Source organism: Kocuria himachalensis (genome assembly GCF_054784195.1).
Genome location: NZ_BAAGPL010000019.1, coordinates 365,699 through 420,178, shown reverse-complemented (window position 1 = coordinate 420,178; position 54,480 = coordinate 365,699). Strand labels below are relative to the sequence as shown.

55 protein-coding genes, 1 tRNA gene, 1 other RNA gene and 2 riboswitches (1 of these 59 running past the window's edge) are annotated in these 54,480 nt (G+C 73.7%); of the genes, 24 read left to right on the top strand and 33 right to left on the bottom strand.

The window, feature by feature from the left end:
* Together ACYVM4_RS14350 and ACYVM4_RS14345 are read right to left on the bottom strand one after the other, a co-directional pair.
* Positions 1-792 carry the 5' portion of an aliphatic sulfonate ABC transporter substrate-binding protein gene (locus ACYVM4_RS14350; protein WP_460668963.1) on the bottom strand. 252 nt of this gene lie to the left of the window's left edge, so the window shows 792 of its 1,044 coding nt (coding positions 1-792); it begins with the start codon at positions 790-792; its stop codon lies beyond the left edge, outside the window.
* An 89-nt stretch (positions 793-881) separates the two neighbouring features.
* On the bottom strand, positions 882-1,715 hold the full coding sequence (locus tag ACYVM4_RS14345) for an ABC transporter ATP-binding protein (protein ID WP_460668962.1): 834 nt from the start codon (positions 1,713-1,715) through the stop codon (positions 882-884).
* Between the two features lie 5 nt (positions 1,716-1,720).
* A riboswitch (SAM riboswitch) is annotated at positions 1,721-1,825 on the bottom strand.
* 107 nt (positions 1,826-1,932) lie between these two features.
* Here ACYVM4_RS14345 and ACYVM4_RS14340 point away from each other — a divergent pair.
* From ACYVM4_RS14340 to ACYVM4_RS14330, 3 genes are all read left to right on the top strand, one after another.
* Complete coding sequence (locus ACYVM4_RS14340) at positions 1,933-2,613, top strand: maleylpyruvate isomerase N-terminal domain-containing protein (protein WP_460668961.1); 681 nt, start codon at positions 1,933-1,935, stop codon at positions 2,611-2,613.
* Positions 2,614-2,698: 85 nt separating this feature from the next.
* Positions 2,699-3,163 (top strand): CoA-binding protein, encoded by a 465-nt coding sequence (locus ACYVM4_RS14335; RefSeq protein WP_460668960.1) that lies wholly within the window; start codon positions 2,699-2,701, stop codon positions 3,161-3,163.
* 108 nt (positions 3,164-3,271) lie between these two features.
* Positions 3,272-3,386: riboswitch (SAM riboswitch) on the top strand.
* A 77-nt stretch (positions 3,387-3,463) separates the two neighbouring features.
* Complete coding sequence (locus tag ACYVM4_RS14330; RefSeq protein WP_368820999.1) at positions 3,464-4,882, top strand: LLM class flavin-dependent oxidoreductase; 1,419 nt, start codon at positions 3,464-3,466, stop codon at positions 4,880-4,882.
* Positions 4,883-5,003: 121 nt separating this feature from the next.
* On the opposite strand, the gene ACYVM4_RS14325 is transcribed toward ACYVM4_RS14330, so the two are convergent.
* Positions 5,004-6,134, bottom strand: coding sequence for a baeRF2 domain-containing protein (locus ACYVM4_RS14325; RefSeq protein WP_368821000.1), 1,131 nt, complete (start codon positions 6,132-6,134; stop codon positions 5,004-5,006).
* 160 nt (positions 6,135-6,294) lie between these two features.
* Here ACYVM4_RS14325 and ACYVM4_RS14320 point away from each other — a divergent pair, with 160 nt between their 5' ends.
* Complete coding sequence (locus ACYVM4_RS14320) at positions 6,295-6,510, top strand: hypothetical protein (protein ID WP_368821001.1); 216 nt, start codon at positions 6,295-6,297, stop codon at positions 6,508-6,510.
* A 51-nt stretch (positions 6,511-6,561) separates the two neighbouring features.
* Here ACYVM4_RS14320 and ACYVM4_RS14315 read toward each other — a convergent pair whose 3' ends face one another.
* Entirely contained in the window at positions 6,562-7,308 is a 747-nt protein-coding gene (locus ACYVM4_RS14315) for an SDR family NAD(P)-dependent oxidoreductase (protein WP_368821002.1), read from the bottom strand.
* Between the two features lie 226 nt (positions 7,309-7,534).
* Between ACYVM4_RS14315 and ACYVM4_RS14310 the strand changes: the two genes are divergently transcribed.
* The 4 genes from ACYVM4_RS14310 to ACYVM4_RS14295 all read left to right on the top strand — a co-directional run bounded on the left by ACYVM4_RS14310 (position 7,535) and on the right by ACYVM4_RS14295 (position 10,671).
* A complete protein-coding gene (locus tag ACYVM4_RS14310; RefSeq protein ID WP_460668959.1) occupies positions 7,535-8,353 on the top strand; it encodes a DUF4397 domain-containing protein in 819 nt (272 codons plus the stop codon).
* Between the two features lie 125 nt (positions 8,354-8,478).
* Positions 8,479-9,141, top strand: coding sequence for a class F sortase (locus ACYVM4_RS14305; protein WP_368821004.1), 663 nt, complete (start codon positions 8,479-8,481; stop codon positions 9,139-9,141).
* A gap of 125 nt (positions 9,142-9,266) precedes the next feature.
* Entirely contained in the window at positions 9,267-9,830 is a 564-nt protein-coding gene (locus tag ACYVM4_RS14300) for an RNA polymerase sigma factor (RefSeq protein ID WP_368821005.1), read from the top strand.
* Positions 9,814-10,671 carry an anti-sigma factor gene (locus tag ACYVM4_RS14295; protein WP_460668958.1) on the top strand — a complete coding sequence of 286 codons (858 nt, stop codon included), beginning with the start codon at positions 9,814-9,816 and terminating at the stop codon, positions 10,669-10,671. Before ACYVM4_RS14300 ends, ACYVM4_RS14295 begins: the two co-directional genes overlap by 17 nt.
* A 16-nt stretch (positions 10,672-10,687) precedes the next feature.
* On the opposite strand, the gene cls is transcribed toward ACYVM4_RS14295, so the two are convergent.
* The 5 genes from cls to purS all read right to left on the bottom strand — a co-directional run bounded on the left by cls (position 10,688) and on the right by purS (position 16,191).
* A complete protein-coding gene (gene cls, locus ACYVM4_RS14290) occupies positions 10,688-12,181 on the bottom strand; it encodes a cardiolipin synthase (RefSeq protein ID WP_368821007.1) in 1,494 nt (497 codons plus the stop codon).
* Positions 12,182-12,212: 31 nt separating this feature from the next.
* Positions 12,213-12,731: a GNAT family N-acetyltransferase gene (locus tag ACYVM4_RS14285; protein WP_368821008.1), complete on the bottom strand. Its 519-nt coding sequence runs from the start codon at positions 12,729-12,731 to the stop codon at positions 12,213-12,215.
* A gap of 84 nt (positions 12,732-12,815) precedes the next feature.
* Complete coding sequence (gene purL, locus ACYVM4_RS14280; RefSeq protein WP_460668957.1) at positions 12,816-15,113, bottom strand: phosphoribosylformylglycinamidine synthase subunit PurL; 2,298 nt, start codon at positions 15,111-15,113, stop codon at positions 12,816-12,818.
* Positions 15,114-15,130: 17 nt separating this feature from the next.
* Positions 15,131-15,925 carry a phosphoribosylformylglycinamidine synthase subunit PurQ gene (purQ, locus tag ACYVM4_RS14275; protein WP_460668956.1) on the bottom strand — a complete coding sequence of 265 codons (795 nt, stop codon included), beginning with the start codon at positions 15,923-15,925 and terminating at the stop codon, positions 15,131-15,133.
* A gap of 2 nt (positions 15,926-15,927) precedes the next feature.
* The gene (gene purS / locus ACYVM4_RS14270) at positions 15,928-16,191 is read right to left on the bottom strand and encodes a phosphoribosylformylglycinamidine synthase subunit PurS (RefSeq protein ID WP_344124149.1); all 264 of its coding nucleotides are present in this window, start codon (positions 16,189-16,191) and stop codon (positions 15,928-15,930) included.
* Positions 16,192-16,364: 173 nt separating this feature from the next.
* Between purS and ACYVM4_RS14265 the strand changes: the two genes are divergently transcribed.
* Both ACYVM4_RS14265 and ACYVM4_RS14260 read left to right on the top strand, forming a co-directional pair.
* On the top strand, positions 16,365-16,856 hold the full coding sequence (locus tag ACYVM4_RS14265) for a hypothetical protein (RefSeq protein WP_368821011.1): 492 nt from the start codon (positions 16,365-16,367) through the stop codon (positions 16,854-16,856).
* Between the two features lie 167 nt (positions 16,857-17,023).
* Positions 17,024-17,638 (top strand): helix-turn-helix domain-containing protein, encoded by a 615-nt coding sequence (locus ACYVM4_RS14260; protein WP_438612811.1) that lies wholly within the window; start codon positions 17,024-17,026, stop codon positions 17,636-17,638.
* Positions 17,639-17,645: 7 nt separating this feature from the next.
* Here ACYVM4_RS14260 and ACYVM4_RS14255 read toward each other — a convergent pair whose 3' ends face one another.
* The 6 genes from ACYVM4_RS14255 to ffs all read right to left on the bottom strand — a co-directional run bounded on the left by ACYVM4_RS14255 (position 17,646) and on the right by ffs (position 24,344).
* On the bottom strand, positions 17,646-18,020 hold the full coding sequence (locus ACYVM4_RS14255) for a Rieske 2Fe-2S domain-containing protein (protein ID WP_460668955.1): 375 nt from the start codon (positions 18,018-18,020) through the stop codon (positions 17,646-17,648).
* Positions 18,017-18,952: a 3-methyladenine DNA glycosylase gene (locus tag ACYVM4_RS14250; protein WP_460668954.1), complete on the bottom strand. Its 936-nt coding sequence runs from the start codon at positions 18,950-18,952 to the stop codon at positions 18,017-18,019. The genes ACYVM4_RS14255 and ACYVM4_RS14250 overlap by 4 nt, the downstream gene beginning before the upstream one ends.
* A gap of 46 nt (positions 18,953-18,998) precedes the next feature.
* Complete coding sequence (locus ACYVM4_RS14245) at positions 18,999-20,285, bottom strand: aspartate kinase (protein WP_460668953.1); 1,287 nt, start codon at positions 20,283-20,285, stop codon at positions 18,999-19,001.
* Positions 20,286-20,386: 101 nt separating this feature from the next.
* Positions 20,387-20,983 (bottom strand): recombination mediator RecR, encoded by a 597-nt coding sequence (gene recR / locus ACYVM4_RS14240; RefSeq protein WP_460668952.1) that lies wholly within the window; start codon positions 20,981-20,983, stop codon positions 20,387-20,389.
* Between the two features lie 90 nt (positions 20,984-21,073).
* The gene (locus ACYVM4_RS14235) at positions 21,074-24,172 is read right to left on the bottom strand and encodes a DNA polymerase III subunit gamma and tau (RefSeq protein ID WP_460668951.1); all 3,099 of its coding nucleotides are present in this window, start codon (positions 24,170-24,172) and stop codon (positions 21,074-21,076) included.
* 75 nt (positions 24,173-24,247) lie between these two features.
* Positions 24,248-24,344, bottom strand: an RNA gene (ffs, locus tag ACYVM4_RS14230) — signal recognition particle sRNA small type.
* 133 nt (positions 24,345-24,477) lie between these two features.
* Between ffs and ACYVM4_RS14225 the strand changes: the two genes are divergently transcribed.
* Positions 24,478-24,562 (top strand) — tRNA-Ser (locus tag ACYVM4_RS14225).
* A 118-nt stretch (positions 24,563-24,680) separates the two neighbouring features.
* Here the strand turns inward: ACYVM4_RS14225 and ACYVM4_RS14220 are convergent.
* Positions 24,681-25,379, bottom strand: a complete 699-nt coding sequence (locus ACYVM4_RS14220) for a hypothetical protein (RefSeq protein ID WP_460668950.1) — start codon at positions 25,377-25,379, stop codon at positions 24,681-24,683.
* Positions 25,380-25,561: 182 nt separating this feature from the next.
* Between ACYVM4_RS14220 and ACYVM4_RS14215 the strand changes: the two genes are divergently transcribed.
* Positions 25,562-26,935, top strand: a complete 1,374-nt coding sequence (locus ACYVM4_RS14215; protein ID WP_460668949.1) for a hypothetical protein — start codon at positions 25,562-25,564, stop codon at positions 26,933-26,935.
* 64 nt (positions 26,936-26,999) lie between these two features.
* On the top strand, positions 27,000-27,350 hold the full coding sequence (locus ACYVM4_RS14210) for a type II toxin-antitoxin system VapB family antitoxin (RefSeq protein WP_368821019.1): 351 nt from the start codon (positions 27,000-27,002) through the stop codon (positions 27,348-27,350).
* Here ACYVM4_RS14210 and ACYVM4_RS14205 read toward each other — a convergent pair.
* Both ACYVM4_RS14205 and ACYVM4_RS14200 read right to left on the bottom strand, forming a co-directional pair.
* The gene (locus tag ACYVM4_RS14205; RefSeq protein WP_368821020.1) at positions 27,334-28,002 is read right to left on the bottom strand and encodes a TetR/AcrR family transcriptional regulator; all 669 of its coding nucleotides are present in this window, start codon (positions 28,000-28,002) and stop codon (positions 27,334-27,336) included. The two genes, ACYVM4_RS14210 and ACYVM4_RS14205, sit on opposite strands and share 17 nt — an antisense overlap.
* A 203-nt stretch (positions 28,003-28,205) precedes the next feature.
* The gene (locus tag ACYVM4_RS14200; RefSeq protein ID WP_460668948.1) at positions 28,206-29,063 is read right to left on the bottom strand and encodes a hydroxymethylpyrimidine/phosphomethylpyrimidine kinase; all 858 of its coding nucleotides are present in this window, start codon (positions 29,061-29,063) and stop codon (positions 28,206-28,208) included.
* A gap of 228 nt (positions 29,064-29,291) precedes the next feature.
* Between ACYVM4_RS14200 and ACYVM4_RS14195 the strand changes: the two genes are divergently transcribed.
* Entirely contained in the window at positions 29,292-30,005 is a 714-nt protein-coding gene (locus ACYVM4_RS14195) for a queuosine precursor transporter (protein ID WP_368821022.1), read from the top strand.
* A 161-nt stretch (positions 30,006-30,166) separates the two neighbouring features.
* On the opposite strand, the gene ACYVM4_RS14190 is transcribed toward ACYVM4_RS14195, so the two are convergent.
* Positions 30,167-30,970: an MBL fold metallo-hydrolase gene (locus tag ACYVM4_RS14190; RefSeq protein WP_368821023.1), complete on the bottom strand. Its 804-nt coding sequence runs from the start codon at positions 30,968-30,970 to the stop codon at positions 30,167-30,169.
* Between the two features lie 77 nt (positions 30,971-31,047).
* Positions 31,048-31,521, bottom strand: coding sequence for an SRPBCC family protein (locus ACYVM4_RS14185; RefSeq protein ID WP_460668947.1), 474 nt, complete (start codon positions 31,519-31,521; stop codon positions 31,048-31,050).
* Positions 31,522-31,581: 60 nt separating this feature from the next.
* On the opposite strand from ACYVM4_RS14185, the gene ACYVM4_RS14180 reads away from it, so the two are divergent.
* Positions 31,582-32,304, top strand: a complete 723-nt coding sequence (locus tag ACYVM4_RS14180) for a TVP38/TMEM64 family protein (protein ID WP_460668946.1) — start codon at positions 31,582-31,584, stop codon at positions 32,302-32,304.
* Positions 32,305-32,418: 114 nt separating this feature from the next.
* Here the strand turns inward: ACYVM4_RS14180 and ACYVM4_RS14175 are convergent, their stop codons facing one another.
* Together ACYVM4_RS14175 and ACYVM4_RS14170 are read right to left on the bottom strand one after the other, a co-directional pair.
* Positions 32,419-33,993: an alanine/glycine:cation symporter family protein gene (locus ACYVM4_RS14175; protein ID WP_368821026.1), complete on the bottom strand. Its 1,575-nt coding sequence runs from the start codon at positions 33,991-33,993 to the stop codon at positions 32,419-32,421.
* A 185-nt stretch (positions 33,994-34,178) separates the two neighbouring features.
* The gene (locus ACYVM4_RS14170; protein WP_460668945.1) at positions 34,179-34,370 is read right to left on the bottom strand and encodes a hypothetical protein; all 192 of its coding nucleotides are present in this window, start codon (positions 34,368-34,370) and stop codon (positions 34,179-34,181) included.
* A gap of 159 nt (positions 34,371-34,529) precedes the next feature.
* Here ACYVM4_RS14170 and ACYVM4_RS14165 point away from each other — a divergent pair, with 159 nt between their 5' ends.
* From ACYVM4_RS14165 to ACYVM4_RS14155, 3 genes are all read left to right on the top strand, one after another.
* Positions 34,530-34,955, top strand: a complete 426-nt coding sequence (locus ACYVM4_RS14165; RefSeq protein ID WP_368821028.1) for an Lrp/AsnC family transcriptional regulator — start codon at positions 34,530-34,532, stop codon at positions 34,953-34,955.
* 67 nt (positions 34,956-35,022) lie between these two features.
* Positions 35,023-35,514 (top strand): universal stress protein, encoded by a 492-nt coding sequence (locus ACYVM4_RS14160; protein ID WP_460668944.1) that lies wholly within the window; start codon positions 35,023-35,025, stop codon positions 35,512-35,514.
* A gap of 139 nt (positions 35,515-35,653) precedes the next feature.
* Entirely contained in the window at positions 35,654-36,121 is a 468-nt protein-coding gene (locus tag ACYVM4_RS14155; protein WP_368821030.1) for a universal stress protein, read from the top strand.
* On the opposite strand, the gene tgt is transcribed toward ACYVM4_RS14155, so the two are convergent.
* The 5 genes from tgt to ACYVM4_RS14130 form a co-directional block, all read right to left on the bottom strand.
* The gene (gene tgt / locus ACYVM4_RS14150) at positions 36,103-37,404 is read right to left on the bottom strand and encodes a tRNA guanosine(34) transglycosylase Tgt (RefSeq protein WP_460668943.1); all 1,302 of its coding nucleotides are present in this window, start codon (positions 37,402-37,404) and stop codon (positions 36,103-36,105) included. The two genes, ACYVM4_RS14155 and tgt, sit on opposite strands and share 19 nt — an antisense overlap.
* Before the next feature lie 127 nt (positions 37,405-37,531).
* Positions 37,532-38,074 carry an NUDIX hydrolase family protein gene (locus tag ACYVM4_RS14145; RefSeq protein WP_017833900.1) on the bottom strand — a complete coding sequence of 181 codons (543 nt, stop codon included), beginning with the start codon at positions 38,072-38,074 and terminating at the stop codon, positions 37,532-37,534.
* Positions 38,075-38,171: 97 nt separating this feature from the next.
* Positions 38,172-39,443 carry a glycoside hydrolase family 76 protein gene (locus ACYVM4_RS14140; protein ID WP_460668942.1) on the bottom strand — a complete coding sequence of 424 codons (1,272 nt, stop codon included), beginning with the start codon at positions 39,441-39,443 and terminating at the stop codon, positions 38,172-38,174.
* A gap of 42 nt (positions 39,444-39,485) precedes the next feature.
* A complete protein-coding gene (locus ACYVM4_RS14135) occupies positions 39,486-40,739 on the bottom strand; it encodes a DUF418 domain-containing protein (protein ID WP_460668941.1) in 1,254 nt (417 codons plus the stop codon).
* Entirely contained in the window at positions 40,736-41,677 is a 942-nt protein-coding gene (locus ACYVM4_RS14130) for a pseudouridine synthase (RefSeq protein ID WP_460668940.1), read from the bottom strand. The genes ACYVM4_RS14135 and ACYVM4_RS14130 overlap by 4 nt, the downstream gene beginning before the upstream one ends.
* A 122-nt stretch (positions 41,678-41,799) precedes the next feature.
* Between ACYVM4_RS14130 and idi the strand changes: the two genes are divergently transcribed.
* Positions 41,800-42,351: an isopentenyl-diphosphate Delta-isomerase gene (gene idi, locus ACYVM4_RS14125; protein ID WP_368821035.1), complete on the top strand. Its 552-nt coding sequence runs from the start codon at positions 41,800-41,802 to the stop codon at positions 42,349-42,351.
* Between the two features lie 13 nt (positions 42,352-42,364).
* Here the strand turns inward: idi and ACYVM4_RS14120 are convergent, their stop codons facing one another.
* Together ACYVM4_RS14120 and ACYVM4_RS14115 are read right to left on the bottom strand one after the other, a co-directional pair.
* Complete coding sequence (locus ACYVM4_RS14120; RefSeq protein ID WP_460668939.1) at positions 42,365-43,294, bottom strand: ornithine cyclodeaminase family protein; 930 nt, start codon at positions 43,292-43,294, stop codon at positions 42,365-42,367.
* A 77-nt stretch (positions 43,295-43,371) separates the two neighbouring features.
* Positions 43,372-44,280 carry a LysR substrate-binding domain-containing protein gene (locus tag ACYVM4_RS14115; RefSeq protein ID WP_460668938.1) on the bottom strand — a complete coding sequence of 303 codons (909 nt, stop codon included), beginning with the start codon at positions 44,278-44,280 and terminating at the stop codon, positions 43,372-43,374.
* Between the two features lie 129 nt (positions 44,281-44,409).
* Between ACYVM4_RS14115 and ACYVM4_RS14110 the strand changes: the two genes are divergently transcribed.
* Complete coding sequence (locus ACYVM4_RS14110; protein WP_460668937.1) at positions 44,410-47,916, top strand: bifunctional proline dehydrogenase/L-glutamate gamma-semialdehyde dehydrogenase; 3,507 nt, start codon at positions 44,410-44,412, stop codon at positions 47,914-47,916.
* A 48-nt stretch (positions 47,917-47,964) separates the two neighbouring features.
* On the opposite strand, the gene ACYVM4_RS14105 is transcribed toward ACYVM4_RS14110, so the two are convergent.
* The 3 genes from ACYVM4_RS14105 to ACYVM4_RS14095 all read right to left on the bottom strand — a co-directional run bounded on the left by ACYVM4_RS14105 (position 47,965) and on the right by ACYVM4_RS14095 (position 50,356).
* Positions 47,965-48,660: a class F sortase gene (locus ACYVM4_RS14105; protein ID WP_368821039.1), complete on the bottom strand. Its 696-nt coding sequence runs from the start codon at positions 48,658-48,660 to the stop codon at positions 47,965-47,967.
* Between the two features lie 14 nt (positions 48,661-48,674).
* Positions 48,675-49,442 carry a hypothetical protein gene (locus tag ACYVM4_RS14100; protein ID WP_460668936.1) on the bottom strand — a complete coding sequence of 256 codons (768 nt, stop codon included), beginning with the start codon at positions 49,440-49,442 and terminating at the stop codon, positions 48,675-48,677.
* 422 nt (positions 49,443-49,864) lie between these two features.
* Positions 49,865-50,356, bottom strand: coding sequence for a nucleoside deaminase (locus ACYVM4_RS14095; protein ID WP_460668935.1), 492 nt, complete (start codon positions 50,354-50,356; stop codon positions 49,865-49,867).
* 318 nt (positions 50,357-50,674) lie between these two features.
* Between ACYVM4_RS14095 and ACYVM4_RS14090 the strand changes: the two genes are divergently transcribed.
* From ACYVM4_RS14090 to ACYVM4_RS14080, 3 genes are all read left to right on the top strand, one after another.
* On the top strand, positions 50,675-51,154 hold the full coding sequence (locus ACYVM4_RS14090) for an MFS transporter (RefSeq protein WP_460668934.1): 480 nt from the start codon (positions 50,675-50,677) through the stop codon (positions 51,152-51,154).
* Between the two features lie 231 nt (positions 51,155-51,385).
* Entirely contained in the window at positions 51,386-51,751 is a 366-nt protein-coding gene (locus ACYVM4_RS14085; protein WP_460668933.1) for a hypothetical protein, read from the top strand.
* A 102-nt stretch (positions 51,752-51,853) separates the two neighbouring features.
* Complete coding sequence (locus ACYVM4_RS14080; protein ID WP_460668932.1) at positions 51,854-52,957, top strand: pyridoxal-phosphate-dependent aminotransferase family protein; 1,104 nt, start codon at positions 51,854-51,856, stop codon at positions 52,955-52,957.
* 202 nt (positions 52,958-53,159) lie between these two features.
* Here ACYVM4_RS14080 and ACYVM4_RS14075 read toward each other — a convergent pair whose 3' ends face one another.
* Complete coding sequence (locus ACYVM4_RS14075; protein WP_460668931.1) at positions 53,160-53,411, bottom strand: DUF6458 family protein; 252 nt, start codon at positions 53,409-53,411, stop codon at positions 53,160-53,162.
* Between the two features lie 486 nt (positions 53,412-53,897).
* Between ACYVM4_RS14075 and ACYVM4_RS14070 the strand changes: the two genes are divergently transcribed.
* On the top strand, positions 53,898-54,422 hold the full coding sequence (locus ACYVM4_RS14070) for a hypothetical protein (protein ID WP_368821046.1): 525 nt from the start codon (positions 53,898-53,900) through the stop codon (positions 54,420-54,422).
* The last annotated feature ends 58 nt before the right edge of the window (positions 54,423-54,480 follow it).

Below are 54,480 nucleotides of genomic sequence, written 5' to 3'. Positions count from 1 at the left end.
CAGCTGCGCGGTCTCCTCGGGGTTCTCCTGCGCCCACTCCCGGGCGTAGGCGTAGACGTCCACCACGGTCTGCGCGGCCTCAGGCTGCTCCTCGAGGAAGCTCTCGTGGGCGTTGAGGAAGCCGTAGGTGTTGAAGTCGACGTTGCGGTAGAACAGCTCCGCGCCGTTCTCCTCCGCGGCGGCCATGATCGGGTCGAGCCCGGACCAGGCGTCCACCTGGCCGTTCTCCAGCGCTGCGCGGCCGTCCGCGTGCTGCAGATTCTGGATCGTGACGTCCCCGGCGTCCACCCCTGCCTCGTCGAGGGCCTGGAGCAGGAAGAAGTACGGGTCGGTGCCCTTCGTCGCGGCCACGGTGCGGCCCTCCAGGTCCGCGACCTCCTGCACCTCGCTGCCGGCGGTGGTGACCAGTGCGGACCACTCCGGCTGCGAGTAGAGGTCGATCACCTGGATCGGGGTGCCGTTGCTGCGGGCCAGCAGCGCCGCGGAGCCGGCGGTGGAGCCGATGTCCACCGCCTCCGCCCGCAGCGCCTCGTTGGCCTTGTTCGACCCGGCGGACTGCACCCACTCCACCTCGATGCCCTCCTCGGCGAACGCGGTCTCGAGCCAGCCCTTCTCCTTGATCACCACGGAGAGCGGGTTGTAGGTGGCCCAGTCCACGCGGACGGTGCCGTCCGCGGCGGCCTCGGCGGGCGCCTCGCCGGAGCCCTCACCGGCCATGCACCCGGTCAGGCCGAGGGCCAGGACGGCGGCGAGGGCGGGGATCGTGCGGACGGAGCGCTGGGGCAGAGGCATGGCGGAGCCTTTCGGGGTGGGTGGACGGTGCCGGGCGGCGCGGGCCGGCGCAGCGAGGAATCCGGGGAGGAGAGCGGGAGCGGGCCGCGTCAGCGGGTCGCGGGGTGGTGCGTGTCGACGCCGAGGTGGCCGAGGAGCTGCACGCGCAGCTCGGCGAGGACCTCGGAGGCGCGGTCGCGGGGTCGCTCGCCGGGGACGGCGAGGACCGTGCTGATCGAGGCGGGAGCGGTGGGCCCGGTCCGGCCCAGGACCACGATCCGGTCCGCGAGCTGCAGCGCCTCGTCGACGTCATGGGTGACGAGCAGGACGGTGGTGGGCCGGGCCGCGTGGATCGTGAGCAGGAGGTCCTGCATCTTCAGGCGGGTGAGGGCGTCGAGCGCGCCGAAGGGCTCGTCCAGCAGCAGGACCCCGGGAGTGCGGGCGAGGGCCCGGGCCAGCGACGCGCGCTGGGCCATGCCGCCGGAGATCGCGCGGGGACGGTGACCCGCGTGCGCGGTGAGTCCGACCACGCGCAGCAGGTCGTCGACCACGGCGTCCCCCTCGTCCCGGGGGAGCCCGCGGGGCAGGCCCAGGCGGACGTTCTCGCGCACGGAGCGCCACGGCAGCAGACGGGGCTCCTGGAAGGCGACCGCGCAGCGCGGGTCGATCCCGGACACGGGGGTGCCGTCGATGAGCACCCGGCCCGCCGAGGCGGTGTCGAGCCCCGCCGCCGCCCGCAGGAGCGTGGACTTGCCGCACCCCGACGGCCCCAGGATCGCCAGCACCTCGCCGGGCCGGGCCGTGACGTCGATGTCCTGCAGGACGTGGTGCGTCTCGCGACCGGACGGGAAGGCTTTGCCGACGTGCTCGAACGCCACGGAGAACGCGCGCTTCGAGGTGCCCGGCGCGGCGGACGGCGCAGGGCTCAGCAGAGAAGTGCTCATGATCAACTCCATCGGTCCTGGCATTAGCACCTCGCACGGAGGATCAGACGGATCCGTGCCGGTTGCTGCGACGTCGACGAGCCAGGTCTCTCAGCCGCTCCGGATGGTTACGTCACCAATTGAACGTCCTCGGCGTGTTCCCTGGCAAATCCGTCGCACCCGTGGTCGTCGCGACACAGCACTGGCACGGGGGCCCTCCGTGCCCCACCATGGACCCATGACGAGCCGCAGAACCCCGGCCCGGGCGGACCTGGTGCGCGACGCCTGCACGGCGTTCGGCGCGGTCCTCGACGGGCTCGGCGACGACGACTCCTGGGCCGCCACGGGGTGCACGGGGTGGGCGGTCCGGGACCTCACTCACCACTGCACGATGGACGCGCAGCGGGGGCTGGTCGCCCTGCGCACCCCCACGACCGCCCGCCCGGACCGGGACGCCGCGACCTGGTGGGCGGACCGGGGCGGCCACCCCGCCGGGGCCGCCGAGGGCCGGCGTCACGCCCGCGTGGCCGCGTCCATGGTCCTGGACTGGGAGCCGGTGCGCGCGCTCCACCGGGAGACGGTCCGGGCGCTCGTGCACGCGGCGGGGCACTGCGGCGGCGGCGGCGCGGTCCGCACCCAGGGGCACGTGCTGCGCGTCGAGGACCTGCTGAGCACGCTCGCGGTGGAGGCCACGGTGCACCACCTGGACCTCATCCAGCACCTGGACGGCTCCCCGGGCCCCGCCGTGGACGGGCTCGCCGAGGTCCGCCGGGTCCTCACCGACCTGTGGGAGCGGGAACCGCTCGAGCACTGGAGCGACGAGCACTTCGCCCGCGTGGGCACCGGCCGGGCGGAGCTGACCGCCCAGGAGCGCGTGGAGCTGGGCGCGCACGCGGACCTCCTGCCGCTCTTCTCCTGACCCACCTCCCACCCGCGTCCGGCCGCCGGCACGTGCCACCTCGCGGGAGGGGACAGTGGAGGGGCTCCCGTGCCAGGCTGGTGCCATGAGCCGCAACGACCCCGCCGTCATCGACCGCCTCATGACCCGGCCCGGCCGGTGGGCGGTGGTGGGACTGACCGGCAACACGGCCCGTCCCGCGCACTCGGTCGCCCGGCAGATCCGGGACGACCTCGGCATGACGATCATCCCGGTGAACCCGAAGGGCGAGCCGGTGCACGGCGAGCCCGGCCACCGCACGCTCGCCGAGGTCCCGGGACCGATCGACGTGGTGGACTGCTTCGTCAACTCCCGCCGCGTCGGCGCGGTCGTGGACCAGGCCATCGCCGCGGGCGCCGCGGCGGTGTGGCTGCAGCTGGGCGTCGTCGACGAGGCCGCGGCCGCCCGGGCGGAGCGGGCCGGCCTCGACGTCGTCATGGACACCTGCCCCCTGATCGAGCTCCGCTCCCTGCTCCAGCGCGGCTGGACCCTGGACCCGAACCGGACCCCGCGGCTCGCCCCGCCCGCCTGAGCTGCTCGCCCCGTCCACCCGCTCGAACCGCACCGTCCCGGTCCAGCGGGGGCTGCGCAAGGGGTTGCGCCGGGTCCGGGACCACCCGCTAAGCTGGCCTGCGACGACGATGACGAGTCCCGACGCGAAGCTCTGGCTGGTCGGGCGGCAACCCTCTCCCGTAGCGGGGTGCCCCAGATGAACATCGGGCCGCGGTGCACGTGCTCCGCGGCAAGTACGGCGCCCACCAGTGCGTCGGACCCGCGGGCAGGTCTCCACGACGCACGGGCGCGGGTCGGCATCGACCCGGGAGGAACACCCATGAGCAAGCGCATCGCCCTGAACGCCTTCGACATGACCTGTGTGGGCCACCAGGCCCCCGGCCTGTGGAAGCACCCCCGCTCCCGGGCGGACGAGTACAACACCATCGAGTACTGGACGGACGTCGCCCAGATCCTGGAGAAGGGCTTCTTCGACGCGCTGTTCCTCGCGGACGTCGTCGGGTACTACGACGTCTACCAGAACTCCGCGGCCCCGGTGATCCGGGACGCCACCCAGATCCCGGTCAACGACCCCTTCATGCAGATCTCCGCGATGGCGGCCGTGACGAAGCACCTCGGCTTCGGCGTGACCAGCGCGATCACCTACGAGCAGCCGTACCCGCTCGCCCGGAAGTTCGCGACCCTCGACCACCTGACGAAGGGCCGGATGGGCTTCAACGTGGTGACGTCCTACCTGAAGTCGGCCGCCGAGAACCACGGGCTGACGGAGCAGATCTCCCACGACGAGCGCTACGAGATCGCCGAGGAGTTCATGGAGGTCTGCTACAAGCTCTGGGAGGGCTCCTGGGAGGACGGCGCGGTCAAGCGCGACCGGGCCCACGGGGTCTTCGCCGACCCGGCGCTCGTCCACCCCATCCAGCACCACGGCAAGTACTTCGACGTGCCGGGCATCGGGCTGACCGAGCCGTCCCCGCAGCGCACGCCGCTGATCTTCCAGGCCGGGGCCTCGTCCCGCGGGCGCGCGTTCGCCGGCCGCCACGCGGAGGCGGTGTTCGTGGGCGGCATCCGCCCGGACCTGACCCGCGTGGTCACCGACAAGCTGCGCGACGAGGCGCAGGCGCAGGGCCGGGACCGGGACGACCTCAAGATCTTCGCGATGCTGCACGTGATCGTCGACGAGACCGACGCGAAGGCCGAGCAGAAGCGCCGCGACTACGAGCGGTACGCGGACACCGACGGCGCGCTGGGCCTCGTGGGCGGGTGGTCCGGCGTGGACCTGGGCCGGTACGACGAGAACGACGTCCTGGAGTACATCAAGACCGACTCGATCCAGTCCTTCCTGACCCCCTTCACCACGGCCGACCCCCACAAGAAGTGGACGGTCAAGGAGGTCGCGAAGCACATCTCGATGGGCGGCATGGGCGTGCCGATCGTCGGCTCCCCGCAGACCGTGGCGGACGAGCTCGAGCGGTGGATCGACGACGGCGGGCTGGACGGCATCAACCTCGCCTACCACGTGTCCCCGGGCTCGTTCGAGGACTTCGTGGAGTGGGTCGTGCCGGAGCTGCAGAAGCGCGGCCGCTACCGGACCGGGTACGAGGGCACCACGCTCCGGGAGAACCTCTACGGCGCGGGCCGGACCAAGGTGCTCGACACCCACCCCGCCGCCGCGTACCGGGGTGCCTACGCGGGCCGGCCGTCCGCCGCGGACACCCCCGCCCGCGACCTGGTCCTCTGACGCCCGCCCGGTGACCCCGGGCGCCGTCGGCGCCCGGGGTCACCGAGGTGCCCGCGCCGGGGCCACCGGGCGCGACGCGCACGAGGGGCCCCCGCACCGGGGGCCCCTCGTGCGCTCCGGGTCAGGACGCCGGTGCGGCGCTCCATCGCAGCAGGGCCGCCACGTCCGTACCGTGGGGCAGCGCCCCCGGCGGCACGAAGACGGGGCGGCCGTCGGTCAGCACCGCGGCGCGCACCAGGGCCGCGTCGGCGGAGACCCGGCCGAGCACGCCGGCGCCCACGGCCTCCGACTCCTGGACGGCGATCCACGGCTCGGCGTCCAGGGCGATGAGCTCCTGCTCCGTGTCCAGGTGGGTGTCGTCGATCAGCAGCGTCTCCGCCTGGGCCTGCTGCAGGGCCGAGACGACGGGTTCCATCCCCGAGACGGCGGTGGGGTCGGGTCGCCCCTGCTGCTCGGCGAGCCGCTCGAGCAGACCCTGCTGACGGTGGGCCACGACCTCCGCCACGCGCTCCTCGACCTGGTGGTCGAGGTCGGCGGACTTGCTGCCCTCCGCGCGGGTGTTGGCGTCGACGACGCTCAGCATCGCCCGCGTCGCCTTGGACAGCTGCTCCTCGACCAGGCCCCGGGCCCGCAGGTCCCCGGCCAGGACCACGAGCTGCGCCCCGCTCTCGGCGACGACCTTGTCGATCTGCTCGGCCACCTGCTCGGTGTTGCGCCGCCACACGTCCTCGGTGTGCCGCTGCCAGCGTCCCTGCGACCAGCCGCCCCCGGGGAACTTCTTCAGGTGCTCGGTCTCGCCCTCGATCTGCTGCTCGTCCCCGGCCCGGACGCGGCTGGCGTGCTGCAGGCGGATCTCGCCGCCGTCCCGGCCCACCTCGGCGACCACGTAGGGGAAGTCGTCCGGGCGGTGCCGGAACAGGGGAGTGAGGTCGGGGACGTCCTCCACCTGGATGACGCCGCGCCCGGCCCGGGGGCCGGGGAGGACCTCGTCGATCTCCACGGTGCCGTCGCGCACCAGCAGGTACCGGCACACCGGGTCCGGCACGCCCTCGGCCGGACGCACGGCGGCCTCCACCGCGGCGAGGTCGGCCTTGCTCGCGCCCTGGTGCTCCAGCTCTCGGCAGATGTTCTCCGGAAGGACGTCGATGGCGTGCAACGAGTCGACGGTGCCGGTGCTGATGTCCGTGTAGACGGTGCACCAGGGGCCCTTGCTCTTGAACAGTTCGGCGTAGCGGTGGAATCGGCTCGTCATGATCGACAACTCCTGCTGTTGAGCGGTGCTTCCTGTGGTGCAGACCACGTTATCCGACCACCAGGGGGCTGGGAACAGACGACCTGACGAGTAGGGTCGGAGGCACGCGACCGGTCCCACGGCCGGTGGTCCCGCAGGTCCCACGACGCAGGAGGCAGCCATGAGCGACGTACCCGAGTACGACGAGGCCGACCGGCTCGAGCAGTCGATCGACGCCGATCGGCCGGAGCTGGACGAGCAGGACGACGAGGCTCCGGTGCACGCGCCCGACCGCTCGGAGGCGTCCTCCCTCGAGGCGAACCCCGACGACCTCGTGGAGCAGGACCAGGAGGTCGTCCTCGACGAGCCGCAGGAGACTTCCACGCTCGAGGAGTGAGCTGCGCACCGCGCGGGGGCACGGGCCCCCCGCGGTGCGTCACACGGCGGATTACACGGCGGACCAGCCGCCGTCCGAGGGCATGATCACGCCGTTGACGTTGGAGGCGTCGTCGCTCGCGAGGAAGACGATGACGGCGGCGACCTGCTCGGCCGTGGCCGTGTAGGGGACGTTCTGCATGAATCCCGCCATCCGGCCGGGAAAGAGGTCCGAGCCCATGGGCGCCTCGACGCCCGTGGCCGTGGCGCCGGGGGCGACCGCGTTGGTGCGGATGCCGTCCGCCGCGTGCATGAGAGCGGTGCTCTTCGTCAGCCCGGCCACCGCGTGCTTGGAGGCGGTGTAGGCCGCCCCCGCGGCGGAGCCGCGCAGGGAGGCCTCGGACGCCACGTTGACGATCGCCCCCCGTCCGGACGCCCGCAGCAGCGGGATCGCCGCGCGGGTCAGCCGCATGACCGAGCCGACGTTGACGGCGAAGACCCGGTCCCATGTCGCGTCGTCGACCTCGGCGACGGACTCGAAGCGGTCCATGACCCCGGCGTTGTTGACCAGCACGTCGAGCCGGCCCTCGGTCGCCGCCAGCACCCGGCCCACCGCGTCCTCGTCCGTGACGTCCGCGAGCACGGGGAACAGCGGCAGGCGCGGCGCGCCCGCCACCAGGTCCTCCAGCCGGCGGGCCGACAGGTCGACCACCACCACGGTGGCCCCTTCTCCGGCCAGCCGAAGCGCGGTGGCGCGCCCGATGCCGGAGCCCGCCCCGGTGACGACGGCGGTCCTGCCGGTGAAGCGGTGGGTGTCCACGGTTCCTCCTGGGGATGCGACAGGTGCTGGATCGGATGCCCGGGCGGGTGCTCCCGCGGACCGCACGGGCCGCGGCCCCGCCCTCTTCATTGTGGTGCGGAACGGGTCCGGAAAAACTTCCCGGAAAAAATGTGACCTGCTGCATCCGCGGAGGGGTCCGCGGCAGTAGTACGGGTGCAAGGTCGATTCCGCTTCCGCCAGGGAGCCCGTTCAAGGAGCAGTTACCATGCGCAAGACCCTTTCCGCCGCAGCAGTCCTCGGCCTCGGTGCCGGTGCCCTCAGCATGAGCCCGGCGTTCGCCGCCGAGCACGCCGGGCTGTCCGTGCTCCACGGCGTTCCCGACACCGTCGTGGACGTCTACGTCAACGGGGAGCTCACCCTCGACGACTTCGCGCCGGGCACCCTGGCCGGCCCGCTGGAGCTGCCCGCCGGCAGCTACGACCTGGCCATCACGGCCCCCGACGCAGCCGACGCCTCGGAGCCGATCATCGGGCCCGTCACCGCGGACCTGCAGACCGGGATGAGCTACACGGCCGCGGCCCACCTCGACGCCGCGGGCAGCCCCACGGCCGCCCTGTTCACCAACGACATGTCCGAGATCGAGGCCGGGAAGTCGCACCTGACCGTCCGGCACGTGGCCGCGGCCCCGGCCGTGGACGTCCTCGCGGGCGACCAGCCCATCATCACCGGGCTGGAGAACCCGAACGAGGAGACCCTCCCGGTCGACGCGGGCACGGTCTCGGCGTCCGTTGCCGCAGCGGGCACCACCGAGCCGGTCATCGGCCCGGCCGATCTCGAGCTGGCGGAGGGCACCCACAACATCGTGTACGCGTGGGGCTCCCTCGAGGCCGGGAACCTGGCCCTCGCCGTCCAGACCCTGGAGGGCATGGAGCAGGCGCCCGAGGCCGTGCCGGGCGGCCAGTCCGGGCTCGCGGCCCAGGAGCAGCGCACGATGCTGACCGCCGGCCTCGCGGCCGCCGGTGCGCTCGGGCTGATCGGCGCGGCGTACGGCGCCCGCCGGGTGCTCGTGGGGAACCGCCGGTAGTGAGCAGTCCTGTCAGGCACGGTCCGGGTGCGCGGCGGGCTGCGGCCCACCGTGCGCCCGGACCGACAGTTCCCGGCACCCGTCGTCGTCGCCTGGCGGCGGCGGGTGCCGGGGCGGTCGCCTCGGTGTCCCTGCTCGCGGCAGCGGCCGTCACCGCTCTCCCGGAGAGCGGGGGCTCGCCGCCCGCGAACTCCCTGGCGGCGGGACCGTACCAGGGCGAGGACGCGGTGCCGGCACTCGCCGGCCTCGACCGTCCGGTCTCCGCGGGAGGTCCGGCGCAGTCCGCCGCGGCACCCGCGGAGATCCCGGTCGCTCCCGCCACCCAGGCGCCCGCCGAGAAGATCCCCGCCCCGGTGCGGGTGGTCGTGGACGGCTCCCCGATCGACATGCCGGTGGTCCCGGTGGGGGTCGAGGACAACGGAGCCATGACCATCCCGGACAACCACGTGGAGCTGGGCTGGTACCGGTACGGTCCGTCCCCCGGGGCGGGCGAGGGCGCCGCGGTCGTCGCCGGCCACGTCGACACCCTCACCGAGGTCACGCCGATGGCGCGGCTGAAGGACGTGCCGGTCGGGGCGGAGGTCCGGGTGGAGCGGGCGGACGGCAGCGTCCAGCGCTACCGCACCGAGTCCGTCCAGCACGTGCACAAGAAGTCCCTCGCGGAGGCGGACCTGTTCCGCCGGACCGGCGAGCCGGTGCTCCACCTCGTGACGTGCGGCGGGGAGTGGCTCGAGGAGATCGGCGACTACGAGGACAACGTGGTGCTGAGGGCTGTCCCGGTGCCCTGAGCGGCAGAGGGGACGAGGAGCGCATGACCGCATGGCCGGTGTCCACTAGGCTGGGCACGACTCGCACGCCCGGGCACCGCCCGGCCGGCCACCACGACCTCTGGCCCACGAGGAGCCCTTCCACGATGCCGACGCCGCCCCCGGAATGGGGACCCGAGCTCGACACCGCGTTCGCCGCGGGGGACGAGCAGGCGCTGAGTGCCGCGTACCGGCACTGCGCCGGGGTCATCCGGGGTCTCGCCGTCCGGGCCCTGCGCGACGACGCGGCGGCGGACGACGTGGTGCAGGAGGTCTTCATCCGGGCGTGGAAGTACCGGTCCGGCTACCGGCCCGAACACTCCTCGGCCCCCGCCTGGCTGATCGGCATCGCCCGCAACTGCATCGCCGACGCCGCGAGGAGAGCCGGCCGCGAGGCGGAGCGGCGCCAGGCGGACGCCGTGCGCACCGACCGGGAGCCGCGGCACGAGGAGTCGGACCTGCTGGTGGACCGGCTCGTGGTGCGGGCGGAGGTCGAGCGGCTCGGACCGCCCCGGTCGACGATCATGGCGCTGGCCTTCTACGAGGAGCTCACGCACCAGCAGATCGCACAGCACCTGGACCTGCCCCTCGGCACGGTCAAGAGCCACCTGAGGCGCGGCCTCACGAACCTACGGACACGATTGGGAGACGCTCATGGCACACCTGAGTGAGGAGACGCTGACGCTCCTGGCTCTGGGTGAGGCCGGAGACCCCCGGAGCCGGGAGCACGTCGCCGCCTGCCCGGACTGCGCGGCCGAGCTCGCGTCCCTGCAGCGCGTGGTGCGCGCCGGCCGTGCCGAGGCGCCCGCCGTGACGGCTCCCGGCCCCGGCGTCTGGGCGGCGATCCACGCCGAGCTGGGACTCTCCGACGAGGTCGCCGCGGACCCGCTCGCCGGCTCCGGCGACGGCGCTCGCGGCCACGTTCCGGACGACTCCACCGAGGATCCCACCGAGGACACGGCCGAGGACGCGGCCGGCCGTGCCACGGGTCCCGCGGACAGCGCTGCGGCCGACGACGGCGCAGGGCGCGGCGGGGCGACCGTCGTCGACCTCGACGCCCGCCGGCGGAAGCCCCGGCGCGGGGTGCCGTATCCGCTGGCCGCCGCCGCGGCCGCCGCGGCGCTGATCGTGGGCGGCGTCTCGGTCTGGGGCGCGCAGCGGCTGGGCCTGGAGCCGGAGCCCACGGTGCTGGCCACCGCCGAGCTGGAGCCCCTGGCCGGCTACACCGCCCGCGGCTCGGCCGAGGTGGACGAGCGCCCGGACGGGTCCCGACAGCTGGTGGTGCGGACCGATCCCGCCGACGTGGACGGGTTCAAGGAGGTCTGGCTGCTCGCCCCCGACGCGCAGCGGATGGTGAGCATCGGAGTGATGGCCGGGGACGAGGGCGTGTTCGTGCTGCCCGAGAACCTGGACGTCGGGGAGTTCCCGGTCGTGGACGTCTCGGACGAGCCGATCGACGGCGACCCGACGCACTCGGGGGACTCGATCGTGCGCGGCGTCCTGGAGGTCTGAGGGCGGGCCGACCGGCTCAGAGCAGGGCCGAGGTCAGCCGTGCCACGTTGTCGGCGTACTTGTGCCACAGCGGCCGCCGGTTCCACGCGTCGAAGTCGAGCAGGGTGCTGGCCTCGTGGAACTCGGCGACCACCGCGTCCATCCGCCGCCGGAAGTCCCGGTCCGCGATGAGCACCGAGACCTCGAGGTCCAGGGCGAACGAGCGCTCGTCCATGTTGGAGGAGCCGATCACGGAGACGTAGTCGTCCACGAGCACGAACTTGGCGTGCAGCACGGTGGGGGCGCGGTACCGGTAGATCTTCACGCCGGCCTCGACGAGCTCCTGGTAGTAGGAGTTCTGGGCGTGGTAGGCCAGGAAGTGGTCCGAGGTCTCGCCCACGAACAGCTGCACGTCCACCCCGGACTGCGCCTCGGTGGTCAGGGCGTGCATCAACGACTCGTCCGGGACGAAGTACGGGCTGGCGATGACGATCTGCTCATTGGCGTTGTAGATCAGGTGGTTGAACAGGCGCAGGTTGTTCTCCGTCTCGAACCCGGGGCCCGAGGGCACGACCTGGGCGAAGACCGGTCCCTGGGTGTCCGGGAGGTCGCGGGCGGCCTCGTCGAGCAGGAGGTCGCCCGTCTCGGAGTACCAGTCGCTGGTGAACAGGGCGTTGAGCTCGGCGACCACGGGCCCGGTGCACTCGAGCATCAGGTCCTTCCACTCGAGTCCCTTCCGGCGGTTCCGGCGCTTGTTGTAGGAGCGGTGGATGATGTTCTGCGAACCGGTCCAGGCGAGGGTCCCGTCGACCACGAGGATCTTGCGGTGGTTGCGCAGGTCGGGCCGCTGCCACTCGCCCTTCCACGGGCGGACGGGCAGCATCCGCTGCCACGGCAGCCCGGCCTCGTCGAAGCGCTTGATCATCCCCCGGTACCCCGGGTAGCCCACGGAGCCGAGGTGGTCGATGAGCACGCGCACCCGCACCCCCCGCCGGTGGGCGCGCACCAGGGACTCCAGCAGGGGGCGCGAGGCGTCGTCGATGGCCACGATGTAGAACTCGAAGTGCACGTAGTCCTGCGCCCGGTCCACCGCGTCCGCCATGATCCGCATGGCCTCGTGGTTGTCGGTGAGGATCTCGAAGGAGTTGCCGCCGACCATGGGCAGGGCGCCGAGCTTGTAGTTCAGGGCCGCGGTGGAGCTGACCCACTCGGGCAGCTGCTCGTCCGTGTTGCCCATGATGTGAAAGTCCGGGGTGTTCTCGCGGATGACGTCGTTCATCTTCGCCTGCATGGCCATCCGCTTCTTCGGGAGCTTGGCGGAGCCGATGGCCAGGAACAGCAGGATCCCCAGGTACGGCAGCAGGAAGATCGCGAGCAGCCAGGCCAGGGCCACGGAGGGCCGCCGGTTGTGGGGGATCCAGCCCAGGGCCACGAAGTTGATGAGGAGACCGAGCACCAGCACCACGAGCGTCGCGGCCTCCGGGAGGAGGTGTGCGGGGATTCCGCTGAAGGGGAACAGGGCCGGGATCACCTCGCCAGTCTAGGTTCCGCGGCCGCGCGCTCTACGCGGGGCGCGGCAGCACGTAGTCGGTCTCGGGGCCGGGGGTCTCGCGGCGGACGAAGCCGGCGGCGACGAGCACCTGCTCGGCCGGGGCGTTGCCCCCGGGCACGCTGGCACGCACCCCCGTGACCGTGGGGTCTGCGAACGCGACGCCGAGCAGCGCGGTCATGCCCTCCTGCGCGTAGCCCAGGTTCCGGCGGTCCGCGGCGAGGGACCCCACGATCTCGAGCTCGTCGTCGATCGGGGGGCCCACGAAGCCGGCCGTCCCGACGATCTCCCCGGTCGACTTCTCCACGATGGCCATCCGCGCGTACACGGACTCCGTGAAGAAGTAGCCCCCGGCCATGAGGGACTCACGGGCGAAGTCCATGTCCTCGGCGGTCGGGAAGCCGTGGGCGAAGTGGGCCGCGTGCTCGCCGGCCGCCACGGCGTCGAGCTCCTCGGCGGTGAAGGGACGGAGCAGGAGTCGTTCCGTCTCCAGGACGGGTGCGGGGCGCTGGGCCTCGAGGTCCTCGGTCATGCTGGTGCTGCTTTCTGCGGGCGCGGGTGCCGACGGTGGGTGGAGGGGCCGGGGGCGGGGCGGCGGGGCCCCGCCCCCGGCGGATCAGCCGAAGTACTTCGGCAGCGTGCCCTCGTGCACCGTGCGGAGCTCGTCCAGGCCGATGCCGAACTCGCTCTGCACGTCCAGCGCGCGGTTCTCGGTGTCCACCACGCCGATCCGCGTGTGCGGATAGGCGCGCATGGTGCACATGTCCTTGAACCGTACTTCCTCGCTGCGCGGCACGGCCACCACGGCCCTGCCCTGGGTCTCGGAGAAGAGCATGGTGAACAGGTCCACGCCGTCCCGCTCGCACACCTCGCCCAGCCCGATGCGGGCACCGGTGTCGAAGCGCAGCGCCATCTCGGCGAGGGTCGCCGCGAGCCCGCCCTCAGCGACGTCGTGCGCGGCGTCGATCATGCCGTCGCGGGACATGTTGATCAGCAGGTCGCCGAGCAGCTTCTCCTGGGCGAGGTCCACGGCCGGGGGGAGCCCGCCGAGGTGCCCTCGCAGGTTCGCCCACTCGGAGCCGTCCAGCTCGTCCCGGGTGGTCCCGAGTAGGTAGATCGCCTGGCCGTCCTCGCGCCAGCCCGACGGCGTGCGCCGCCGGACGTCGTCGAGCACGCCCAGCATCGCCACCACGGGCGTCGGGTGGATGGCCACGCCGCCGGTCTGGTTGTAGAGGGACACGTTGCCGCCCGTCACGGGCACCCCCAGCTGCTGGCAGCCGTCGGCGAGCCCGCGCACGGCCTCGGCGAACTGCCACATGGTCTCCGGGTCCTCGGGGGAGCCGAAGTTCAGGCAGTCGGAGACGGCGGCGGGGCGGGCTCCGGAGGTCGCGACGTTGCGGTAGGCCTCTGCCAGGGCCAGCTGCGCCCCGGCGTACGGGTCCAGGTAGGCGTAGCGGCCGTTGCAGTCGGTGGACAGCGCCACGCCGAGGCCGGTCTCCTCGTCCACGCGGACCACCCCGGCGTCGTCGGGCATGGCCATGGCGGTGTTGCCCTGCACGTAGCGGTCGTACTGGTCGGTGACCCAGTCCTTGGCGCACAGGTTCGGGGAGGCCATGAGCTCGAGGACGGCGGTCTTCAGCTCCGCGCCGGAGGGCCGCCCGGCATCGGCCGGGGAGCCGGTGAAGCGGTCCGCCTGGAGCCGGTCCTGGTCCGCGGGACGGGTGTAGGGCCGGTCGTAGACGGGACCCTCGTGGGCGACCGTGCGGGGGTCGACGTCGACGATGACCTCGTCGTCCCACTCGATCACGAGCCGGCCGGTGCCGGTGACCTCGCCGATCCAGGAGTGCTCGACGTCCCACTTGTCCATCACGGCCTCGAAGGCGGCGACCTTCTCGGGGGTCACGACCGCCATCATGCGCTCCTGGGACTCCGACATGAGGATCTCGCCCGGGGTCAGGGTCGGGTCGCGCAGGAGCACCTGGGTCAGGTCCACGTGCATGCCGCCCTCGCCGTTGGAGGCCAGCTCCGAGGTGGCGCACGAGATGCCCGCGGCCCCCAGGTCCTGGATGCCCTCCACGAGGGAGCCCTTGAACAGCTCGAGGCAGCACTCGATGAGCACCTTCTCGGCGAACGGGTCGCCCACCTGCACGGCCGGCCGCTTGGACGGCTTGGCGTCGTCGAAGGACTCCGAGGCGAGCACGGAGGCACCCCCGATGCCGTCGCCGCCGGTGCGGGCGCCGAACAGCACCACCTTGTTGCCCACGCCGGAGGCGTTGGCCAGGCGGATGTCCTCGTGGCGCATCACGCCCACGGCCAGCGCGTTCACGAGCGGGTTGCCCTGGTAGCAGGAGTCGAAGACGACCTCCCCGCCCACGTTCGGCAGGCCCAGCGAGTTGCCGTAGCCGCCGACGCCCGCCACCACGCCGTGGACCACGCGCGCGGTGTCCGGGTGGTCGATCGCCCCGAAGCGCAGCGGGTCCATGACGGCCACGGGCCGGGCGCCCATCGAGATGATGTCGCGCACGATCCCGCCGACGCCCGTGGCGGCGCCCTGGTAGGGCTCCACGTAGGACGGGTGGTTGTGGGACTCGATCTTGAAGGTCACGGCCCAGCCGTCCCCGAGGTCGGTGACGCCGGCGTTCTCGCCGATGCCGACCAGCAGGTCCTTCTTCATCTCCTCGGTGACCTTCTCGCCGAACTGGCGCAGGTGGACCTTGGAGGACTTGTAGGAGCAGTGCTCGGACCACATGACCGAGTACATCGCGAGCTCCGCGGCGGTGGGCCGGCGGCCGAGGATCTTCTTGATCTCCTCGAACTCGTTGTCCTTGAGGCCCAGCTCGGCCCAGGGCAGCTCGGTGTCGGGGGTGGCCGTCGCGTGCTCGACGGTGTCCAGGTTGAAGTGCTTGTCGCTCATGGAGTGCTCGGTGTCCCTTACTTGACCAGTGCCTTGAGGGCGGAGACGAACAGGCCCAGCCCGTCCGTGCCGTCGCGCATGCCGACCTCGCCGGAGGCCGAGGAGTCCGCGCCGAAGCCCGGTTCGACCGCGTGCTCCGGGTGCGGCATGAGGCCCACCACGTTGCCGCCGGCGTTGCAGATCCCCGCGATGTCCCGGCGGGATCCGTTGGGATTGCCGCCGACGTAGCGGAACACCACGCGGCCCTCGGCCTCGAGGGCGTCGAGGGTCCTCTCGTCGGCCACGTACTGGCCGTCCTGGTTCTTGAGCGGGACCACGATCTCCTGGCCCTGCTCGAACTCGGCGGTCCACACGGTCGTGCTGTTCTCCACGCGCAGGCGCTGGTCCCGGCACAGGAACTTCAGCCGCTCGTTCTTGATCATCGAGCCCGGCAGCAGGTGCGACTCGGTGAGCATCTGGAAGCCGTTGCAGATGCCGAGGACCGGCAGCGGGGCGGACCCGGAGGTGCCCGCGGCGTTCGCGCCCTCGATGATCCGGTCCATGATCGGGGCGAACCGGGCGATGGCCCCGGCGCGCAGGTAGTCGCCGTAGGAGAAGCCGCCGGGCAGGATCACGGCGTCGACGTCCTGCAGGTTTTCGTCTGCGTACCAGAGGGGGACCGGGGTGCCGCCGGCGAGCACGACGGCCCGCGCGGCGTCGCGGTCGTCGAGGGTGCCGGGGAAGGTCACGACGCCGACGCGCGCGCCGGTGAGCTCGGCGTCCGGCGCGGGGCCGGAGAGGTCCGCGATCAGAGGGGTCTCGAGACCGGGCATGCTCAGTTCTCCTCGGCCTCGTCGAGGACGGCCACGCGCACGACGTCCTCGATGACGGGGTTGGAGAGCAGCTTCTCGGCGGCCTCGCGGGCCTGGGCCAGCGCGTCCTCGGTGGCCTCGCCGTCGACGGTCAGCTCGAAGCGCTTGCCCTGCCGGACACCGGCGAAGCCGTCCAGGCCGATGCGGGGCAGTTCGTTGGCGATCGCCTTGCCCTGCGGGTCAAGGATCTCGGGCTTGGGCATGACGTCGACAACAATGCGGGCCATCGGGGAACTCCTGAGGGTCGAGCAGCGGGCCGGGATCCGGCGAACGTCAGCCATTCTATCGGCTCGGGCCCACCGGTCGCGCCGGACCCGGACCGCCGGCCGGGTGTGGAAGGGGTCACCCACCTGGCGTCCTCCAGGAGTTCTCTAAGGCGCGTCCGGTAGACCCTGGTGCCATGAGCACCTCACCGGGGTCCGCGGCGGCCGGTGCCGACGACGCGCAGTTGGTCCCGATCTACCGCCGGGTCCTGACGCTGGTGGGGATCGGCACCGTCCTCGGTGCGCTGACCGAGCTGGCGATGCTGCGGCACTGGCAAGGACCCGCCCAGCTGGTGCCGTGGGCGGTGCTGGCCGTGCTGCTGCTCGGGGCCGTGGCGTGGCTGGTGCGGCGCACCACCGGGACGGCCCGCACCGTGCGGGTCGCCGCGGTCGTCTCCGTGCTCGGCAGCGCCTACGGCGTCTACGAGCACGTCCTGGCGAACCTGAGGGCCGGTCCGCTGGACCCGCGGTACGCCGAGGCCTGGGACGCGATGTCGGGCGCGGCCCGGCTGTGGGCGGCGACCAGCGGGGCCGTCGGGCCGTCCCCCGTGCTCGTGCCAGGCACGATGGGCCTGGCGGGGGTGCTGCTGTGGCTCGCCGTTCTCCGCTGGCGGCGCGGGACGGACTGAGCGCGGTCCGCCGTCCGCCGCCGCCCCGAACCCACCGCTGTTCCCCGAACGCACCGCTCCTTCCCGAGAGCAGAGCATTCATCCTGCCGTGTCGTGGCGACGCGGTGAGCTCGACGGTGGGGTGGCGCGCCGTGAGGGGGCTCGGGCGGTGCTGGAACAATGGGCCCATGACCCAGCACCCAGCGACGACCACCCCCGGACTCAGCGGCCGGGAGGCCGAGCGACTGGCGGACGCCCTCGAGGCCCGGGACGTCACGATCTTCGTGGACGGCACCTCACTGCGCCTGCCGGAGGGGGCGCGCGACGCCGTCGTCGACCTCCTGTCCCGAATGACCCGCGGGGAGACCGTCACGGTGACGTCGGCCGCGGTGACGTCCGCCGCGGAGCCCCCGGCGGTCTCCGGGGAGCTGCTGACCACCTCGCAGGCGGCCGCGCTCGCCGGGATCTCCCACACCTATCTGCGCAACCTCACCACCGAGGGCGTGCTCCCCGTGCAGTACCGGGGCAGCCACCGCCGGATCCGGCGCTCCGACGTCCAGGCCTGGCTCGCGCGCCACGGCGAGGACGGGGCCGGCTCCGCCTCCCCGGAGGACCTGCTGACCACGTCCCAGGCGGCCGCGCTCGCCGGGATCTCGGCCACCTATCTGCGCAACCTCACCACCGAGGGCGTGCTCCCCGTGCAGTACCGGGGCAGCCACCGCCGGATCCGGCGCTCCGACGTCCAGGCGTGGCTCGCGGAGCGGCGGCGGTCCGACGACGACGGAGCCCCCTCGGCGGACTGATCCCGGCTCAGCCGAAGCGGGCCACGACCCAGCCGTCCACCACGTCGACCGCCGCCGCCAAGAGGTCCTTGGCGGGGTCCGGCGGCGCCTCCCGGCCGGCGGCGAGGGCCAGGCGGGAGCCCACGAACCGCCCGTCGGGGGCGAAGACCCAGAAGTGGTTGGGGCACTCGAACGTCTCGGCGCGCCCGGCGGCCTCCCGGCACACGGTGGCCTGCTGATGGGTGCAGATGTTGCGCAGCACGTGCAGGGCGCCCCCGGCGTCGCGGGTGACGAGCACCCGCCCCGTGCTGGAGGGCGCCGTCACGAAGTCGAGCGGGTCCGGCACCGCGGAGACCGCCACGATCCGCTCCCAGCCGCCGGCGGACTCCCCGGAGGCGCTCACGCGGCGGCCCCGTCGGTGGCGCGGGCCGGGTCGAGGACGTCGAGCGCCGCGCCGAGCCGGCGGCGCAGCGGCTCCGCGCGGCGGGCGAACTCCCGCTGCCGGCGCACGTACTCGGCCTTGCCCTCCGGCGTCTCGATCCGCACGGGCTCGTAGCCCCAGCCGGCGAGGTCGTAGGGCGCGGCCTGCATGTCCGTCTCCCGCACGTCCCACGCCAGCTCGAAGCAGTCCATCAGCAGCTCGGAGGGGATCCCCGGGACGAGCTTGTACGCCCACTTGTAGAGGTCCATGGTGGCGTGCAGGCAGCCCGGCTGCTCCATCCGGCGCTGGGACTCCCGGGTGGGCTGCAGCTCGTTGAGCGGCACGGCCTGCGGCTGGAAGAACCGGAACGCGTCGAAGTGGGTGCACCGGATCCTGGCGGCCTCCACCACGGCGTCCGTGCCCGCCGCCCCGAGCCGCAGCTCGAGCTGCTCGTGGCGGAGATCGTTGTCCTCCGCGCGGTAGGCCATCGCCCACTCGTGGAGGCCGAAGCAGCCGAAGAAGCCCGGATTGCCCGCGTGCGCGCCCAGCACCGCCCGGGCGAAGTCGATCGCGGGCGCCCGCCGGTCCCGGAGGGCGTCGTCGTCGACGGTCACGGCCCCGTCCCGGTCGGTGAGGCCGAGGACCGCGAGCTCGGCGCCGGTGAGCGGGCGGTAGAACTTCTCCCGGACCCGCTCGGCGGCGTCCAGCAGCACGGTGCCCGCCCCGGGGTGCCAGCGCTTCAGCTGCGCCGGCTTGAGCGTGTAGTAGGTGAACAGGAAGTCCTCGACCGGGTGCTTCTGCCCGCGGTGGCGGCGGGCCACGAACGGGTCCGCGTAGCGCGCCGCGCGCCGCTCGTGGGCGTGCGCCCGCGGCGCCCACTCCTCGCGGGACAGGACGACGACGGGCCGGGTCACGGAACCCGCCCCGTCGTCGACGCACCGGTGGAGCGCGGCACGGTGGTCAGCGGCCGGTCCCCGCGTACACCGTGGCCTCGTCGTCGGAGTCGAGGTCGAAGGCGCTGTGCACCACGCGCACGGCTTCGTCGAGGCGGTCGGCTTCCGTGATGACGGAGATCCGCACCTCCGAGGTCGAGATCATGTCGATGTTGATGTTCGCGGACGCGAGCGCTTCGAAGAACGTGAAGGTCACCCCCGGGTTGGACTTCATGCCGGCGCCCACGAGCGAGAGCTTGCCGATCTCGTCGTCGTACTCCAGGCCCGCGTAGCCGATCTTCTCCTCGGCGGCGCGCAGCAGGCTCATGGCCAGGTCCCCCTGGGACTCGTTCAGGGTGAAGGAGAGGTCGGTCCGGCGCTCGGTACCGGTGGAAACGTTCTGGACGATCATGTCCACGTTGACCTTCGCCTCGGCCAGCAGCCGGAAGATCCGGGCGGCGATGCCGGGTTCGTCCGGCACCCCGACGACGGTGACCTTTGCCTGCGAGCGGTCGTGGGCGATGCCGGAGATGAGCGGCTGTTCCAACGGGATCTCCTTCGGGGAGGTGACGGCGTCTTCGGGGCCCGGGACGACCCAGGTGCCCTCGTTCTGACTGAAGGACGAACGGACGTGCAGCTTCACGCCGAAGCGGCGGGCGTACTCGACGCAGCGCAGGTGCAGGATCTTCGCGCCGTTCGCGGCGAGCTCAAGCATCTCCTCGCTGCTGACCACGTCCAGCTTGCGCGCCTTGGGCACGATGCGGGGATCGGCGGTGAACACGCCGTCGACGTCGGAGTAGATTTCGCAGACGTCGGCGTCCAGGGCAGCGGCCAGCGCCACGGCCGTGGTGTCCGAGCCGCCGCGGCCCAGCGTGGTGATGTCCTTGGTCTGGCGGTGCACCCCCTGGAACCCGGCGATGATCGCGATGTTGCCCTGGTTCAGGGACTCGCGCACGCGCAGCGGATTGACCTCCACGAGCAGGGCGGCGCCGTGCTCGCCGTCCGTGACCATCCCCGCCTGCGACCCGGTGAAGGACTGGGCGGGAGCGCCCGTCCCAGACACCGCCATGGCCAGCAGCGCCATGGAGATGCGCTCACCGGCGGTGAGCAGCATGTCGAGCTCGCGGGCCGGGGGCTTGCGGGTGACCTCGTGCGCCAGGTCCAGGAGTTCGTCCGTGGTGTCGCCCATCGCAGAGACGACGACGACGACGTCGTGGCCTCGGTTGCGCGTCTCGACGATCCGCCGTGCAACGCGGCGGACGCCGTCGGCGTCCGCGACGGAGGACCCACCGAACTTCTGCACGATCAGGCTCATCGGTTCAACTCCTGTGGTCGAGGTGGCCGGGCTCCGGCAGCCGGCCCGGTCCGTGCCCCTGCTCCCCGCGGCAGGGCACCAGGACATCGTAGCGCGGCCGGTCAGGCGACGACCGTCCGGCCCTCGAACGCCCGGCCGAGGGTCACCTCGTCGGCGTACTCGAGGTCACCGCCCACGGGCAGCCCGGACGCCAGGCGGGTCACGCGGATCCCGAGGGTCTTGAGCATGCGCGAGAGGTAGGTGGCGGTGGCCTCGCCCTCCAGGTTGGGGTCGGTGGCGAGCACGACCTCCTGCACGGTGTCGCCGGAGAGCCGGGTCATGAGCTCCCGGATGCGCAGCTGGTCGGGACCGATGCCCTGGATCGGGCTGATGGCCCCGCCGAGGACGTGGTACCGGCCGCGGAAGCTGCGGGTGCGCTCGATGGCCATGACGTCCTTCGACTCCTCGACCACGCAGATGACGCTGTCGTCCCGGCGGGCGTCGCGGCAGATGGCGCACTCGTCCAGCTCGGACACGTTGCCGCAGATCCGGCAGAACTTCACCTTGTCCTTGATAGCCGTCATGGCGTCGGCCAGGCGCCGGACGTCCTCCTTGTCGGAGTCGAGGAGGTGGAACGCGATCCGCTGCGCGGACTTCGGCCCGACGCCGGGCAACCGGCCCAGCTCGTCGATCAGATCCTGAACAGCGCCTTCGTACACGTTTCCCTCGATTTCCGGGCCGGTGCGCGGCCCTCCTGCTCGTCCTCGGCCACGGCGTCACCGGGGTGCCGGTGCGTGGGGCGCCCCGGCTCACTCCCCGGTGTGGAGGTCCCGCTCCTCGATCAGCATGCCCCCGAGGATCCGCTCGATCGCGGCGCGGCCGTAGAGCGTGGAGTCCTCGAGCGCCTCGTCGTCCGAGCTGGGCACGAAGGAGTCGTCCCATTCTACGCCGCTGTCCTGCGGGGCCGCGGCGGAGGCGGGAGCCTTCCGTCCCGCGGCGATGGCCGCGGCGTGGCGCTCCCGGAAGCTCAGCCGTGCGTTCCGGTCGCCGGCGGCCGGGGCCGCCGCCGGGGGATCCTGCGGCGCGGCGCCCGGGGCCGCGGCCGGAGACGGCGTGGGTGCCGGGGCCGTGGCGCCCGTCGCGGCGCGGGGCCCCTCCGAGCGGTCGGCCGGGCGGGCGGTGCGCGTCGTGGCGGTGCCGGTCGGCTCGCTCCCGGGTCCGCGTCCGGCCGCGGGGACCTGCTGTGCGGAGGCCGCGGGCCGCCACTGCTCCGGAGGCGCCGCGTCCGGATCGTCGGGTCCGTCGGGGTAGGGAGGCTCGTCCGGGTACGGCGGCTCCTCGGGCGGCGGGACGTCGTCGTCCGCCGGGGGGACGTCCCGGTCCCGTGCTCCCGGTGCCTCGCCGGGGAACGCGCGGGTCGGGTGCCCGGCCGTCCCGTGACCGGGGCGGGACCCGCGCTGCGGTTCGGCCTGCGGTTCGGCCGGCCGCGCCGGCTGGTGGGCGGGCTGCGCGCCGTCGGGATGCTCCGCAGCATGCTCCGTCGTCCGCGCCGGTCCCGGCGGCCGGGTCCCGGGCTGCGCCGGAGCACGGGGTGCGGGCTCGGCCTCAGCAGGGGCCTCGGGGTAGGTGCCGCCCTGGGGGATGGTGGCCACGGACCAGCTGTGCACGGGCTCCTGGGCCCAGGCCGGATCGGCCCACTCGGGAGGTGTGTCCGTGGCGGGTCTGCCGTGCGCGTCCCACGGGTCCTGTCCGCCGCGGTCCCCGTCCTGGGGTGCCGCCTCAGCGGCCGGCTCCGGCGCGGATGCCGGTGCGGACTCCGGTGCAGGTGCGGACGCCGGTGCGGGCGCGTCGCCCGGGAGCGTGCCCGCGGCCCGGGGCGGGGTCGGCGGCGTTCCCCGGCCGCGCGGACCGCCCGGTCGGTCCTGGCCTCCCTGGCTCCGGTCCTCGGGGCCGCGGCGCTCGGAGCGGTCCCCCTCGGTCCCGGGCCCCGGTTCGTTCCGGCGCCCGGGTGGGCGCGTCGACGGCTCCGGGCCGCGCGGCGTTCCTCCGCCGCCACCGCCCCGGCTGTGCCCGCCGCCGCCCGGCGGGACGGCCTCCGCGCGGCAGTCGATGCCGAGGATCTGCTGCACCGCCTGCCGGAGGTCGTCCTCGAAGCGAGGGAAGTTCATGAGGTCGCCCTCGGCGTCGAACATGATGCGCAGCACCTTGCCGTCGAAGGACTGCGGGGTGCCCCGCTGGACCGTGAACCACGCGACCCGGCGGATGTCCGCGAGGGCGTTGACGATCTCCGGCCAGGAGGCGCGCAGCAGGTCGATCTCGTTGCCGCCCGGCTCGGCCGCCCGGGGCGTGTCCTGCCGGGGCGCCCGCTCCGCCGCGGCGGGCTGCCGCGGCTCGGCAGGCCGATCCTGTTCGGCAGGCCGATCCTGTTCGGCGGAGGGCTCCTGTTCTCGGGACCGCTCCTGTCCGCCGACCTCGCGGGTGGTCGGGTGCCCGGGGGCTGCCGCGGCCTGCCCCGTGCCCTGCGGAGCCCGCTCCCGCGGCTCCGTCTCCCGCGGGGCCGCCGGCTGCGCGTCCGTGCCGGGCGCGGGCGGACCCGGTCGCCGCGGCGCGGGGGCGGCGTCGGGCTGGGCGAGGGTCCGACCCTCGGGCGGAGCAACCGGAGCAACCGGAGCGGCCGCGGAGGCCTCGGGGGACGGCGCGGGGGCGGCAGGCTCGTCCGGAGCGGTGGCCGGGGCGGCGCCCCGGCCGATGCGCAGGCGCCGTTCCAGCCGGTCGACGCGGGCCGTGACGCCGCGCGTGGTGTCCTCCGAGGACGGGAGGAGGATGCGCGCGCACAGCAGCTCGAGGTGCAACTGGGGCGAGGTGGCCCCCGTCATCTCGGTGAGGGCGGTGTTCGTGATGTCGGCGGCGCGGGAGAGCTCCGCCGCCCCGAGCTGGGACGCCTGGTTGCGCAGCCGTGCGATCTGGTCCTGGGGCATGCCGTGCAGGATGTTGCCCGCGGACTCCGGGACCGCGTTGACGATGATGAGGTCCCGGAAACGCTCGAGAAGGTCCTCCACGAAGCGGCGCGGGTCCTGGCCCGTCTGCACCACCCGGTCCACCGCGCGGAACACCGTGGCTCCGTCCCCGGAGGCGAAGGCGTCGACCACGTCGTCGAGCAGGGCGCCGTGCGTGTAGCCCAGCAGGGCCACGGCGAGGTCGTAGCCGATGCCCTGCTCGTCGGAGCCGGCCATGAGCTGGTCGAGCACGGAGAGGGTGTCGCGCACGGATCCGGCGCCTGCGCGGACCACGAGGGAGAGCACCCCCGGGGCCACCTGCACGTGCTCCTCGGCGCAGAGCTGCTCGAGGTAGTGCATGAGCGGCTCGGTGGGCACCAGCCGGAAGGGGTAGTGGTGGGTGCGGGACCGGATGGTCGTGAGCACCTTGCTCGGCTCGGTGGTCGCGAAGATGAACTTGATGTGCTCCGGCGGCTCCTCGACGATCTTGAGCAGGGCGTTGAAGCCCTCGCGCGTGACCATGTGCGCCTCGTCGATGATGAAGATCTTGTACCGGTCCCGGACGGGCGCGAACGTGGCGCGCTCGCGCAGGTCACGGGCGTGGTCCACGCCGCCGTGGCTGGCCGCGTCCATCTCGATCACGTCGAGGGAGCCGGCGCCGTCCCGGGCCAGGTCGCGGCAGCTGTCGCAGCGCCCGCACGGGGTGGCGGTGGGGCCCTCCGCGCAGTTGAGGCAGCGGGCCAGGATGCGGGCCGAGGTGGTCTTGCCGCAGCCGCGCGGGCCGGAGAAGAGGTAGGCGTGGCTGACCCTGTCCTTGCGCAGCGCCGTCATCAGCGGCTCGGTCACGTGCTCCTGACCGATGACGTCCTCGAAGGTCTCCGGGCGGTAGCGGCGGTACAGGGCGGTAGTCACAGACGACACCTTAGCGACGGAATCCGACGGGCGGGCCGGGCGGATCGGCGCTGGGGACGCGGGCCGCCGCGGGGACGAGAAGACCCCTCGCGCACCCGCCAGAGCCCATTTACCCTTGCTACCTTCCGGTCCTGGGGGAGTTCAACAGGATGACGCCACGCGAGGGGCTGTCGATGAGTCTAGCGGATGCGGCGGGGCGGGTCTAAACCGGCGGACGGAGCCGTGGATTCGGCATTGCCCGGCGGTTCGGTTATGCTGGACCCCGCATGTTCCGGCGCCGTCAGGCCGCCGCGACGTGCGTGCCTGGAGGATTCGCCTAGCGGCCTATGGCGCACGCCTGGAACGCGTGTTGGGTTCACGCCCTCGGGGGTTCAAATCCCCCATCCTCCGCACTGAGAGCCCCGCACCGGGAAGCACGTCCCGGTGCGGGGCTCTTTCTCATGTCGCCGCCGACTCGTGCCGCCGTCGACTCGTGCTCCTGTCGTCGAGGGGCCCCGGCGGGCGCTCCTCAGCGCGCGCGGTGCGCCCGGGACCGGCGGGCGACGGCGGCGGCCGCCGCGGCGCCCAGCGCCGAGAGCCCCACGACCCACCCTGTGATGGAGGAGTCCCCGGCCGTGGCCTGCGCGGGAACCCGGGTCACGGTTCCCAGCGAGATGCGCGTGAGCGTCCCGGGAGTCACCTGCTGCCGCCCGGTCAGGGCCTGTGCCCCGAGCACGGACTCGTGCCGGACCAGCGCTCCGGAGCCGGGGAGGTGGGCCGTGGCGGTGCGCGGCCCGACGAAGGAGGCGCGCTCCAGGGCGGAGAGCTCCGCCGGGTCCAGCGGTGTGCTGGGGGCCGCCTCCGCAGGGCCGTCTCCGGTCCGGCCATCCGCTGCCTCGCCGTCTCCTGCCCGGAGCTCCTCGGTGCGGACTCCTCCCGGCTCCGGCGCCACGGGCCGGTCGGCGGCGGGGGAGGGCCGTGCGTCCGGCGATGTGCTGCCGGCGTCCGGGGCCGGGTCTCCGCCGGGCACGGGGGCGGGGGTCTCGGTGGGGCCGGTCTCCGGCAGGGGATCGGCCGGCCCGTCGACGGCCGGAGGTGCGGGCGAGGGATCTCCGGCGGGGGAGTCCGCGGCCGGCGCCGGAGGCGGTCCGGTCTCGGTCGCATGGGCCGCTCCCGGTGCGGGGGCGAGGAGGAGCAGGGCGGCCAGCGCCAGGGGGCGAAGGGGCATGGGGGTGGTCTCTCCGGGGGGAAGCGGGCGGAACAGGAGCACATCGTAACTTTACGTCGTTCCGCCACCTGCGTTCACTAATGCAATACATTGCTGGTGTGGTGGGACGGGCTGTTCCGCCGCACGCGCAGCTGCCCCCCGGTTGCGCTCCCCCCTGTCCTCTCTCCCCCCAAGAGGTCCTCATGAAGCTGCCTTCATTCCCCCTGCCCTCGACGGCCCTGCCCGCCGCTCTCCTGGCCGGCGCGATGCTCGCCGGGACGATGGCCGGCGCGGCCACCCCGGCCCATGCCTCGACGACCAACACGACCCACTCCGCCGCCGGCATCTCCTCCCAGTACCACCTCTACGACGCCGGTGTGGACCGCTCGAAAGCCGTCGGCGTGGTCTTCTACTTCGACGGCGACGGACAGTACTACGCCCAGCGCCCGACCGCGTCGATGCTCAGGACCATGGCCGCCCGGGCCGCGGCCAGGAACATGATCCTCGTGGTGCCGGTCGCCCCGGCCAACCGGTCCTGGACCTCCAACAGTGAAGTGGTCGGGGACTGGTTCCGCGCCCTGGCGGCCAAGGTCGTCGCCGAGCAGCGTGTCGACGCGACCCGCATCCACCTGGCCGGGTACTCCGGCGGCGCCGAGTTCATCTCCACCGAGGTGCTCTCCGACCGCGCCGGCTGGATCCGCGGCGGCGGCTCGACCCTCATCGGCGGCGGCGGCGTCTACAACGGCAGGCTCGAGAGCACCCCCGACGCCGCGCTCAGGGCCACGGACCCGACCTGGTACGTCGGCTCGCTCGACAGCTACGGTGCCACGCAGCCGTCCACCTGGTCCGCGCTGGAGGCGGCCGGCAAGGGCGCGGCCGCCTACCGGAACGCCGGTTTCGCGAAGGCGGACCGCGTGGTGATGCCCGGGCTGCACCACACCAACTACGACCTGGCTGACCTGGTCGGGGACGACGTCGACCGCCTCCACTCGGGCGCCGGCGCGGCTCCGAAGCCCGAGACCGCCGCCCCGACCGGCAACGACGTCGTCAACGGCTACCGGGTCACCGGCGCGATCGGGCGCACGTGGGCGGCGCTGGGCGGCACGGCGTGGGCCACCCCGGTCAGCGCGGAGTACGCCTCCGGGCACGGCTCCGTCTACCAGCGCTTCACCGGCGCCGACGGTCGCGACAAGGCCCTCTACTGGTCCAGGACCACCGGTACCCGGGTGGTCGACTACGGCGGGTCCATCGGCAGGAAGTTCGCGGCCGGCGGCTACGCGGGCAGCTACGGCCCGCCGCTGACGGACGAGCAGCGCACCGCCGACGGCGGCGCCTACCAGCTCTTCGACGCGTCCGGGAAGCGGACCAAGATCCTGTGGTCCGCGAGCACCGGCTCGAACGCGGTCAAGGAGTACGGGGCCATCGGCCGGAAGTGGGCGGCGCTGGGCCACGAGCGGGGCCTGGGCTACCCGACCACCGACGAGTACAGCACTCCGAGCGGCGTGGCCCAGAACTACACCGGTGGCCGGATCGAGTGGAACGCCACCACCCGGGCCGTCACCGTGACCCGGAGCTGATCTCCGGCACGTGCCGGCGGGCCCCGCAGGTGCTCCCTGCGGGGCCCGCCCCTAGGATGAACGCATGATCTTCAAGGCCGTGGGCGACTCCCGCCCGTACCCGGACCACGGCCTCGTCACACCGACCGACTGGTCCGGCATCGCGCCACGCCAGGTCCGGCTGGACGAGCTGATCACCACGAAGACCACCCTGGACCTGGCGACCCTGCTGGACGCCGACTCGACCTTCTACGGCGACCTCTTCCCGCACGTGGTGCGGTGGGACGGCGACCTCTACCTGGAGGACGGGCTGCACCGGGCGCTGCGCACCGCGCTGCACCACCGCACCGTGCTGCACGCGCGCGTGCTGGAGCTCGCTCCCGCGCCGGGCGCGCGGCGGGGCGCCGGGCGGGACGCGGTCAGGACGCCGCGCTGAGGGGCGGCCGTTCGGGCGTGAGCGGCACGGGGTGGCCCTCGGCGTCGAACTGCGCCCCCAGGCCCTGCTGGATGAAGCGGACGGTGGAGCGGATGTGCTGCTCCCGTGCCGCCCGGTCCTGGTCGGAGTTCTGGCCGCGGTCCGCCGCGGCGGTCAGGGACCCGTGGACTAGGGCGGCGAGCTCCGAGATGTCGCCCTCCGGCAGATAGGCCTGACCGATCGCGTCCCGCAGGATCGCGGCCAGCAGGCCCTGCAGCTCGCCCACGTGCTCGCCCAGCTTCTGGTAGTCCTCCGGGGAGAGGACGGTGCGCATGGTGGGGCCCGGGGGCAGGTGGCGGCGGGTGAGGTCCTCGATCTGGGCGCGGATGTAGACGGCGAGCCGGTCGACCGGGTTGGCGACGCCCTCCAGGTCGCGGCGCAGGTCGGTCATGAACCGCTCGGTCTCGTCCAGGGCGTAGGCCACGAGGAGCTCGCCCATGTCCGCGAAGTAGTTGTAGACCGCGGTGCGGCCCACGCCGGCGTTCTTGGCCACGTGCGTCATGGTCAGCCCGGTGAGGCCCTGCTGGTAGAGCAGCTGGCCGAAGGAGTCGAGGATCGCTCGTTTGGTGTTCTCCCGCTGCGCGGCATTGGTGGCCGCAGAAATACGAGGCATGATGACACCTTATCTGTGCGTGTCACCAAATTATGCACACTCTGCTGGTCCTTGGTGACGATGTGTCTGACTATGACACCACCGTTTCCAGGGTTTCGACTCCTTCGCGCAGACAGTCTGGGGAAACGTCCAGGAAACCCCCAGCGCGGGTCGGGTCGAGCAGCCCGGCCCGGGCGCCGAACCGACGCCCGGGCCGTTCCCGCTCACCGCTCGGCGGCCGACCCGCCCTGCCAGAGGGAGTCGAACGGGGCGTGCGAGGTGAGGCGGCGCCGGATGCCGGCGGAGACGAAGGCCTTCGCGGTGCGGACCGCCGCGAGGGGCTCCGCCCCCTTGGCCAGTTCCGCGGCGATCGCGGCCGCGAGCGTGCAGCCGGCCCCGGCCACGGGGACCTCGCCGACCTTGGGCTCGGAGAGCACCTCGAGGGTGGTCCCGTCGAAGAAGACGTCGACGGCGTCGGGGCCGGCCAGGCGGACCCCGCCCTTGGCGAGGACCACGGCGCCGGACGTCTCGTGGATCCGCCGGGCGGCCTCCTCGAGGTCCTCGACCGTGCTGATCTCGTCCATGCCGGACAGGGAGAGGGACTCGAAGTGGTTCGGGGTCACGAACGTGGCCAGCGGCAGGATCTTCGCCTTCAGCGCCTCGTCCGTGTCCAGGGCCGCGCCGGGCTCCTGGCCCTTGCAGATGAGCACCGGGTCGAGGACGAGGTGGCGCGGCGCCAGCGCGGTGAGCACCTCGGCGGTGGTGGCGATGGTCTCGGGGCTGCCCAGCATGCCGATCTTGACGGCGTCGAGCGCGTGGGCGGCCGTGATCGCCTCGAGCTGCTCGCGCAGGACGTCCTGCGGCACGGGGAACAGGCGGTGGCCCCAGTCCGCGGAGGGGTCGAAGGACACGATGCAGGTCAGCGCGAGGGAGCCGAAGACCCCGAGCTCCTGGAAGGTCTTGAGGTCCGCCTGCGCGCCGGCGCCACCGGTGGCCTCGGAGCCGGCGATCGTCAGGGCGACGGACGGCTGGTCGGCGGGGTCCGCGGCGGAGGGCGTGGGAACGGTGCTGGTGTCGGTCATGGGAGCCATTCTGCGCCCCCGCGCGGTGCCGGGGCCAACCGCCGGGGCTAGACTGTCGGACGGTCTCCGGCCGGCGCGCGGTCCTTGCACGGGACCCGCGGCGGCGGGACAGGGTTCCCGGGTGGCAGTCGGGTGCCCCCGCGTCCGTCCAGCACACCTCACAGATCGAACCACGGCGTCCGCCCCGCCCGGGGTCGGTGCCGCGGCAATACAGATTGGTGACCGACCGTGTCCTCTTCCCCCGGGCCTGCCCCCGCCGGGTTCGCCCGCCGTCCCCGCACGTACTTCGACCTCATCGTGGCGGCGTACTGCGTGGTCCTGGTGCTCTCCAACGTCGCCGCGACGAAGGGGGTCGCGTTCGGCCCCGTCATCACCGACGGAGGCTTCTTCCTCTTCCCCCTCGCCTACGTCCTGGGCGACGTCGTGGCGGAGGTCTACGGCTTCCGGCCCGCACGCCGGGCCATCGTCACGTCCTTCGCCGCGGGACTGTTCTCCTCGGTCGTCTTCTGGCTCGTCATCGCCCTGCCGCCGGCGGAGTTCTACGAGGGCCAGGCGGCCTTCGAGTCCGTTCTCGGTCCCGTCCCGCTCATCGTGGCGGGCTCCCTGCTGGGCTACCTCGCGGGGCAGCTGATCAACGCGTTCGTGATGGTGCGGATCAAGGCGCGCACGCGCGAGAAGCACCTGTGGGCCCGGCTCATCGGCTCGACCCTGGTGGGCGAGCTCGTGGACACGGTGATCTTCTGCACCGTGGCGGCCCCGGTCATCGGGATCACCACGATGGGCGACTTCCTCAACTACGTGGTGGTGGGCTACGTGTACAAGGTCCTGGTCGAGGTGCTGGTCATGCCGGTGACCTATGCCGTGATCGGCCAGCTCAAGCGCAGGGAGCCGACCTACGGCGGGTCCGCCGTCGGGGGAGCGGCCCTCGCCCCCCTGCCCTGATGCGGGGGTCGGGAGGCCGTGCGGGTGCGGGGCGCGCGCCGGCGACGTGCGCACGGCCCTCCGCACGGGCACCGGGGTGGTGATCGCCCGGGTCGTGCACCCGACCAGGGCGGTCTCGCGGCCGGCCGCCGGCACGGCGGGAAAGGGGGCCGCGGCACGGCTCAGAAACCGAGATAGGCCAGCTGCGCGCCCACCGAGCTCCGGGCGGCGGGCAGCACGTGTGCCGGGACGTCGGCGTAGATCCGCGCCGTGATGGCCTCGAGCGTCGCGGCGCGGCCCAGGACCCGCAGCGCCTCCCGGACCTCGGCGAGACGCTCCATCCGGTGCTCGAGCAGCTCCTCGCACACCGACTCCACGTCCTCCCGCACGTCCGCGTGCGCCGGGAGCACCAGGGCGTCGCCCAGCACCGCCAGGCGCTGCAGCGAGCGCAGGTAGTCGCCCAGGCTCCCGTCCGGGTGGTCGAGCATCGTGGTTCCCCGCCCCAGGACCGTGTCGCCCGTGAGCACGGAGCCCGAGGCGCGCGCAGCGGTGCCGGCGCCCGCGGCCGGGCCGTCGTCGGGCAGGTGGAAGCTCACGGAGTCGGAGGTGTGCCCTGGGGTGTGCAGCACCCTGATCCGGCACCCGGCGGCCTCGATCGTCTCGCGGTCGACCAGCGGACCGGCGTCACGGCAGAACTCCGGCAGGAAGGCGCGCACGGGCGCGCCAGTGAGCGCGTGGAACTCGTCGACGGCCTCGGTGTGGTCGGCGTGGCGGTGCGTGACCAGGGTCAGCACGGTCCGTCCCCCGGCGGCCAGGGCGGCGAGGTGGCCGCGGTCGGCGGGGCCCGGGTCCACGACGACGACGTCCTGCTGCCCCGGCGCCCCGATCAGCCACGAGTTGGTGCCGTCCAGGGTCATCGGGCCGGGGTTGGGGGCGGTCAGCCGCCGGGTCAGTGCGGTGGTGCGGGTGCCGGCGTCCTGGGTCATGCGGGCAGACTATCCGAGCCCGGCGGGGGAGCGGCAGGCCGGCTCACCCCTCGGCCGGCAGGGGGCGGCGGCCCGGCTCACCCCTCGGCCAGCAGAGCCTCGAGCCTCGTGAAGGAGCTGCGCCACGCCGCGGCCGCCCCCGGGTGCACCGCGGCGGGCAGGGGTCCCTGCGTGAGCACCAGCAGGGTGCCACCGTCTCCGGCGGGGACGAACTCGGTGCGGGTCAGCACGTGGCTGGAGGTGGGCTCGCCGTCCGGTCCGGGCAGCGCCTCGCGGCCCTCGAGCAGGGCGTCCGGCTCGACCCGCAGGTAGGTGCCGTGCACCGGGGTGACCGCGGCGGGATCGGCGTCGTGCACCATGCGGAAGCGCTGCCGGCCCCCGGCTCTGACCTCGAGCAGCACCGACTCCCGGGACACGCTCCAGCCCGGCGGGCCGAACCAGGCGGCGAGCCGGTCCGGCTCGGTGAAGGCGGCGAAGACCGCGGCCGGGGGGTGCGCGAGGGCGTGGGAGACGGAGAAGACCTCCGCGGGGTCCAGATCGGTGACGTCCATGCCGTCCATTGTCCCCGGTCGCTCTCGGTCCCCGCGGCGGCGGTCGGTACAGTGGCGCACGTGAGCACCGAACCTGCGCGGGAGCCGGGGTCCCGTGAGTCCGGCACGCGGCCGGCCTGGGTCACCGCGCTCAAGGGCGGTGTGCTCCTGCTGCTGCTGGCCGTGGCCGTCTGGTACCTCATCGGCCACGAGCTGCCCACCGTGGAGCAGGTCCGGGTCTTCGTCGAGGGCTTCGGCGCGTGGGGGCCCCTCGTCTTCGCGGCGGTGTTCGTCCTCGTGGCGGCCACGCCGGTCCCGGTGACGATCATGGCGGTCTCGGGGGGATTCCTCTTCGGCATGGCCCAGGGCAGCGTGGTCGGTGTCCTGGCCACCACGGCCGGGGCCTGGCTGGGGTACTGGCTCGCGCGGTTCCTCGGTCGCGACGCCCTGTACCGGCTCGCGGGCAACCGGGTCGAGCTGGTGGAGCGCAAGCTCGTCGGCAAGGGCTTCCTCACGGTGCTGGTGCTCCGGCCCGTCGTGCCCAACTGGACGCTCAGCTACGGTGCGGGGCTCGTGCGCATCCCGCAGCGCGACTACCTCGGCGCCACCCTGCTGGGAGGGATGCCGGGTCAGGTGAGCTTCGCCGCCGTGGGGGCCTTCACGTCCCGGCCGTCCTGGCCGGCCCTGGCGGTGGTCGCCGCCTCCTGGGCGCTCGTGGTGGTCGTGGGCGTGCTCGCCTGGCGGCGGTCCCGGCGGGACTCCCAGCAGGCGACCGAGGCCGACGGCGTCGGGACCGCCGAGTAGGCGCGGCCGACCCGTGGGTCCCCGGCGCGGTGACGCCCGGTCCTCGGGACGAGGACCGGGCGGACGCCGCTCGGCAGAGGCAGTGTGCGGTGTGGCCTGGCGGCCACGTCCCGCCTAGGCCTGGTGGCGGACCGCGGTGGACCCGTCCGACGGCTCGGCGCCGAGCAGGTGGAGCTTTCCGCTCTTGCGGTCGGCCAGGTACTCCTTCATGTCCCGCTTGATGACGGGCAGGAGCAGGTACACGCCCAGCAGGTTGACGAATCCGCAGACGAACAGGGCCGCGTCCGCGAAGGCGATGACCTCGCTGAAGGTCAGGACGCAGCCCGCGACGGTGAAGAACAGGTAGATGCCGCGGAAGATGCTGTCGCTGAGCCGGCTGCGCCCGAAGAGGTACTCCCAGGCCTTGAGCCCGTAGTAGAACCAGGTGATCAGGGTCGAGAAGGCGAACAGGACGACCGCGACGGCCAGCACGATCGGGAACCAGGGGAGGACCGTGGCGAAGGCGTCCGAGGTGAGGATGACGCCGTCGGGTGCGCCCCCGCCGGCCTGCACCTGGTCGATGCCGGCCTGCAGGCTCGGCGCGCCGGCGATGACGATGGCCAGGGCCGTCATGGTGCAGATCAGCACGGTGTCGACGAGCGGCTCGAACAGGGCCACGAAGCCCTCGCTCACGGGGCGGCGCGTCTTCACGGCCGAGTGGGCGATCGCGGCCGAGCCGAGTCCGGCCTCGTTGGAGAACGCCGCACGCTGGAAGCCCACGATCATGACGCCCAGGACGCCGCCGGCCATGCCCTCCGGGGAGAACGCGCCGTCGATGATCGCGGCGATCGCGCCCGGGACCTGGCCCAGGTTGGCCAGGATGACGATCAGGCAGGCGGTGACGTAGATGGCGCCCATGGCCGGCACGAGCCGGCTGGTGGTGGCGCCGATCGACTTGATGCCGCCGATGATGACCAGGCCCACGAGCACCGCGAGGACGATGCCGAAGATCAGCGCCGCCCCGGCGCTGCCGAGGAAGCCGTCCGCGCCGCCGGTGACGTTCTGCACCTGGGCGAAGGTCTGATTGGCCTGGAACATGTTGCCGCCGGCCGCGCCGAAGAACAGGATGGCCACGGCGAAGATGCCGGTGAGGATCTTGGCGGGGATGCGGCCGAACTTGTTGAACGCGATGGGCAGGTAGCGGAACGGCCCGCCGCTGACGGTGCCGTCCTCGTGGACCTCGCGGTACTTCACGCCCAGCGTGCACTCGGCGAACTTGGTGGCCATGCCGAGCAGGCCGGCGCAGATCATCCAGAACGTCGCGCCGGGTCCGCCGAGGGCCATGGCCGCCCCCACGCCGGCGATGTTGCCCAGTCCCACGGTCCCGGACAGCGCCGACGTCAGCGCCTGGAAGTGCGGCACCTCACCAGGGTCGTCCTTGGACGAGAACTTCCCCCGCACCACGTCGGTGGAGACCTTGAGGTGGCGCTGGACCACCCCGAAGTAGATCGTGAAGATGACGCCTGCCGCGATGAGCCAGGCCACGACGAACGGGAAGCTGACGCCCGCGACGGTGATGGGGAAGAAGACGATGGTCGAGAAGACCTCGGTGATCGGGGCGAACGCACTGTTGATGGCGTTGTCGATCGCCGCGAGCCACCCGACGTCATCGGTGACGGTGGTCATGGGTACCGCCTGCGTGATCTGCATCTCACTACTACACCCTGCGGACAGCCGGTTGGCAACAGACGCCCCTGCCGCCGAAAGAGCCATCTCACCGTGGCAACGAGGAATCAGCACGAAACGGCCCGGCCACCTCGTCGCGACGTCTCGTCGCGGGAGCCGGGCCGACTGTGGTGCCGGGCGGCGTCACCGTTGACGCCGGTGGCGCCGGGTCAGCGGCCGGCGCGCGATCCGCCGGTCAGGTACTGGGGGGAGGTCATGGCGCACACGCGCAGGCCCCGGGCCAGGTCGCTGCCGGCGCTGCGCGCGGCGCCGCCCACCGAGGTGGCGCGGGCGGGGGCCGCGGCCCGGCCGATGGCGATGAAGAGCAGGGCGGGGAGGGCGAAGACGAGGACGAGGGCCATGGGGTGGCAACTTTCTGTGGGCGGTGCGAGAAGATCCGTGGGTCCGAGGGTGGGTCGCGAGGAGGTCGGGCAGGACACTGCGCCTCGATTGACATCTAAAGTCTAACGGGTCGATAGTGATTCAATCAATGTAAGAACGCTCATGAAAGGAGCGAATCGTTGCGCCTTGACGAGATCGACCAGCAAATCATTGCGTCCCTGGTTCAGGACAGCCGGGAGAGCTACGCGGCCATCGGCCACAAGGTGGGACTGTCGGCCCCCGCGGTGAAGCGCCGGGTCGACGTCCTGCAGCAGACGGGCGCGATCAAGCGCTTCACCGCGGAGCTCGACCCGTCGGTCATGGGGTGGAACATCCAGGCGTTCGTGGAGCTGCACTGCGACGGCGGTCTCTCGCCGTCGATGATGCGCACCATGGCCGCCGAGATTGCCGAGGTGACCGCCGCCTACACGGTCACCGGCGAGGCGGACGGCATCTTCCTCATCCGGGCCGAGAACACCACCCACCTCGAGGACGTCATGGTCCGGATCAGGGAGTGGAAGGGCATCAACCACACGAGGAGCTCGGTCATCCTCTCGCACCTCTGAGTGCGGCGCCCCGGGCTCTGGAATACTGGGCGCACAGCACCGTCGACACCACAGCGGAGGACCGGCCATGGAGAGCGCGGCAGAAGCAGTCATCGTCGTCGGGGTCGACGGGTCGCCCCAGTCCGTGGAGGCGCTGCGCTGGGGCGCACTCCTTGCGCCGGCGTACGGGGCGACCGTCAAGGTGGTGGGGGCGTGGGAGAACCCGCCCGAGTACGTCAACTTCGTGCACTTCAAGGACGACCACTTCGACGACCTGGCCCGGAAGCGGGTGGACCGGGCGGTCCAGGAGGCGTTCGGCGAGGACGTGCCGGCCGGGCTCAGCACCGTGGTGGAGTTCGGTCACCCGTCCAAGGTGCTGATCCACCACTGCGAGGGGGCCGCGCTGCTCGTCGTGGGGCGCCGGGGCCACGGCGGTTTCAAGGGGCTGCTGATGGGGTCGACGAGCTCCGCGTGCGTCGCCCACGCCCCGTGCCCGGTGCTCGTCCTCCCCGAGGAGGCAATCGCGGCCGGGCCGGCCGAGGACTCCGGGCAGGCGCAGGGAGCCGGGTCGGCCGGCTGAGGGCGCCGCCGGTCCCGGCCGGGACCGGCGGGAGAGGCCGCTCGAGCTCCCAGGCCATGCTCCCGCAACGATGCGGGCGGTGGCCCCTGCTCAGTGATACTGATCACGTCAGCGTGATCACCACAGCAAAGGACCGGGCATGAGCAACGGAACCGCAGCACCAGTCGTCGTCGGGGTGGACGGCTCCCCGCAGTCCGTCCAGGCGCTGCGCTGGGCGGCGCGGATGGCGCCGTCCCTCGGCGCGGGCATCAGGGCGGTCGGCGCGTGGGACTACCCGCCCGAGTACGCCGGGTACGTCCCGCTGGGCAGCGACAACTTCGACGAGATCACCCGGAAGCAGGTGGACGAGGCGGTCCGGGAGGCGTTCGGCGACGACGTGCCGGCCGGGCTCAGCACCTCCGTGGTTTTCGGCCACCCGTCGAAGGTCCTGGTGCACGAGAGCGAGGACGCCACGATGCTCGTCGTCGGGCGCCGGGGCCACGGCGGGTTCCGCGGGCTGCTGCTGGGCTCGGTCAGCGCCGCGTGCGTCGCCCACGCGAAGTGCCCGGTGCTCGTGATCCACGAGCACCCCGGAGCGGCCGGACCGGCTCAGGACCGGCCCGCGTAGTAGCGGCCCAGGACCTCGTCCCGGTACTCGAAGTAGGTGCCGTCGGCCATGGCCTCGCGCGCGCCGTCCACCATGCGCACCACGAACCGCTCGTTGTGGATCGACGTGAGCGTCGCGGACAGGCGCTCCTTCGCCTTGAACAGGTGGTGCAGGTACGCCCGGGTGTAGTGCGCGCACGTGTAGCAGTCGCAGCCGTCGTCGATCGGGGCGAGGTCGGTGCGGAAGCGGGCGTTGCTGACGGTGAAGCGGCCGTCCGGGGCGTACACGGCGCCGGTGCGGCCCACCCGGGTGGGGGAGACGCAGTCGAAGGTGTCCGCGCCGTTCTCGAGGGCCGTGAAGATGTCGTCCGGCTCCGAGATCCCCAGCAGGTGGCGGGGCCGCTCCTCGGGCAGCTCCTCGTTGCACCAGCGCACGATCGTGCCGAGGTTCTCCTTCTCGAGGGCCCCGCCGATCCCGAACCCGTCGAAGTCCATCGCGCCCAGGTCCCGGCACGCCGTGCGGCGCAGGTCCTCGTACTGGGCGCCCTGGATCACGCCGAACAGGGCCTGGTACGGCCGGTCGGCGCGCTCCTCGGTGAGCCGGACGTGCTCGGCGACGCACCGGAGCGCCCACCGGCGGGTCCGCTCGAGGGACGTCTCCTGGTAGCCGCGGGAGTTGTGCAGCGTGGTCAGCTCGTCGAACGCGAACATGATGTCCGCGCCCAGCCGGTGCTGCACCTGCATCGAGATCTCCGGGGTGAAGCGGTGGCGGTCCCCGTTGATGTGGGACGTGAACGTGACACCGTCGTCGTCGACCCGGGCCATGCGCTCCTTGCCGGTCGCGACGTCGTCGTCCCCCGCCGCCGAGGCCGCGACCGTGGACATGTCGATGACCTTCCGGAACCCCGAGCCCAGGGACATGACCTGGAAGCCCCCGGAGTCCGTGAAGGTGGGACCGGACCAGTTCATGAACGCGCCGAGCCCCCCTGCGGCGTCCAGGACGTCCGCGCCCGGCTGGAGATAGAGGTGGTAGGCGTTGGCGAGCAGGGCCTGCGCGCCGAGCTCCGCCATGGACTCGGGCAGCACGGCCTTGACGGTGGCGGCGGTGCCGACGGGCACGAAGGCGGGGGTCCGGATCGTCCCGTGCGGGGTGGTGATGGTCCCGGTGCGGCCCAGGAACGGGCCGCCGTTGGACTCGACGCGCCCGCCGGGGATCGTGGTGGTCTCGGCGAGGCGGTGCTCCACCTCGAAGCCGAAGTCGGAGCGGGCTGCGCGGGGGAGCAGGGTCTTGTCTGGTGCGGGCACCCGTCCATTGTGCGCCACCGACCGGGGGCGGGTGACCGCGCGTGCCCCGCCGCGACACCGCGAGGACGCCGGTCGGGGTGCCGTGAGGACGCGGAGCCGGGCGGGTCCTGTGCGCCGGTGGCGCCGCTCAGCGGCCCCAGCCGGCGTGGGCCACGGCCTGGCGCACCAGGTCCCCGCGACCGCCCGCGAACTCCGCCTGCACCTCGGGACTGAGCGCCTCCTCGGGGCTCATCCAGGACAGCTGCAGGGCGTCCTGGCGCGGGCTGCACTCCCCGCGCACCGGCACGATGTAGCTCAGCGCCACGGCGTGCTGCCGGTCGTCGGTCAGCCCGGTCTCGGACGGCGAGGGGAAGAACTCGGCCACGGCGAAGGGGGTGGTGGACACCGGCAACTGCGGGAACGCCATGGCGCCCAGGTCCTTCTCCAGGTGGCGCAGCAGCGCCGCCCGGATGGTCTCCCGGTACAGCACCCGGCCGGAGACGAACGTGTACATCATCTTGCCCTCGGGGGTCGCCTGCAGCAGCAGCCCGATCTCGGAGAGGTAGCCCAGGGGGTCGAGCCGGACCGGCAGGGCCTGCACGTAGACCATCGGCAGGCGGCGGCGGGCCTCCTGCAGATCGTCCTCGTTGAGCCAACCGGGGTTCGGATCGGGGGTGCGGAGGAAGTTCATACTGCTGTTCTATCCCAAGACCCCGGGCGGAGCCACGGTCGCGACCGCCCCGGGCGGCCGGTTCAGCGCTCAGCGGAGCCGGTGGCCCCGGGCCGCCTCACGGGCGGGCCAGCCGGGCGGCGGCCTCCAGGACCGTCCACGCCTGGACCTGGGTGGACAGCTCGACCGGCACGCCGGGGCGCTGCGACTCGTTGGCGTGCCGCGCCGGGTCCGGGGAGAAGATCGCCACCGTCCCCCCGGGGGTCGTCGGGGCCGTGGTGCCCGGCGCGTTGAAGTCCACCGCCGGGTCGAACTCCCGCCGGCCCGCCCACAGGGCGTCGGCGGTGCCCGCCACGAGCCCGGCCGCGGTGCGGCGCGCCGCGCCGGGCAGAGCCGGGTGCAGGGCGGCGTCGGCGAGGTAGCGGGCCAGGATCCCGCTGAACAGGCCGCCGTCCCCACCGCCGTGGGTGCGCAGGACGGGGCGCCCGTCCAGCTCGCGGCCGTACTCCTGCGCGGCGCCGACCACCACGTCCGCGGCCGTGCGCAGCAGGTCCGCCCGGTCCTCCTCGCCCGTGCCCGGGGCATCGGCGAGCTCGAGGAGCACACCGAGCACGGGCCCCGAGTTGTAGCTGAACAGTCTCTCGTCCCGGCGCGTCACCTCGGTGCCGGATCCGGCGGCGACCAGGTGCAGGCCGTCGTGGAAGACCTTCCGCTCCGGGCTCCAGAGGGTGGTCCGCAGCCAGTCGAGCACCGCGCCGGCCTGCTCCGGGCGGTGCGTGCGCACGAAGCCGAGGGCCGTGGGCGCGGAGGACGCCGTGTTCTTGACGTCGTGGCGGGTGTTCCAGAAGACGCCGCCGCCGAGGTCCCCGGTGTGGCCCCGCTCGAGCCGGGCGAGCAGGGCGCTGCCCGCGTCGAGGCACGCCACGTCCGGCCGGCCGGTCAGGGCACGGTCCAGCTCGGCGAGACGGCCCACGGCCAGCAGCAGCCACGCCATGTCGTCGTAGTAGGAGTTGTGGGTCACCCGGCCGCCGCTGCGCAGGGTGATGCCCCGCAGCAGGCGGTGCCCCTCGCGGCGGAACCACCGGGCCCGCGCGGGATCGTCCCGGTGCCGGAGTCCGGCGTCCACCAGTGCGTCGAGCAGGTGCGCCTGCCACCAGTAGTGCCACGGGGCCCTCGGGGACGTGGGGCGCGGGTGCGCCGGGGCGCCGAGCAGCGTGCCGGGCACCCCCAGCGCGCGCACGGCGAAGAGCTCGCGGACCGAGTGGGCCGCCTTGTCGGCGCGCTCCGCGGCCGTGGTGGCCGCCCCGGCGTCCTCGGTGTGCGCATCGCGTGCGGTGGGCTCGGCGGTCGCGGGGCGGTGCGCGGCGCTCGGGCCGGTCGTCCGGGGCATGGGGGCTCCTGTGCTGGCGGGGGAGAGGTGCTGCTCCCGAGCCTAGGCGCTCGCCGGGGGCGGAGGCCCGCTGCGGTCCCGCGCGGGCCCGAGGAAGAGCCTCCGGTGCAGCGTCTCGGCCGGTCCGGGCAGGCTACGCCGTTCCAGCAGGGCCGCGCCGAGGAGCGTGACCAGCCACACGGCCGAGCCGAGCAGCAGCGCGGCGGTGGGCGTCAGGGAGCGGCCGAGCCCCAGCGCGAACGGGGGCAGCAGCACGGTGAACAGCACGGACTGCGCGAGATAGCCGCTCATCGACCGGCGGCCGAGGGCCTGCAGCGACCACAGCGCGGGATGCTCCCGCGCCCGCAGCGCGACCGCCCCGGCACCCGGGTCGGGGTGCAGCACCCGCTCGCAGACCAGCGCCACCACGAGCGCGTAGCCGATCCCCTGCGCGGCCCCGGTCAGCGCGTCCACGCCGGTCAGCACGGACCCGGCGGCCGGCGAGGGCTCGAGCCGGTCCGTGGTCAGGAGCCCGGTGCCGACGCCCGTGAGCAGCCCGAGACCGATGCAGGCCAGCGCGGTGACGAGCAGCCGGCCGCGGCGCGGCCCGGGGTCCTCGAGCACGCGGTACCGGCTCAGGGCCAGCCCGAGCAGCAGCATGGGCAGCAGGCCCAGCAGCTGGAGCGGGGCGAAGGACACCACCCCGAGCCCCTCGACGAGCCCGAGGGGCAGCCGCTCCGGGACGGAGTCCGCCACCAGGCTGGGGAAGGACGGCGTGCCGGGTGTCCGCACGGACCAGCTCGCGGCGCCGTAGAGGACCATGAGCACCGAGCCGAGGGCGGAGAGGACCACGAGGGTGCGCGTGCTCTCGACGAGCAGCACCGAGAGGAAGAGCCCTCCGAACGCGTAGGCGGTGATGATGTCCCCGGGGAAGAGCAGGCACGCGTGCAGGGCCCCGATGAGGACCAGCCACCCGTAGCGCCGGAGCAGCAGCCGGCGCGCCAGGGGCAGCGGGGTGCCGCGGGCGGCCTCCCGCGCGGCGATCTGGCCCACGCCGTAGCCCACCAGGAACGAGAACAGGGGGAAGCCGCGGCCGTCCACCAGCATCGACATGGCCATGTTGACGACGTCGTCCGCCGTCCACCCCGCGGTGTCCGCACCGGTCCCCAGCGTCCGGTCCCGAGGGCCGTCGGTGGGCCCGGTCGCCCAGATCCACACGGTGACGTTGGCGACCGCGATGACCCAGAGCATGAGCCCCCGGGCCACGTCCGGCGCCGGGACGCGGCCCGTCGCCCGGGGAGCGCGCGGAGCGTTCACGCGGCGTCCCCGGGCATCAGGGCGCGGCGGCTCTCGAGCACGAGCCGCTCGCCGGTCACCGGGTGGACGAGGGCGATCCGGCGGGCCAGCAGCTGCAGCGGCCGGCCGGGGTCCTCGGCGCCGGCCGGCCGCACCTCCGGGTACAGTGGGTCGTGGCGCACGGGGATGCCCAGCCCGGCCAGGTGCACCCGGATCTGGTGGGTGCGCCCCGTCTCGGGCCGGAGCGTGTAGCGGGCCCACGTCCCCTCCGCGTCCGCGAACGGCGGCCCGGCCCCCTCGACCGCGGTGCGGGCGTTGACGGGGCCGGGCACCTCCCGCGCCTGCAGTGACGTGCGGTCCTTGACGATGCAGGACTCGACGAGGCGGGGGAGGCGCAGCCCGGGCCGGTGCCCGGCCACGGCCTCGTACTCCTTGGCCACCGCCCGCTCCTGGAAGAGGGTCTGGAACCGGCCCCGGGTGGCGGGGTCCCGCGAGAGCAGCAGGACCCCGGCGGTGCCGCGGTCGAGCCGGTGCAGCGGGGAGAGCCGGTCCTCGCGGCGGGAGCGGCGCAGCTTCACGAGCGCGCTCTGCGCCACGAACCCGCCGCGCGGTGTGGTGGGCAGCCCGTGCGGCTTGTCGACCGCCAGCAGCCACTCGTCCTCGAACAGCACCGGCAGGTCCCCGGGCAGCTCTGGTTCCTCGGGCAGGGCGCGGTGGTACCAGACCGAGCCGCCGGCGCGGAAGGGGGCGTCGTGGGCGAGGGGCCGCCCGACGTCGTCGACGATCCCCCCGGCCGCGAAGAGCTCCTCGAGCTCGGCGGCGGACGCGGGGAACCTGCTCAGCAGATAGCGGCGGACGGTCCCGGGGGCTCCGGCCTCCGCGGCCGGCAGCCGCACCCGGACCGGGTCCACCCCGTCCCGCAGCGGCAGGGGGGCGGGGGCGGGCCGACGTCGTCGCATGGTTCCCGATCGTGCTCCGCCCGCGCCCCGTTGTCCACTCGACGGACCCGCGTACCGCCGACCCGCGGACCCTGCGAGAATGGACGCGCACCGTCACCCGCCCGCCGACCGGAACGAGGCCCATGTCAGCCGAAGAAGTCGTCCTCCTGGACGACGCGCACCGTCCCATCGGGACCGCGCCCAAGGCCGGGGTGCACACCACGGACACCCCCCTGCACCTCGCGGTCTCGTGCTACGTCCTCGACGACGACGGGCGGCTGCTGCTGACCCGCCGGGCGCTCGCGAAGAAGACCTGGCCCGGGGTGTGGACCAACAGCTTCTGCGGCCACCCGGGCCCCGGCGAGGGGTTCGTCGAGGCCATCGCACGCCGGGCCGGCCAGGAGCTGGGCTTCGCGGTGACGGGGATGACGGAGGTGCTGCCCGACTTCCGCTACCGGGCGGTGGACGCCTCCGGGATCGTGGAGAACGAGTTCTGCCCCGTCTACGTGGCGCGGGCCACCGGGCAGCCCCGGCCGCTGCCCGCGGAGGTCGCGGAGGTCGCCTGGATCGCCCCGGAGGAGCTGTTCGCCGCGGCGGAGGCCGCACCGTTCCTGCTCAGCCCGTGGCTGCTGGAGCAGGTCGCGGACGACCGGCTGCGCCGGGCGCTCACGGGACGGGCCGCGGCCCGCCCGTAGCGCTCCGCTTTGCTCAGCGGTCCGTCTCCAGCACGCCCACGGCCACGGCGAGGTCCTGCCAGGGCATCCCGACGCCCTTGAAGACGTTGGGGACGTCGTCCCGGCGGACGACCGCGCCGGTGACCACGTCGCGCAGCGGCACGAGCGCGTCCTCGGGAAGCGCCCCGTCCCGCTGGGCCAGGACGACGTCGCCGGCCTCGCGCCGCGCGGTGGCGCGGTCCTCCACCACCACGAGGGAACGGCCCATGAGCCCGGTGTCGAGCTCCCGCCGGCCGGTCTCGTGCGAGCCGATCGCCACGACGCAGGCGCCGTCCCGGACCAGGGAGCCGTCGAAGAGCGGCTCGGCCGCCGACGTCGCGCAGACCACCACGTCGGCGTGGGCGACGTCGGCCGCGGTCCCCGCGACGGCCTCCGGCCCGAGGTCGGCGAGCCGGTGCAGGACGGCGCGGACCTTGTCCGCGCTGCGCCCCACCACCGTGACGCGCCGCAGCTCCCGGACGCGCGCGAGGGCCACCGCGTGACCGACGGCCTGGGGGCCCGTCCCGAACACGACGAGGTGCGCCGCGTCCGCGGGCGCCAGGGCGTCCGCGGCCACCGCCGAGACGGCCGGGGTGCGCAGCGCCGTCAGGGCCGACCCGTCCACGAGGGCCCGGGGCGTGAGGGTCGCGGCGTCCAGGAGGACGTGCACGGCCTGGATGCGTGGCAGTCCCCGGGCCGGGTTGTCCCGGGCCACGGAGGCGACCTTGACGCCGGTCCACCCGGCGATCGTCGAGGGCATCAGCAACAGGTGCCCGGAACCGGCCGGGGTGCTGATCCGGGCGGGGTCCGTCGCGGGGTCGAAACCCTCGACGAGCACCTGCGCCACCAGGCGACGGGCCCGGTCGGGGGAGACCCGTGCGGCGATCTCCTCGGCGGTGTACCAGGCCGGCCGGTCGGTGCTCACGGGGTCGCCGCCGGGGGCGCGGTGCGCGGTGCGCGCGGGGCGGTGCCACCCGCGCCGGGACGTCCCGGTGCCACGGCTCAGTCCATCCGCTCGGTCAGGCCGGCGGCCACCGACTCGAGGGCGGCGCGCAGCGCGAGGATCGCCGGGCGGTGCGCGCTCGCCCCGCGGATCGAGGTGAACACCGTCCGCCGGGGCCCGGACGGCAGGTCGACCAGCCGGCAGGGCGGGTCCCCGCGCACCCACATGAGGTCCGGCATGAGCGCCACGGCGTTGCCGGACTCCACGAGCCGGGTCTGCGCCTGCAGGTCCGCCGTCGAGAACCGGACGTCGGGCTCGAAGCCCGCCCGCCGGCACAGCTGCTCGCCCCAGTGCCGCGAGGCGGCTCCCCGTGGCTCCATGACCCAGGGGAGCTCCTGGGCGTCCCGCAGGGAGGTGACGGACGCGTGCTCGGGGCCGGGGGGGACGGCCAGGCGGATGGCGTCCGTGATCAGCCGCCGCCGGTCCAGGTCCGGGTGGTGGGCGGCGGCGTGGTTCGGGTACTGCTCCGCCACGACCACGTCGAACTCCCGGGTCCAGGTCTCGTAGAGGGCCCGCTCCGGCTCGGCCTGCACCATCTCCACCCGCACCTCCGGGTGCTCGCGGCGCATGGTGCCCAGCACCTCCGGCATCAGCGCCAGGGCCGCGGACTGGAACACGGCGACCCGCACGGTGCCGGTGACCGTGCTCAGCGACGCCGCCAGGTCCGACTCGGTGCGCTCCAGGACGTCCAGCAGCTCGGTGGTGCGCGCCACCAGGATCTCCGCCTGCGGGGTGAGCTGGACCCGCCGCCCGGCCTTGGAGAGCAGGGCGACCCCTGCCTCCTTCTCCAGCGCCGAGAGCTGCTGGGAGACCGCCGAGGGGCTGAAGTTCAGGGCGGCGGCGACCTCCGCCAGGGTGCCGCGCAGGGCGAGTTCCCGCAACAGCCGCAGCTTGCGCACATCCAGCACGGCGCCGTCCTCCAAGGGTCAGTTCCACTGATGAATGATCTGTGGAAAACATCACTTTATCCGAATCGTTCTGAGGCGCATAGTGGACCTACCGCAGTGCTTTCGGCCCAGACCCAGGGAGTAACACCCATGACCACGATCCCCGTCCCTCAGGCAGCGCAGATTCCCGGCCGGCCCGAGAACGGACGCACCCTTCCCCACGCCGCCATCCCGGCGTCGCTCCCCGAGCAGGCCGTCGCCACGGTGCGCCGCTGGCTCACCGAGGCCGAGCAGTTCCCCAAGGACGCCTCGGGAGAGCAGCTGGCCGGGGTGCTCAAGGATCCCGCCGGCCTGGACTTCACGGTCGGCTTCGTCGACGGCGTCATCCGCCCCGAGGACCTCCGGGTCGCCGCCCGCAACCTGGCCCGGCTGGCGCCGAAGGTCCCCGGCTTCCTGCCGTGGTACCTGCGCTCGGCGGTGCGCGCGGGCGGGGCCCTGGCCCCGGTCGCCCCGCAGGTCGTGATCCCGGCCGCCCGCAAGGCGCTGCGCGAGATGGTCGGGCACCTCATCGTCGACGCCAGCGAGGCCAAGCTCGGGAAGTCGATCGCGAAGATCCGCAAGGACGACGTCCGGCTCAACGTCAACCTCCTGGGCGAGGCCGTGCTCGGGGACCGCGAGGCCGACCGCCGGCTGCAGGGCACCCACGACCTGCTGGCCCGCCCGGACGTGGACTACGTCTCCATCAAGGTCTCCTCCACCGTGGCCCCGCACTCGCCCTGGGCCTTCGACGAGGCCGTGGCCGAGGTCGTCGAGAAGCTGACCCCGCTCTACGCCCGGGCCGCCTCGTTCGCGCCGGCGAAGTTCATCAACCTGGACATGGAGGAGTACAAGGACCTGGACATGACCCTCGCGGTCTTCACCCGGATCCTCGACCAGCCCCAGTTCCGGGACCTCGAGGCCGGCATCGTGCTGCAGACCTACCTGCCCGACGCCCTGTCCGCGATGATCCGCCTGCAGGAGTGGGCCGCCGCCCGCCGGGCCGCCGGCGGCGCCCCCGTGAAGGTGCGCGTGGTCAAGGGCGCGAACCTTCCCATGGAGCAGGTCGAGGCCTCCCTGCACGACTGGCCCCTGGCCACGTGGGGGACCAAGCAGGACTCGGACACCCACTACAAGCGCGTGCTCAACTACGCGCTGCAGCCCGAGCACGCCGACGCCGTCCGGATCGGCGTGGCCGGGCACAACCTCTTCGACATCGCCTTCGCCTGGCTGCTCGCCACCGAGCGCGGCGTGGTCGGGGCGATCGACTTCGAGATGCTGCTCGGCATGGCCACGGGCCAGGCCGAGGCCGTCAAGGCCGACGTCGGGTCCCTGCTCCTCTACACCCCGGTGGTGCACCCGGCCGAGTTCGACGTGGCCATCGCCTACCTGATCCGCCGGCTGGAGGAGGGCGCGAGCCAGGAGAACTTCATGTCCGCGGTCTTCGAGCTCTCCGCGGACGAGGAGCTCTTCGCACGGGAGGAGCAGCGCTTCCTCGCCTCCCTGGCGGCCCTGGACGACACCGTCCCGCCGCCGAACCGGGTCCAGGACCGCAGCCTGCCCGAGGCGCCCGCCCCGGCCGACGGCTTCACCAACACCCCGGACACCGACCCGGCCGTGGCCGCCAACCGGGACTGGGGCCGGGCGATCCTCGACCGGGTCCCCGGCTCGACGGCCGGGGTGGAGACCGTCGCCGCCGCGGCGATGCAGACCGAGGAGCAGCTCGACCGCGTCATCGCGGCCGCCCTCGAGGCCGGCCGCGGCTGGGCCGGACTGACCGGCGCCCAGCGGGCCGAGGTGCTCCACCGCGCCGGCCACGCCCTGGCCGCCCGCCGCGCCGAGCTGCTCGAGGTCGCGGCCGCGGAGGCGGGCAAGACCCTCGACCAGTCGGACCCCGAGATCAGCGAGGCCATCGACTTCGCCCACTACTACGCCGAGCGCGCCCGCGAGCTGGACGAGGTCGACGGCGCGTCCTTCGTGCCCTCCCGGCTCACCGTCGTCACCCCGCCGTGGAACTTCCCGGTGGCCATCCCCGCCGGCTCGGTGCTGGCGGCCCTCGCCGCCGGCTCCCCGGTGGTGTTCAAGCCGGCCGGCCCGACGAAGCGCTGCGGCGCCGTGGTGGCCGAGGCCCTCTGGGAGGCACTGGACGCCTCCGGGATCTCCCGCGACGTGCTCGCCCTCGTGGACCTCGAGGAGCGCGCCCTCGGCCGCCAGCTGATCTCCCACCCCGCGGTGGACCGGCTGATCCTCACCGGCGCCTACGAGACCGCGGAGCTCTTCCGCTCCTTCCGCTCCGACCTGCCGCTGCTGGCCGAGACCTCCGGGAAGAACGCCCTGATCGTCACGCCCAGCGCCGACTTCGACCTCGCGGCCAAGGACGTCGCCTACTCGGCGTTCGGCCACGCCGGGCAGAAGTGCTCGGCGGCCTCCCTGGTGATCCTCGTCGGCTCCGTGGCGACGTCACGCCGGTTCCGCAACCAGCTCGTCGACGCGGTCACCTCCCTCACCGTCGACCACCCGACCAACCCGGCCGCGCAGATGGGCCCGCTCACCGAGCCCGCCGAGGGCAAGCTGCTCCAGGCCCTGACCACCCTCGAGGAGGGCCAGTCCTGGCTGATCGAGCCGCGGCAGCTCGACGAGACCGGCCGGCTGTGGTCCCCGGGCGTGCGCACGGGCGTGCAGCGCGGCTCGGAGTTCCACCTGGTGGAGTACTTCGGGCCCGTGCTCGGCGTGATGACCGCCGGGACCCTGGAGGAGGCCGTGGCGCTGCAGAACGAGGTCGAGTACGGCCTCACCGGCGGGCTGCACTCCCTGGACCCGGAGGAGATCGGCTACTGGCTCGAGCACGTCCAGGCCGGCAACGTCTACGTCAACCGCGGGATCACCGGCGCCATCGTCCAGCGCCAGCCCTTCGGCGGCTGGAAGAAGTCGGCGGTCGGCCCGGGCACCAAGGCCGGCGGCCCGAGCTACCTCATGGGCCTGGGCGAGTGGGAGCCCGCGCCGCTGCGCGGCGCCGGGCGCCCCGTGGCCGACACCGCGGTCGCCCAGCTGCTGCAGGCCGCGCACGCGGGGACGGCGGGCCTCACCGCCGCCGAGGCGCAGACCCTCGAGCGATCGCTGCGCAGCGACGAGGCCGCCTGGGCCGGGGAGTTCGGGGTCGCCCGGGACGTCTCGCAGCTCTACGCCGAGCGCAACGTCTTCCGCTACCTGCCCCTGCCCGTGACGGTGCGCCTGTCCGAGGGCGAGCCCCTCGCTGACCTGCTGCGCGTGCTCGCCGCCGGTCTGCGCGCCGGCGCCGAGCTGACCGTCTCCTCGGCGCGCGAGCTGACCGCCCCCGTGCGCGCCGTGCTGAGCGGTCGCGACGTGCCCGTGCGGGTGGAGGACGACGCCGCCTGGCTGGCCGGCGCCCCGGCCCTCGGGGGCGGACGCGTCCGGCTGATCGGCGGGGACCGCGCGGCCTTCATCGCCGCGACCGGGTCCCGTCCGGACGTGGCCGTCTACGCCCACCCCGTCACCGCCGCGGGCCGGGTCGAGATGCTGCCGTTCCTGCACGAGCAGGCCGTGAGCATCACCGCGCACCGCTTCGGCACGCCGAACCACCTCACGGACGGGCTGATCTAGCAGCCCTCCCCACCACGGCCCCGTGGGGCAGGGGGCGGGCCCGGTCGCTCAGTCGTGGAGCAGGGACGCGTGGACGACCAGGTTCGCGTCGAAGGAGCCGGTCGCGGGGTCGTAGCCGTCGCAGGTGATCAGGCGCAGCTCCGGGCCGGCGGTGTTGCCGTAGACGCGCAGCGTGGGGAACGCGGCCTTGTCGTACCGCTCGACGGCGTCCACGGCGAACACCGCCGCAGAACCGTCCTGACGCGTCACGGTGATCCGGTCCCCGGGGGTCAGCCGGTGCAGCTCGGCGAACACGCCGGGGCCCCCGCCGGTGGCGTTGACGTGGCCCAGCAGCACGGACGGGCCGGCCTCGCCCGGAGTGGGCGAGTGCCGGTACCAGCCGGCCGGTGCGCCGGGACCCTCCGGAGGGACCTCCAGGCTCCGGTCGGAGCGCAGTCCCAGCTGCACGAGGTCGCCGTCCAGGCCGATGCGCTCCACCGAGAGGCGCACCGGCTCCGACGCCGGGAGCGTCTCGGGCCCAGGTGCCGGCGGCTGCACCGAGCCCGCCGGGGCGCTCGGGCCAACGGGCGGGGGCGGTGCCGGCAGAGCGCCCGTGGCGAGAGGGGCGATGTGCTCCGCGACCGACCCGCGCTCCGTCGTCGTCCCCGGTGCGGGGCCGTCCCCCGTGCACCACAGGGCCAGGACCACGGCGAGCCCCGCCACCCCCGTGCGGAGGTGGCGGGGCTCGCGGCGGTGCCGGGCCATTTGCTGTCCGCGGGTCAGCGTCCGCCGGCCGCCCGGCGGCGCAGGCCCACGGCGGCGCCCAGCGCGAGCAGGCCGAGCACGGCCGCACCGATGATCCCGTTCGTGTCCGAGCCGGTCCCGGCGGTCTCCACGCCCGTGTCCGCAGGACCCTCCGGCACGGCCATCTGGGCGGGCGCGAGGACGCCGCACGCCACCGGGATGTCGGAGGCGAGGGGGAGGTCCGGGGCCATCGGGTTGACCTTGGCCTGCGCCGCGGCCGAGAGGGCCGCCGGGTCCGCGCCGTGGACGTTGACCACTGCGGTGCCGTTCTGCAGTGCCGCGACCATCGCGGCGTCCACCGGGATGGTCCGCTGGTAGGTGTAGGCGTCACCGGCGGGGAACCGGTCGACCGCCACGGCCGAGGCCGGGGTCGTGTCGCCGGAGGTGGTCAGGGAAGCCCCGATCCCACCCGTCCAGGGCTGGCCCTCCATGGAGCTGACCGCGCCGTCCCCGTCGGCGTCGGCCGTCGGGGGAGCGCACACCCCCTGCCCCCCGATGTGGATGTGCTGGGCGTGCGGATACGGTGCGCCCTGGAACAGGGCGGGAGCTCCGGCGACCTCGACGGTCACCGTGGCCTCCTGACCTGTGACGTCCACGACGGCGTGGCCGGCGGCGGTGCTGTTGTTGACGGGAGCGAGTTCGGCGTGGAAGGACATGTTGTCGGCCGCGGCGGCCGGGGCAGTGGGCAGCGCGAGGGCCGCGAGGGCCAGGGCGGGTGCTGCGAGCAGAGCGGACTTCTTCACGGGATCGGCCTCTCGGTGGGAGCGACAAGACGGGAAGTGACGCAAAGCACAGTTTACTGATGATCTGGGGGGCGTCGAGGGCCGGGCGGCAAGTGCTTTTGTGAACCCGGGGCGCAGAGGGCGCTGGGTTTGTCTGCCGTGGAGGCGCCGCCCTCGGAGGACCGGCACGAGGGCGGCGCCTGGAGAGCTCGGCCGACTGTGCTCCGGTGTCCCCCCACGTGCATGGCACATCGGACCCGTGAGCCGGCCGCGGCTCGTCGATGCAAGGGTACTGACATGTAAATAAATGTTCATCATTTCGTAAGGCGGCTCACAGTGCGGGCCGGGTCCCGTTCCCACGTGCGGGGACTGCCCGGGGCGCCCGGTGTCGCAGCCGGGGGGCCCGGACGTCTTCGCGGCACCGGGAGGGTGCCCCGGAGGACTCAGTAGGCCGTGCGCGCGGTGTTCCGGGACCAGGCCTCGAACGGTGCGGTGCGCTCGTCGAGGGGCACCGGGCGCACCGGCAGGGACCGCTCGTGCGCGGGCTTGGCGAAGTACTCGTAGAACTCGGCGTCGTCGAAGCCGCCGGAGGCCGCGTCGTGCCGGTCCGCGGCGAACCAGACGGCGTCCAGCCGCGCCCACAGCGAGGCGGACAGGCACATGGGGCACGGTTCGCAGCTGGAGTAGAGGGTCGCGCCCGAGAGGTCGAAGGTGCCCAGCTCGCGGCAGGCGGCGCGGATCGCCATGACCTCCGCGTGCGCGGTGGGGTCGTTGTCGGCCGTGACGCGGTTGACGCCGGTGAAGCGGCGGCCGTCGGCGGCGACGACGACGGCGCCGAAGGGTCCGCCGTCGACGACGGCGTTTCCCACCGCCAGGTTGATGGCCTCGAGCAGCAGCTGCCGGGCGTCGGGCGGCGGGGTGGGGTCTGTGTCCATGCGGATCTCCCGGGGTGGGCGCGGGTGCCGCCGGGGGCGCCCCGGGCCGGGGCGGGGCCGTGCGCCGACGGCGGCCGCTGCGTGGTGATGATGCGGTTCTGCCTGGTAGATGGCCCGGGGAACCGGACCCGCCGTGGGCCTGTCCAGAGGTTACCGAGGAGTGTGCCGGATCACAACAGGCGCCCCGGCGTGCCGGCGGGAAGGGGGTGCGCCGCGTTCATCGGGCCCCTCGCACTGCGTGTCGCCGCCGATCTCCCGGTCGATCCTCCGACGAACCGTGGAACACAGCTGACAACACTGCTCTCGGTTCCTCGGAGCATGAGGGTGCTCGCCGTCCGGCGGGCCGGCACACCGGAGGGGGCGGCCATGGTCCGGGGCACGAGGCCTCGCCGCGCGACCCGACCCGTCCGCCTGGGACTGCGCGCCAACGCCGCCCAGTTCACCCTCCTGGTGGCGGTCAACGCCCTGGTCGTCATCGCCCGGGGCGAGGGATTCGGCGGCTGGGCCGCCGGTGCGGTCCTGCTCGGGGCCGGCACCGCGATGGTCTACCCGACGCTCCTGGCGGTGGTCGGCGACGTCGCCCATCCGGCGTGGCGCGGCCGGGCGGTGGGCGTCTACCGCGTCTGGCGGGACCTGGGCTACGCGGTCGGGGCCGTGCTGGGCGGGATCGTGGCCGACCTGATGGGTCTGCGCGCCGCCGTCTGGGCCGCCGCAGGCATCAGCGCCGTCTCGGCCCTGGTCGTGGCCGTGCGGATGTACGAGACCCACCGGTGGGTGCCGGCAACCCCGCGGGACTGAGCCCCTGGGGGACTGAGCCCGGGCGGGCGGGTCGTCCGCGGGTTGCCGGCCGTCCGTCCCGGAAGTCACCGGGCAGGCCCGTTCCCCGCTCCCTGGAGCGCCCGGCGGCCGGTCACTAGAGTGGGGAGCACCCATGCGCCGCAACGGGCCCGCACCCCACCAGGCCCTGGCCGGCCCGTCGCGGCACCGGCCACCGGAAATCCCCGAGCTCATCAGGAGGGTGCTCCTCCCATGGCCGACCTGTTCGACTTCAACCACGGCGGCGCCACGCACCCCGGCGCGCGGGCCGCCGTCCACCCCGGGGCGGACTCCGGCGAGCACGTGGTGCTGTACACCGTGGTCACCGAGACGGACGAGCACATCGTCCTCGACGACGGCTTCACCTACGACAAGCGCAGCGGTGTGGTCCAGGGCCCCGCGGGGCGCCCCACGCTCCAGAACCGCATGGCGGCCACCGAGGGCAGCGCGATGTTCGCGTCCTGGTCCGCGATCGCCCGGCAGCCCCGCCGCCCGGACGGACGCACGGGCGGCGCCGCCCCGCATCGGGTCCCGGAGCGGCGCCTCCGGTCGCTGCTCCGCCGCCTCGGCCGCCCGTGAGGTCACCGGCGGCCGGCGGGGCCGTGCGCTGACGGCGTTCGACGCAGGCAGGCCATAGGCTGGTCGGCGGACCCGTCCACCCGTTCCCCTGAGGAGTGCACCGTGCCCCTGATCCAGCGACACCTGTTCGGCCCCGGCCCGTCCAACCCCTACCCGGAGGCCACGGCGGCTCTGGGCCACCCGCTGCTCGGCCACCTGGATCCCGCCTTCCTCGACATCATGGACAGCGCCTGCGACGGCCTGCGCACGGTCTGGGGCACGGACAACCGGCGCACCCTGCCGCTGAGCGCCACCGGCTCCGCCGGCATGGAGGCGGCGTTCGTCAACACGGTGGAGGAGGGGGACGTCGTCGTCGTCGCCGTCAACGGGCTGTTCGGCGAGCGGATGTGCGACGTCGCGGCCCGGTGCGGCGCCGAGGTGGTGCGCGTGGACTTCCCCTACGGGGAGCCGATCGATGCGCAGCGCGTCGCGGAGGCGCACCCGTCCCCGAAGATCATCGCGGCGGTGCACGCGGAGACCTCCACGGGAGTGCGCTCCGACATCGCCGCGCTGGGCGAGCTCAAGGGCGATGCCCTGCTGCTCGTGGACGCGGTCACGTCCATCGGCGGCATCGAGCTGCGCGCGGACGACTGGGGCGTGGACCTCGGCTACGCGGGCACCCAGAAGTGCCTGGGGGTCGCCCCCGGGCTGGCGCCGTTCACGATCTCGGACGCCGCGTTCGCGCGCCGGGTGCAGCACCCGCGCTCCTGGTACCTCGACCTGGGCATGCTCGGCGGCTACGTGGGCGAGGCCCAGGGCAGCGCCCGGACCTACCACCACACCGCGCCGACGGCCATGATCGCGTCCCTGGACGCCGCGCTGCGCCGGATCTCGGAGGAGGGCCTGGAGAACGTCTGGGCCCGCCACCAGGCCGCGGGCGACGCGCTCCAGGCCGGCCTGCAGGACATGGGCCTGGAGCTGTTCGCCGCCGAGGGGTACCGCCTGCCCGAGCTGACCACGGTCAAGGTGCCCGAGGGCGTCGACTCCGCTCGGGTGCGGTCCTACCTGCTGAAGCACTTCTCCGTGGAGATCGGGGCGGGCGTGAAGGAGTACGCGAGCACGGTGTGGCGGATCGGACTGATGGGCCCCAACGCCGACGCCGGATCGGTGGCCCTCGTCCTGGGCGCACTGCAGGAGGCCCTGCGGAAGGTCCCCGTCCTGGTGTGAGCCGCCCCGCGCCCGCTGACCGCGATCCGTGACCCGTGACCCGCGCACGCACCGGTCCCCCCGCCCCGAGCCGACAGCACACCTCAGGGCGTCCCGGGCGGAGCCGGTGGGTTCAGCGGGCCGGGAGGCGGGCTCAGGCCGGCATCGCTCCACGTGGGGCGGGCCTCGCCCGGGGCACCCCGAAGGGGCGCCCCGGGGCCGGTCAGATGAGGTCGGTGTCGGAGCGCTCGATGCGCTCCCCGGTGCCGGGGTCCGCCACGGTGCGGCGGGTGGAGCGGCGCCGGGACGGCACGGCGGCGGCGATCAGGACCAGCGCGAGGTAGGCGACGCCCACCCAGAAGATGATCTGGCCGGCCAGCGCGAGGTTCAGCGGTCCCACCACCGAGGGCAGGGCCAGCCAGAGGATCAGGCCGATGGCGATGGTGATCAGGGGGCCGGCGGGGTTGAGGCGCATGGCGAGGTCCTCTCGGGAGGGCGGGCGGAGCACGAGTGCATTAAGTAAAGCAAATACATGTCCGATCATGCGGGACGCGCCGAGAGGTCCGCGGCGCACGCCCGGCGCCGCCCCGGTGCGACGCGGAGGGTCATGTTCGGTCACCGCTGCGCCCGCGCCTCGCGGCACTCGGGGCGTCCCACGGTTGCCGGCCGGGCCCCGCGCTGCCCGGGCGGCCCCGGGGTGCCGTGGGGCGGGTCGCGGAGCGTGCTGCCGAAACCCGTGCTGGCAAGGAGCGACTCCCGGACCGGCGCCCCGGTGGGACCGCACGGGGCCGGTGCGGTCCCTCCGCGCGAGCCGCCCGGTTCCCGGCGCGCCCGGTACGGGCGACGCGGTCAGGGGGCGCTCCCGCACGGTGCCTCATGTCAGGACGCTCGACCGGTAGCCGGGCCCGTCCGGCTCTGCTTCTATTGAGGAACGTGGGGGCCTACCGAGGAGGAACATCCGATGGAAACCTGGATCTGGATCGTGCTGGCCGTGGCGGTGCTGGCCGTGGTCGTCCTGGCCGTGATGGCCGGGAGCCGCAAGAAGAAGGAGCGCGAGGTCGTGAAGCGGCGGGAGAACCAGCAGCGCGCCGCCGAGCTGCGCGAGCGCAGCGAGGAGGAGGACCTCTCGGCCCGCGAGCGCAAGGCGGACGCGGACGCGGCCCGCGCCGAGGCCGAGAAGGCCCGGATCGAGGCCGACCGGCTCGAGCAGGACGCCCAGCGCCGTGCCGAGGACGCCGACAAGGTGCGCCAGGAGGCGGAGAGCCACCGCCGGGACGCGGCGGCACTCGACCCGGACCGGGACGACTCCACCGGCGGTGACACCTCGCGCGAACGCCGTGACGACGTCACCGACCGCGGATCCGGGGCGCGCTCCGACGAGGCCCCCTGGCAGGACGGCGACACCGGCCCGGACGGGCACCCCCGGCGCGACGGCGACACCCGGGCCGAGGGCGACCTCGGCCCCGGTGGCCGTCCGCGCACCTGAGCCCCGGCGCCGGGCGCGGCCGGCGCCGAGCGGCCGGGAACGAGGGGCCCGGGGCCGG

Bases quoted from the DNA above. Each gene is read 5' to 3' on its own strand.
- ACYVM4_RS14085 (WP_460668933.1), top strand. From the start codon at position 51,386: ATGGCCGACCTGTTCGACTTCAACCACGGCGGCGCCACGCACCCCGGC.
- ACYVM4_RS14130 (WP_460668940.1), bottom strand. From the start codon at position 41,677: ATGCGACGACGTCGGCCCGCCCCCGCCCCCCTGCCGCTGCGGGACGGG.
- ACYVM4_RS14325 (WP_368821000.1), bottom strand. From the start codon at position 6,134: ATGACGAGCCGATTCCACCGCTACGCCGAACTGTTCAAGAGCAAGGGC.
- ACYVM4_RS14110 (WP_460668937.1), top strand. From the start codon at position 44,410: ATGACCACGATCCCCGTCCCTCAGGCAGCGCAGATTCCCGGCCGGCCC.
- ACYVM4_RS14200 (WP_460668948.1), bottom strand. From the start codon at position 29,063: ATGACCGACACCAGCACCGTTCCCACGCCCTCCGCCGCGGACCCCGCC.
- ACYVM4_RS14285 (WP_368821008.1), bottom strand. From the start codon at position 12,731: ATGACCGAGGACCTCGAGGCCCAGCGCCCCGCACCCGTCCTGGAGACG.
- ACYVM4_RS14205 (WP_368821020.1), bottom strand. From the start codon at position 28,002: ATGCCTCGTATTTCTGCGGCCACCAATGCCGCGCAGCGGGAGAACACC.
- ACYVM4_RS14185 (WP_460668947.1), bottom strand. From the start codon at position 31,521: ATGGACGTCACCGATCTGGACCCCGCGGAGGTCTTCTCCGTCTCCCAC.
- ACYVM4_RS14105 (WP_368821039.1), bottom strand. From the start codon at position 48,660: ATGGCCCGGCACCGCCGCGAGCCCCGCCACCTCCGCACGGGGGTGGCG.
- ACYVM4_RS14160 (WP_460668944.1), top strand. From the start codon at position 35,023: ATGGAGAGCGCGGCAGAAGCAGTCATCGTCGTCGGGGTCGACGGGTCG.
- ACYVM4_RS14210 (WP_368821019.1), top strand. From the start codon at position 27,000: ATGATCTTCAAGGCCGTGGGCGACTCCCGCCCGTACCCGGACCACGGC.
- ACYVM4_RS14330 (WP_368820999.1), top strand. From the start codon at position 3,464: ATGAGCAAGCGCATCGCCCTGAACGCCTTCGACATGACCTGTGTGGGC.
- purS (WP_344124149.1), bottom strand. From the start codon at position 16,191: ATGGCCCGCATTGTTGTCGACGTCATGCCCAAGCCCGAGATCCTTGAC.
- ACYVM4_RS14260 (WP_438612811.1), top strand. From the start codon at position 17,024: ATGACCCAGCACCCAGCGACGACCACCCCCGGACTCAGCGGCCGGGAG.
- ACYVM4_RS14145 (WP_017833900.1), bottom strand. From the start codon at position 38,074: ATGAACTTCCTCCGCACCCCCGATCCGAACCCCGGTTGGCTCAACGAG.
- ACYVM4_RS14245 (WP_460668953.1), bottom strand. From the start codon at position 20,285: ATGAGCCTGATCGTGCAGAAGTTCGGTGGGTCCTCCGTCGCGGACGCC.
- ACYVM4_RS14155 (WP_368821030.1), top strand. From the start codon at position 35,654: ATGAGCAACGGAACCGCAGCACCAGTCGTCGTCGGGGTGGACGGCTCC.
- ACYVM4_RS14170 (WP_460668945.1), bottom strand. From the start codon at position 34,370: ATGGCCCTCGTCCTCGTCTTCGCCCTCCCCGCCCTGCTCTTCATCGCC.
- ACYVM4_RS14265 (WP_368821011.1), top strand. From the start codon at position 16,365: ATGAGCACCTCACCGGGGTCCGCGGCGGCCGGTGCCGACGACGCGCAG.
- ACYVM4_RS14310 (WP_460668959.1), top strand. From the start codon at position 7,535: ATGCGCAAGACCCTTTCCGCCGCAGCAGTCCTCGGCCTCGGTGCCGGT.
- ACYVM4_RS14090 (WP_460668934.1), top strand. From the start codon at position 50,675: ATGAGGGTGCTCGCCGTCCGGCGGGCCGGCACACCGGAGGGGGCGGCC.
- ACYVM4_RS14335 (WP_460668960.1), top strand. From the start codon at position 2,699: ATGAGCCGCAACGACCCCGCCGTCATCGACCGCCTCATGACCCGGCCC.
- ACYVM4_RS14190 (WP_368821023.1), bottom strand. From the start codon at position 30,970: ATGACCCAGGACGCCGGCACCCGCACCACCGCACTGACCCGGCGGCTG.
- idi (WP_368821035.1), top strand. From the start codon at position 41,800: ATGTCAGCCGAAGAAGTCGTCCTCCTGGACGACGCGCACCGTCCCATC.
- purL (WP_460668957.1), bottom strand. From the start codon at position 15,113: ATGAGCGACAAGCACTTCAACCTGGACACCGTCGAGCACGCGACGGCC.
- ACYVM4_RS14220 (WP_460668950.1), bottom strand. From the start codon at position 25,379: ATGCCCCTTCGCCCCCTGGCGCTGGCCGCCCTGCTCCTCCTCGCCCCC.
- purQ (WP_460668956.1), bottom strand. From the start codon at position 15,925: ATGCCCGGTCTCGAGACCCCTCTGATCGCGGACCTCTCCGGCCCCGCG.
- ACYVM4_RS14345 (WP_460668962.1), bottom strand. From the start codon at position 1,715: ATGAGCACTTCTCTGCTGAGCCCTGCGCCGTCCGCCGCGCCGGGCACC.
- ACYVM4_RS14300 (WP_368821005.1), top strand. From the start codon at position 9,267: ATGCCGACGCCGCCCCCGGAATGGGGACCCGAGCTCGACACCGCGTTC.
- ACYVM4_RS14075 (WP_460668931.1), bottom strand. From the start codon at position 53,411: ATGCGCCTCAACCCCGCCGGCCCCCTGATCACCATCGCCATCGGCCTG.
- ACYVM4_RS14095 (WP_460668935.1), bottom strand. From the start codon at position 50,356: ATGGACACAGACCCCACCCCGCCGCCCGACGCCCGGCAGCTGCTGCTC.
- ACYVM4_RS14070 (WP_368821046.1), top strand. From the start codon at position 53,898: ATGGAAACCTGGATCTGGATCGTGCTGGCCGTGGCGGTGCTGGCCGTG.
- ACYVM4_RS14320 (WP_368821001.1), top strand. From the start codon at position 6,295: ATGAGCGACGTACCCGAGTACGACGAGGCCGACCGGCTCGAGCAGTCG.
- ACYVM4_RS14140 (WP_460668942.1), bottom strand. From the start codon at position 39,443: ATGCCCCGGACGACCGGCCCGAGCGCCGCGCACCGCCCCGCGACCGCC.
- ACYVM4_RS14175 (WP_368821026.1), bottom strand. From the start codon at position 33,993: ATGCAGATCACGCAGGCGGTACCCATGACCACCGTCACCGATGACGTC.
- ACYVM4_RS14340 (WP_460668961.1), top strand. From the start codon at position 1,933: ATGACGAGCCGCAGAACCCCGGCCCGGGCGGACCTGGTGCGCGACGCC.
- ACYVM4_RS14295 (WP_460668958.1), top strand. From the start codon at position 9,814: ATGGCACACCTGAGTGAGGAGACGCTGACGCTCCTGGCTCTGGGTGAG.
- ACYVM4_RS14215 (WP_460668949.1), top strand. From the start codon at position 25,562: ATGAAGCTGCCTTCATTCCCCCTGCCCTCGACGGCCCTGCCCGCCGCT.